The organism is Flavobacterium chungnamense, from assembly GCF_039539165.1.
Taxonomy (GTDB): Bacteria; Bacteroidota; Bacteroidia; order Flavobacteriales; family Flavobacteriaceae; genus Flavobacterium; species Flavobacterium chungnamense.
The window spans coordinates 173,015-230,685 of record NZ_BAABCS010000020.1 but is presented as its reverse complement, the minus strand read 5'-3'; the positions used below and the strand labels follow the sequence as shown (position 1 = coordinate 230,685).

Annotated in this window: 53 protein-coding genes (2 of these 53 running past the window's edge); 23 read left to right on the top strand and 30 right to left on the bottom strand. The window is 31.2% G+C overall.

Annotated elements, in window-relative coordinates:
- The 3 genes from ABD771_RS11525 to ABD771_RS11515 form a co-directional block, all read left to right on the top strand.
- Nucleotides 1-361 carry the 3' portion of a DUF47 domain-containing protein gene (locus ABD771_RS11525; RefSeq protein ID WP_345094690.1) on the top strand. The gene continues 284 nt to the left of window position 1, outside the view, so the window shows 361 of its 645 coding nt (coding positions 285-645); its start codon lies beyond the left edge, outside the window; its stop codon occupies nucleotides 359-361.
- A 24-nt stretch (nucleotides 362-385) separates the two neighbouring features.
- Nucleotides 386-1,711, top strand: a complete 1,326-nt coding sequence (locus ABD771_RS11520) for an inorganic phosphate transporter (RefSeq protein WP_345094688.1) — start codon at nucleotides 386-388, stop codon at nucleotides 1,709-1,711.
- 176 nt (nucleotides 1,712-1,887) lie between these two features.
- Nucleotides 1,888-3,111 carry a porin gene (locus ABD771_RS11515; RefSeq protein ID WP_345094685.1) on the top strand — a complete coding sequence of 408 codons (1,224 nt, stop codon included), beginning with the start codon at nucleotides 1,888-1,890 and terminating at the stop codon, nucleotides 3,109-3,111.
- 111 nt (nucleotides 3,112-3,222) lie between these two features.
- Here the strand turns inward: ABD771_RS11515 and ABD771_RS11510 are convergent, their stop codons facing one another.
- From ABD771_RS11510 to prfB, 3 genes are all read right to left on the bottom strand, one after another.
- Nucleotides 3,223-4,452: an outer membrane beta-barrel protein gene (locus ABD771_RS11510; protein WP_345094683.1), complete on the bottom strand. Its 1,230-nt coding sequence runs from the start codon at nucleotides 4,450-4,452 to the stop codon at nucleotides 3,223-3,225.
- A gap of 84 nt (nucleotides 4,453-4,536) precedes the next feature.
- Nucleotides 4,537-5,739 carry a hypothetical protein gene (locus tag ABD771_RS11505; protein WP_345094681.1) on the bottom strand — a complete coding sequence of 401 codons (1,203 nt, stop codon included), beginning with the start codon at nucleotides 5,737-5,739 and terminating at the stop codon, nucleotides 4,537-4,539.
- 38 nt (nucleotides 5,740-5,777) lie between these two features.
- Nucleotides 5,778-6,873 (bottom strand): peptide chain release factor 2 gene (prfB, locus tag ABD771_RS11500; RefSeq protein WP_345094679.1). Its coding sequence is split into 2 segments (ribosomal slippage): nucleotides 5,778-6,809 and nucleotides 6,811-6,873, totalling 1,095 coding nucleotides; the frame shifts between segments, so codons are not numbered across the junction.
- 47 nt (nucleotides 6,874-6,920) lie between these two features.
- Here prfB and ABD771_RS11495 point away from each other — a divergent pair.
- Nucleotides 6,921-7,946, top strand: coding sequence for a threonine aldolase family protein (locus tag ABD771_RS11495; protein ID WP_345094677.1), 1,026 nt, complete (start codon nucleotides 6,921-6,923; stop codon nucleotides 7,944-7,946).
- 132 nt (nucleotides 7,947-8,078) lie between these two features.
- Here ABD771_RS11495 and ABD771_RS11490 read toward each other — a convergent pair whose 3' ends face one another.
- Nucleotides 8,079-8,402 carry a YbaB/EbfC family nucleoid-associated protein gene (locus ABD771_RS11490; RefSeq protein ID WP_345094675.1) on the bottom strand — a complete coding sequence of 108 codons (324 nt, stop codon included), beginning with the start codon at nucleotides 8,400-8,402 and terminating at the stop codon, nucleotides 8,079-8,081.
- A gap of 185 nt (nucleotides 8,403-8,587) precedes the next feature.
- Between ABD771_RS11490 and ABD771_RS11485 the strand changes: the two genes are divergently transcribed.
- Both ABD771_RS11485 and capA read left to right on the top strand, forming a co-directional pair.
- Complete coding sequence (locus ABD771_RS11485) at nucleotides 8,588-10,648, top strand: S9 family peptidase (protein ID WP_345094673.1); 2,061 nt, start codon at nucleotides 8,588-8,590, stop codon at nucleotides 10,646-10,648.
- Between the two features lie 70 nt (nucleotides 10,649-10,718).
- Nucleotides 10,719-11,759: a cysteate synthase gene (gene capA / locus ABD771_RS11480; protein ID WP_345094671.1), complete on the top strand. Its 1,041-nt coding sequence runs from the start codon at nucleotides 10,719-10,721 to the stop codon at nucleotides 11,757-11,759.
- A gap of 62 nt (nucleotides 11,760-11,821) precedes the next feature.
- Here the strand turns inward: capA and ABD771_RS11475 are convergent, their stop codons facing one another.
- From ABD771_RS11475 to porX, 4 genes are all read right to left on the bottom strand, one after another.
- A complete protein-coding gene (locus tag ABD771_RS11475; RefSeq protein WP_345094669.1) occupies nucleotides 11,822-12,199 on the bottom strand; it encodes a DUF4258 domain-containing protein in 378 nt (125 codons plus the stop codon).
- Between the two features lie 57 nt (nucleotides 12,200-12,256).
- Nucleotides 12,257-13,450 carry an alanine dehydrogenase gene (locus tag ABD771_RS11470; protein WP_345094667.1) on the bottom strand — a complete coding sequence of 398 codons (1,194 nt, stop codon included), beginning with the start codon at nucleotides 13,448-13,450 and terminating at the stop codon, nucleotides 12,257-12,259.
- 69 nt (nucleotides 13,451-13,519) lie between these two features.
- Complete coding sequence (tsaE, locus tag ABD771_RS11465) at nucleotides 13,520-13,936, bottom strand: tRNA (adenosine(37)-N6)-threonylcarbamoyltransferase complex ATPase subunit type 1 TsaE (protein WP_345094665.1); 417 nt, start codon at nucleotides 13,934-13,936, stop codon at nucleotides 13,520-13,522.
- A gap of 70 nt (nucleotides 13,937-14,006) precedes the next feature.
- Nucleotides 14,007-15,560, bottom strand: a complete 1,554-nt coding sequence (porX, locus tag ABD771_RS11460) for a T9SS response regulator signal transducer PorX (RefSeq protein WP_345094662.1) — start codon at nucleotides 15,558-15,560, stop codon at nucleotides 14,007-14,009.
- Nucleotides 15,561-15,794: 234 nt separating this feature from the next.
- On the opposite strand from porX, the gene ABD771_RS11455 reads away from it, so the two are divergent.
- Nucleotides 15,795-17,828 (top strand): M13 family metallopeptidase, encoded by a 2,034-nt coding sequence (locus ABD771_RS11455; RefSeq protein WP_345094660.1) that lies wholly within the window; start codon nucleotides 15,795-15,797, stop codon nucleotides 17,826-17,828.
- Nucleotides 17,829-17,892: 64 nt separating this feature from the next.
- A complete protein-coding gene (locus ABD771_RS11450) occupies nucleotides 17,893-18,528 on the top strand; it encodes a matrixin family metalloprotease (RefSeq protein WP_345094658.1) in 636 nt (211 codons plus the stop codon).
- A 120-nt stretch (nucleotides 18,529-18,648) separates the two neighbouring features.
- On the opposite strand, the gene ABD771_RS11445 is transcribed toward ABD771_RS11450, so the two are convergent.
- The 13 genes from ABD771_RS11445 to ABD771_RS11385 all read right to left on the bottom strand — a co-directional run bounded on the left by ABD771_RS11445 (nucleotide 18,649) and on the right by ABD771_RS11385 (nucleotide 31,117).
- Nucleotides 18,649-18,792: a hypothetical protein gene (locus tag ABD771_RS11445; RefSeq protein WP_345094655.1), complete on the bottom strand. Its 144-nt coding sequence runs from the start codon at nucleotides 18,790-18,792 to the stop codon at nucleotides 18,649-18,651.
- A gap of 227 nt (nucleotides 18,793-19,019) precedes the next feature.
- The gene (locus ABD771_RS11440) at nucleotides 19,020-19,259 is read right to left on the bottom strand and encodes a 4a-hydroxytetrahydrobiopterin dehydratase (RefSeq protein ID WP_345094653.1); all 240 of its coding nucleotides are present in this window, start codon (nucleotides 19,257-19,259) and stop codon (nucleotides 19,020-19,022) included.
- A gap of 5 nt (nucleotides 19,260-19,264) precedes the next feature.
- Nucleotides 19,265-20,014 carry a maleate cis-trans isomerase family protein gene (locus ABD771_RS11435; RefSeq protein WP_345094651.1) on the bottom strand — a complete coding sequence of 250 codons (750 nt, stop codon included), beginning with the start codon at nucleotides 20,012-20,014 and terminating at the stop codon, nucleotides 19,265-19,267.
- Nucleotides 20,015-20,022: 8 nt separating this feature from the next.
- Complete coding sequence (locus ABD771_RS14340) at nucleotides 20,023-20,529, bottom strand: PH domain-containing protein (protein ID WP_486320574.1); 507 nt, start codon at nucleotides 20,527-20,529, stop codon at nucleotides 20,023-20,025.
- Nucleotides 20,530-20,535: 6 nt separating this feature from the next.
- Entirely contained in the window at nucleotides 20,536-21,444 is a 909-nt protein-coding gene (locus ABD771_RS11425) for a fumarylacetoacetate hydrolase family protein (protein ID WP_345094647.1), read from the bottom strand.
- A gap of 55 nt (nucleotides 21,445-21,499) precedes the next feature.
- On the bottom strand, nucleotides 21,500-22,609 hold the full coding sequence (locus ABD771_RS11420; RefSeq protein WP_345094645.1) for a cupin domain-containing protein: 1,110 nt from the start codon (nucleotides 22,607-22,609) through the stop codon (nucleotides 21,500-21,502).
- Between the two features lie 50 nt (nucleotides 22,610-22,659).
- Complete coding sequence (locus ABD771_RS11415; RefSeq protein WP_345094643.1) at nucleotides 22,660-23,640, bottom strand: carbon-nitrogen hydrolase family protein; 981 nt, start codon at nucleotides 23,638-23,640, stop codon at nucleotides 22,660-22,662.
- Nucleotides 23,640-24,356: a hypothetical protein gene (locus ABD771_RS11410; RefSeq protein WP_345094641.1), complete on the bottom strand. Its 717-nt coding sequence runs from the start codon at nucleotides 24,354-24,356 to the stop codon at nucleotides 23,640-23,642. Before ABD771_RS11410 ends, ABD771_RS11415 begins: the two co-directional genes overlap by 1 nt.
- A gap of 8 nt (nucleotides 24,357-24,364) precedes the next feature.
- Nucleotides 24,365-24,787 carry an acyl-CoA thioesterase gene (locus ABD771_RS11405; RefSeq protein ID WP_345094639.1) on the bottom strand — a complete coding sequence of 141 codons (423 nt, stop codon included), beginning with the start codon at nucleotides 24,785-24,787 and terminating at the stop codon, nucleotides 24,365-24,367.
- Between the two features lie 45 nt (nucleotides 24,788-24,832).
- On the bottom strand, nucleotides 24,833-26,413 hold the full coding sequence (locus tag ABD771_RS11400) for an FMN-binding glutamate synthase family protein (protein WP_345094637.1): 1,581 nt from the start codon (nucleotides 26,411-26,413) through the stop codon (nucleotides 24,833-24,835).
- Between the two features lie 87 nt (nucleotides 26,414-26,500).
- Complete coding sequence (locus ABD771_RS11395; RefSeq protein WP_345094635.1) at nucleotides 26,501-28,090, bottom strand: AMP-binding protein; 1,590 nt, start codon at nucleotides 28,088-28,090, stop codon at nucleotides 26,501-26,503.
- A 73-nt stretch (nucleotides 28,091-28,163) separates the two neighbouring features.
- Nucleotides 28,164-30,455 (bottom strand): oxidoreductase, encoded by a 2,292-nt coding sequence (locus tag ABD771_RS11390; protein WP_345094633.1) that lies wholly within the window; start codon nucleotides 30,453-30,455, stop codon nucleotides 28,164-28,166.
- A 62-nt stretch (nucleotides 30,456-30,517) separates the two neighbouring features.
- Nucleotides 30,518-31,117 (bottom strand): flavin reductase family protein, encoded by a 600-nt coding sequence (locus ABD771_RS11385; RefSeq protein ID WP_345094631.1) that lies wholly within the window; start codon nucleotides 31,115-31,117, stop codon nucleotides 30,518-30,520.
- Between the two features lie 257 nt (nucleotides 31,118-31,374).
- Here ABD771_RS11385 and ABD771_RS11380 point away from each other — a divergent pair, with 257 nt between their 5' ends.
- The 8 genes from ABD771_RS11380 (at nucleotide 31,375) to ABD771_RS11345 (ending at nucleotide 39,343) form a co-directional block, all read left to right on the top strand.
- Nucleotides 31,375-31,794 carry an IS1/IS1595 family N-terminal zinc-binding domain-containing protein gene (locus ABD771_RS11380; protein WP_298303922.1) on the top strand — a complete coding sequence of 140 codons (420 nt, stop codon included), beginning with the start codon at nucleotides 31,375-31,377 and terminating at the stop codon, nucleotides 31,792-31,794.
- Nucleotides 31,795-31,893: 99 nt separating this feature from the next.
- The gene (locus ABD771_RS11375; RefSeq protein ID WP_345094628.1) at nucleotides 31,894-33,165 is read left to right on the top strand and encodes a hypothetical protein; all 1,272 of its coding nucleotides are present in this window, start codon (nucleotides 31,894-31,896) and stop codon (nucleotides 33,163-33,165) included.
- Nucleotides 33,166-33,193: 28 nt separating this feature from the next.
- On the top strand, nucleotides 33,194-34,732 hold the full coding sequence (locus ABD771_RS11370) for an MFS transporter (RefSeq protein WP_345094625.1): 1,539 nt from the start codon (nucleotides 33,194-33,196) through the stop codon (nucleotides 34,730-34,732).
- 11 nt (nucleotides 34,733-34,743) lie between these two features.
- Complete coding sequence (locus ABD771_RS11365) at nucleotides 34,744-34,959, top strand: DUF6814 family protein (protein ID WP_298178020.1); 216 nt, start codon at nucleotides 34,744-34,746, stop codon at nucleotides 34,957-34,959.
- 158 nt (nucleotides 34,960-35,117) lie between these two features.
- Nucleotides 35,118-35,312, top strand: coding sequence for a hypothetical protein (locus ABD771_RS11360; protein ID WP_298303928.1), 195 nt, complete (start codon nucleotides 35,118-35,120; stop codon nucleotides 35,310-35,312).
- Nucleotides 35,305-37,998 carry an ATP-binding protein gene (locus ABD771_RS11355; protein WP_345094621.1) on the top strand — a complete coding sequence of 898 codons (2,694 nt, stop codon included), beginning with the start codon at nucleotides 35,305-35,307 and terminating at the stop codon, nucleotides 37,996-37,998. The genes ABD771_RS11360 and ABD771_RS11355 overlap by 8 nt, the downstream gene beginning before the upstream one ends.
- A 3-nt stretch (nucleotides 37,999-38,001) precedes the next feature.
- The gene (locus tag ABD771_RS11350) at nucleotides 38,002-38,370 is read left to right on the top strand and encodes a response regulator transcription factor (protein ID WP_345094618.1); all 369 of its coding nucleotides are present in this window, start codon (nucleotides 38,002-38,004) and stop codon (nucleotides 38,368-38,370) included.
- Nucleotides 38,371-38,467: 97 nt separating this feature from the next.
- Nucleotides 38,468-39,343 (top strand): winged helix-turn-helix domain-containing protein, encoded by an 876-nt coding sequence (locus ABD771_RS11345; protein WP_345094616.1) that lies wholly within the window; start codon nucleotides 38,468-38,470, stop codon nucleotides 39,341-39,343.
- A 5-nt stretch (nucleotides 39,344-39,348) separates the two neighbouring features.
- Here the strand turns inward: ABD771_RS11345 and ABD771_RS11340 are convergent, their stop codons facing one another.
- Nucleotides 39,349-40,287, bottom strand: coding sequence for a polysaccharide deacetylase family protein (locus ABD771_RS11340; protein WP_345094614.1), 939 nt, complete (start codon nucleotides 40,285-40,287; stop codon nucleotides 39,349-39,351).
- Between the two features lie 142 nt (nucleotides 40,288-40,429).
- Between ABD771_RS11340 and ABD771_RS11335 the strand changes: the two genes are divergently transcribed.
- Both ABD771_RS11335 and acs read left to right on the top strand, forming a co-directional pair.
- Nucleotides 40,430-42,388, top strand: coding sequence for a propionyl-CoA synthetase (locus ABD771_RS11335; protein WP_345094612.1), 1,959 nt, complete (start codon nucleotides 40,430-40,432; stop codon nucleotides 42,386-42,388).
- Between the two features lie 161 nt (nucleotides 42,389-42,549).
- Nucleotides 42,550-44,457, top strand: coding sequence for an acetate--CoA ligase (acs, locus tag ABD771_RS11330; RefSeq protein WP_345094610.1), 1,908 nt, complete (start codon nucleotides 42,550-42,552; stop codon nucleotides 44,455-44,457).
- Between the two features lie 148 nt (nucleotides 44,458-44,605).
- On the opposite strand, the gene ABD771_RS11325 is transcribed toward acs, so the two are convergent.
- The 8 genes from ABD771_RS11325 to ABD771_RS11290 form a co-directional block, all read right to left on the bottom strand.
- Nucleotides 44,606-45,589, bottom strand: a complete 984-nt coding sequence (locus tag ABD771_RS11325; RefSeq protein ID WP_345094608.1) for a hypothetical protein — start codon at nucleotides 45,587-45,589, stop codon at nucleotides 44,606-44,608.
- 226 nt (nucleotides 45,590-45,815) lie between these two features.
- Nucleotides 45,816-46,358 (bottom strand): hypothetical protein, encoded by a 543-nt coding sequence (locus tag ABD771_RS11320; RefSeq protein WP_345094606.1) that lies wholly within the window; start codon nucleotides 46,356-46,358, stop codon nucleotides 45,816-45,818.
- Nucleotides 46,359-46,441: 83 nt separating this feature from the next.
- On the bottom strand, nucleotides 46,442-47,785 hold the full coding sequence (locus ABD771_RS11315) for a zinc-dependent metalloprotease (RefSeq protein ID WP_345094604.1): 1,344 nt from the start codon (nucleotides 47,783-47,785) through the stop codon (nucleotides 46,442-46,444).
- A gap of 12 nt (nucleotides 47,786-47,797) precedes the next feature.
- Entirely contained in the window at nucleotides 47,798-48,295 is a 498-nt protein-coding gene (locus ABD771_RS11310) for a hypothetical protein (RefSeq protein WP_345094602.1), read from the bottom strand.
- A gap of 70 nt (nucleotides 48,296-48,365) precedes the next feature.
- Nucleotides 48,366-49,268 (bottom strand): hypothetical protein, encoded by a 903-nt coding sequence (locus ABD771_RS11305; RefSeq protein WP_345094600.1) that lies wholly within the window; start codon nucleotides 49,266-49,268, stop codon nucleotides 48,366-48,368.
- 97 nt (nucleotides 49,269-49,365) lie between these two features.
- On the bottom strand, nucleotides 49,366-49,734 hold the full coding sequence (locus ABD771_RS11300) for a hypothetical protein (protein ID WP_345094598.1): 369 nt from the start codon (nucleotides 49,732-49,734) through the stop codon (nucleotides 49,366-49,368).
- 72 nt (nucleotides 49,735-49,806) lie between these two features.
- Nucleotides 49,807-50,187, bottom strand: coding sequence for a RidA family protein (locus ABD771_RS11295; protein WP_345094596.1), 381 nt, complete (start codon nucleotides 50,185-50,187; stop codon nucleotides 49,807-49,809).
- A gap of 19 nt (nucleotides 50,188-50,206) precedes the next feature.
- The gene (locus ABD771_RS11290) at nucleotides 50,207-52,900 is read right to left on the bottom strand and encodes a putative LPS assembly protein LptD (RefSeq protein WP_345094594.1); all 2,694 of its coding nucleotides are present in this window, start codon (nucleotides 52,898-52,900) and stop codon (nucleotides 50,207-50,209) included.
- Nucleotides 52,901-53,034: 134 nt separating this feature from the next.
- Between ABD771_RS11290 and ABD771_RS11285 the strand changes: the two genes are divergently transcribed.
- From ABD771_RS11285 to ABD771_RS11265, 5 genes are all read left to right on the top strand, one after another.
- Nucleotides 53,035-54,204: an N-acetylmuramoyl-L-alanine amidase family protein gene (locus ABD771_RS11285; protein WP_345094592.1), complete on the top strand. Its 1,170-nt coding sequence runs from the start codon at nucleotides 53,035-53,037 to the stop codon at nucleotides 54,202-54,204.
- A 34-nt stretch (nucleotides 54,205-54,238) separates the two neighbouring features.
- Nucleotides 54,239-55,189, top strand: coding sequence for an MlaD family protein (locus ABD771_RS11280; RefSeq protein ID WP_345094590.1), 951 nt, complete (start codon nucleotides 54,239-54,241; stop codon nucleotides 55,187-55,189).
- Nucleotides 55,190-55,204: 15 nt separating this feature from the next.
- On the top strand, nucleotides 55,205-56,539 hold the full coding sequence (locus ABD771_RS11275; protein WP_345094587.1) for a 4Fe-4S dicluster domain-containing protein: 1,335 nt from the start codon (nucleotides 55,205-55,207) through the stop codon (nucleotides 56,537-56,539).
- 130 nt (nucleotides 56,540-56,669) lie between these two features.
- Entirely contained in the window at nucleotides 56,670-57,116 is a 447-nt protein-coding gene (locus ABD771_RS11270; protein WP_345094585.1) for an LNS2 domain-containing protein, read from the top strand.
- Between the two features lie 76 nt (nucleotides 57,117-57,192).
- Nucleotides 57,193-57,671 carry the 5' portion of a (Fe-S)-binding protein gene (locus tag ABD771_RS11265; RefSeq protein WP_345094583.1) on the top strand. Its footprint extends 313 nt past the window's final position, so only the first 479 of its 792 coding nucleotides appear in the window; it begins with the start codon at nucleotides 57,193-57,195; its stop codon lies off the right edge, out of view.

Sequence of the window (57,671 nt, the reverse complement as noted above, 5' to 3'; positions counted from 1 at the left end):
AGATTACATGCACGGTGCTGCAAGTAAGATGAGATTGTATCAAGTTGAAAAAATCACTAAATCAATCAGAAAATTAACTGAAATTAATTTGGAAGCTTGTCAATTAATTGGTGTTGGAATCAAGGAATTGAAAGACATGAAAGACCATAAAGCGATAAAAGATACTTGCAAAAAGATAAACAAACTTGAAAGCAAAGCTGATTCAGTATTTGATAAAGCGGTGGCTGATATTTTTGAAAATGAGACTGATGCTAAAAACATCATAAAATATAAAGAAGTTTTATCTGCTTTAGAATCAGCTTCAGATAAATGTAAGAGTGTTTCTAATGTAATGGAGCAAATTTCTGTTAAACATTCATAAATAGTTAGCTAAAAAATCACTTTTATGGATTTTACTCTATTAATAGTAATCATATTTCTAGCATTAGTATTTGATTACATCAATGGTTTTCACGATGCAGCAAACTCAATTGCTACTATCGTTGCAACTAAAGTATTGACTCCTTTTCAAGCGGTACTTTGGGCAGCCTTTTTCAACTTTCTGGCTTATTGGGTTTTCGGATTTGGTGTAGCTGATACCGTTGCAAAAACGGCACATACAAGTAGTATTGATTTGATTACAATTTTAGCTGGTGTTATTGCTGCTATTATTTGGAATTTATTGACTTGGTGGAAAGGAATCCCATCATCCTCTTCACATACTTTAATTGGTGGTTTTGCAGGAGCAGCAATAGCTCACGGATTATCAAGTGTAACCGATCCTGAACATGCTGGATTTAAAATTGTAAACTGGTTTAAAGCGGCTAAAGAAGGCGAGTTAATGCCTTCTGGAGTTGTAATTGTAATTATTTTTATAGTTTTTGCTCCTTTATTAGGGATGATAATATCCTATTTCATGTCAATTTGGTTAATGTATTCCTCTAAGAAAAACATTTATCCAAAAATTGTAACTGTTACTTTAATGATTTTAATGATTTGGTTTTTAACATCTGTAATGATATCATATGAAGATATTAAAAAACCAAGATTTGATAGTCATTTTTGGAGTGTAGTTACAGAACCGCATAATATCAAATGGTTGCTAGTAGCCTTCATATTTTTTAGTTTAGCAATTTTCAACTTGTTTTTTAGTAGACTTTCTACAGCTAAAGCTGAAGCAGTTTTAAAGAAAATGCAATTATTGTCATCAGCAGCCTTTAGTCTAGGACATGGTGGAAATGACTCTCAAAAAGTAATGGGTATTATTGCAGCAGCTGTTGCTGTTTACATACGAATGAATCCAAACATGAATATGTCAGATGGTTGGCTAGATTTGAATGTAGTTTTACCTGATGAAGATAAAGGTATAAAATCAAATATGCCAGGATGGATTCCATTAACATGTTATACCGTTATTGCGTTAGGAACATTAAGTGGTGGATGGAAAATTGTTAAAACAATGGGCTCTAAAATTACAAAAGTAACTGCTTTTGAAGGCGTTGTAGCTGAATCTGCAGGAGCATTAACCTTGTTTACAACTGAGCATTTTAAAATTCCTGTTTCTACAACACATACTATTACCGGATCAATTATTGGAGTAGGAGTTACCAAAAGAGTTTCTGCAGTTCGTTGGGGTGTTACAGTTAAGTTGCTTTGGGCATGGGTTTTGACTATTCCTGTTTCAGCTGTTTTGGCTGCAATTGTATATTATTTATTAAAAATATTTATTTAATAAAATTATCATATCATAAAATAACTGTCTTCGGGCAGTTTTTTTTAAATCATTTTTTTTAATGTTAATTTAAAGTTGTGTCTATTTTTTTTCATAATCTTAAATTAAGAATTTTAAAACTATTACAAAATAAATACATAACAACTACTTAACATAAACAACACAATTTTTTAGAAATGAAAAGAATAATCTTTATTGGAGTATTAATTTCAACGATTTTTACTCAAGCTCAGGTTACTATTGAGCAAAATAAACATGATAATGATATTAAATTATCTGCTTTGCCTTATTATAGTTTTGGTAAAGGTGTTGGAATAACTTCACCTGATAGTTTGTACCAATTAAACATTCGTTTTAGAATGCAAAATAGAGTTACTTATCTTGAAAATGATGGTGAAAATGGTGCATATGATGGACAAATTCGTCGTTTGCGTTTACGACTTGATGGATATGTTGGAAATCCAAAATTTCTTTATGCCATTCAATTATCTTTTGCTCCAGGCGATGTTGGAGAAATTAGAGAAGGTGAGAATATCAATATTATTCGTGATGCTGTTGTTTTTTATCGTCCAAATAAAAATTGGAATATAGGTTTTGGTCAAACAAAGTTACCAGGAAATAGACAGCGTGTGAATTCTTCAGGAGGTTTGCAGTTGACCGATAGAACCATTAATAATGCAAAATTTACTATCGATAGAGATTTTGGATTTCAAGTACACAACATGAATGAATTTAAAGATAAGTTTTCTTATAATCTAAAAGCAGCTTTATCAACAGGTGAAGGTAGAAATGTTACTGGAAAAGCTGACGATGGAATTGCAGTTACAGGAAAGGTGGAGTTCTTTCCACTTGGAGCTTTTACCAAAGACGGCACTTATTTTGAAGGAGATGTTATCAGAGAAAAGAAACCAAAATTAATGATCTCTGGTGCTTTTCAGCAAAATAATCATGCTCGAAGAACTCAAGGCCAATTGGGTAATGATTTGTTTGAACAACGCACCATGAAATCCGTTTTATTGGATGCCATGTTCAAATACAATGGTTGGGCAGCCATGACAAGTTTTATGTCTAGAACTACTAACGACAATGCAATTACATATAATCCAGATGATTTAACAGAGTCAAATTATGCTTTTGTTGGAAATGGATTTGATTATCAATTGAGTTATAATACTAGAAAGAACTACGAATTTATTGGAAGATATTCCATACAAAATGTTGGAAGCGATATTGAAACTCTTGCACCAAAAGTTAAAGAGTATTCATTTGGTGTAACAAAATATATTTGGGAACACACGTTTAAACTTCAAGCAGAATTGAATTATGATACTTTAGAAAGTTTTAGTGGAGCTACTAAAAACAACTGGTATCTACGTTTTCAAGTAGAAATAGGAATCTAATAAAAATACAAAAGCCGATCTGGAGCGATCGGCTATTGTGGTGAGGTGTAACTTCCTTTCGGAATCCTCGGTGCAAATATAGGTTTAAAAAATGAATTATTATGAAAGAAATTAAAATAACTTGTATTTTAAATTTACAGCCATGTTATTAAACTTTGTAGAAGTGTCTGAATTTGCTTTTGGCTCTAAATCTAAGTTACTGTATTTAACAAACTCAATACTAATTTTATTGTATTGAAAACCCATTCCAAAAATTATATTGAATCTATTTCCACCAAAAAAAGTTGATGGTTCTCTTTCGACTTCAAGTTGTGATTTATTATTTGCAAAAGTCAAATTTAAACCTAAATTCAAAAATAATTTAGATTGTGGTGTTAAGTGAAAATATCTTCTTCCTGCAATTGGCAAATTAATGTAGTTAAATTTAGCCGAAACTTCATAATAAGGGTTTGAATATTGTGAAAAATATAAAGTAGTTTTTCCTTCATACGAATTTATAGTTGGTTGCACATAAAATGACCAATTATCATTATTAAAAGGAAGAACAAATTCAATTTCACCTCCAAAAGAAAATGAATTTTCTTTTGATAAGTCATAATCGCCATTAATGTTTCCATATTTATTATATAGATTTATAAATCCATAATTCATTCCAACAACTGGTTTGAAATTAACTTTTACAGATTTGTTTTTGGAAACAATATTGTTGTTGGTAATTCCATTGCAAGCATTTGCTTTTATAAAAAAATCTGATAAGTTGTCTTTTCTATATTCTAAACTAGAAGTTTTTAAACTTACATTATTTAGACAATTAATAGTTCTATTAAGTTCATTTTTATACGATTCATTAGTGTAAACATTGGTTTGACCACTATCTGAATTCATGTACTTTTTGTAAACTAATTGTTTAATTTCTGAACTATCAACTTTATAAAAAAAACGATCTGAAATATCTTCACTCTCAAAATGATATAATGAATATTTTCCTACAACTAAAACTTTAAGAAAAACTTTAAAACTTTTAAAATTTGGTTCCTTTGAATTTGTTAATCTATTGTAATCTCCGCTTGATGAAACATCAATATCTACAACGTGTCGAATGAACTTTGATTCATTTTCTACAGAAAACTCCATACATTCTTCAATGGTTATATCTTTATTCTGAGAATCTAATGTTTGCTTGGTCTCAATTTTTGTTGGATTGTTTTTCCAATCATAATTTTTTATAAAACAATCAACTATAGTCCCATCATTAAGAATGTAATATCCTTTTTGATATTTGTTTTGAGCCACCATTAATGATGTAAAAAGTAACAATAAATAGATTTTTTTAAATTTCATAAGTGTTGTTTTGGTTTTAGTGAATGTTTTATTTCAATTTTTTTTCTATCATCATTAGAGATATGACTTGTAAATTTAAAATCGTTAATTTAAGGATACATATTTTATATGCTTTTTAAGAAAATTATATTTTAAGCCAAAAAGCACATAATTTGAAGCATCAATAGTATTATTAGTAACATAATTTAAATCAAAAATAAAATTTCTGTAATCAACACCAGCAGATAAAATTATATTTTTTTGCTTTATTACAAATCTTTCATCGATATCTCGTTGTACAAATAAATAAGCATTATATTTTTCTGTAATTGCAATTTTAGACGAAACATTTAAACTAAGATTTTTACTAATTTTAAAAAATCTTCTCAAACCAACATAACTCCTGAACTTATTTTTGATACTGTACTCAATATGATAATTTGGATTTATAAACATCGGTCTTACAATATCAATTTCATCTTTATATTCATCTAAATCTAATCCAAACTCGAGAAAAAGACTATAATTTCTATTTAATAATGAAGGAATAAATTCAATTTCTGCATTGATCCCATTAATGTTTTGGTCACTGAAATTAATTTGTTGGTCAATATTACCCTCTAAATAAAAACTATGTTTTTTGGTGTAATTATAAATTCCAAATTTGAAATTAACTTGTAAAGAATCCTTGTTTAAATATATTTTAGGTGATAAACTTTCATTATCCAAACTTATTTTTTTTAAATATTCAATTAAATCGGAGTGGGTATAATTTAAATTTTTTAATTTACTATTTGATGCATTAGAAGTAGATAAATTAAGAAGTTGTTGTTTGTAGATTTTTAAATATTTAAATTTATTTTCTTCAGTTTCAATTTTTTTATAAACAAGTTCTCGAATTGTATCATTCATATTCTTTACATAGAACGAATTCTTATTATTGTTTTCATTTTGAAGTACATAAAGTGAATACTTGTTGCTTTCTAATAAAACTCGTAAAAATTTTTTCTTAAAATCATATTTAAAAGATTCGTCGTCTATTGAAGAAACTTCTGATATAACAAATTCTTTTTTAAACTTAATATTTGCTACTGAAAATTCAATAACTTCATTACAATCTAATTCAATAATTTGATTACTACTAGTCTTTATAGTAATAAAATCTGGAGAATTTATCCATTTCTTTTTTAAAATATCACATTCAGTTTTTATTCCTGAAGAATTAATATAATATCCCTTTTCAAATTTATTTTGAGCCACCAGTAATGATGTAAAAAACAATAATAAATAGATTTTTTTTAGTTTCATAAATGTTTATTTGATTTTTAATAAATATTTGATTTTAGTTACTCTTCCTTTTGTCCCATCATCATTAAATAAGCTTTCAAAAATCCGTCAATTTCACCATTCATTACACCATCAACATCGCTTGTTTCTTTTCCTGTTCTAACGTCTTTGACCAATTTGTAGGGTTGCATTACATAATTTCTAATTTGCGAACCCCATTCAATTTTCATCTTTCCGGCTTCAATATCTGCTCTTTGAGCTAATTGTTTTTTTAATTCAATTTCATACAATTGCGACTTCAACATCTGCATTGCACGATTTCTGTTATCATGTTGCGAACGCGTTTCTGAACATTGAATTTGAATTCCTGTTGGCTTGTGAACTAATTGTACTTTGGTTTCTACTTTATTTACATTTTGCCCACCTGCGCCACTTGAACGCGCTGTTGTAATTTCAATATCTGCTGGATTGATTTCAATTTCTATAGTATCATCAACCAAAGGATAAACATAAACCGATGCAAATGAAGTATGTCGTTTAGCATTACTATCAAAAGGAGAAATTCGAACCAGTCGATGCACTCCATTTTCACCTTTTAAATATCCAAAAGCAAAATCACCTTCAATTTCTAAAGTTACCGTTTTGATTCCGGCAACATCACCTTCTTGAAAGTTTAATTCTTTTACTTTATATTTCTGTTTTTCAGCCCACATTAAATACATTCGCATCAACATGGAAGCCCAATCACAGCTTTCTGTTCCGCCAGCACCAGCAGTAATTTGCAATACAGCACTCAAATTATCACCTTCATCAGAAAGCATATTCCTGAATTCGATATCTTCCAATAAATTATTGGTTAAATTATATTGAATATCCAATTCTTCCTCTGTTGCATCTCCTTCTCTATAAAAATCATAGGTCATTTGAAGTTCTTCTGCAAGTTCATTAGCTTTTTCAAAATCTTCCACCCATTTTTTCTTAGAACGCAGGTTTCTTACAATCAGTTCTGCTTCTTTGGCATTGTTCCAAAAGTCTGGCGCAAAGGTCTTTTCCTCTTCGTTGGTTATCTCGATAAGTTTGGCATCGATGTCAAAGATACCTCCTCAACGCACCAAGACGTTCTACAATACCTTTAATTTGTTCGGTATTTGTCATAAATAATGTAATTTTGTAATCGCAAATGTAATGCATCAGAAATTGATATGGAAATAAATTTAGTTAGTGACACTGTAACCAAACCAAGCAACGAAATGTTGCAGTTTATGTTTAACGCCAAAGTAGGTGATGATGTTTACAAGCAAGATCCAACAGTAAATGAATTAGAATCTGCTGTTGCTCAGTTATTTGGTATGGAAGCAGCATTGTTTTTTCCGAGTGGAACTATGGCTAATCAAACGGCTATCAAACTTCATACGCAGCCTGGCGAACAAGTAATTTGCGATAAATATTCTCATATTTATCATTATGAAGGTGGAGGTGCTTCTTTTAATAGTGGTGTTTCTTGTTGTTTGGTTGATGGAAAACGTGGAATGATTACCGCCGATTTAGTAAAAAACGCCATAAATGATCCTGAATTTTATCACGCACCTTTAACTACTTTAGTAAGTATTGAAAACACAACAAACAAAGGTGGTGGGGCTTGTTATGATTTGGCTGAATTGAGAAAAATAAAACAAGTTTGCACAGAGAATAATTTAAAATATCATTTGGATGGTGCTCGATTGTGGAATGCTATGGTGGCTAAAAAACAGCATCCAAAACAATTTGGTGAATTATTTGATACGATTTCCGTTTGTTTATCTAAAGGACTTGGTGCTCCAATTGGCTCCTTATTATTAGGAACCAAAGCCGATATGAAACGTGCACTTCGAATTAGAAAAATATTTGGTGGCGGAATGCGTCAATCAGGATATTTAGCTGCAGCCGGAATGTATGCTTTGCAACACAACATGCTTCGATTGGAAGATGATCATAGACGTGCTAAAGAATTAGGTGAATTATTAAGTAAACTTTCTTGGGTCGAAAAAGTGGAGCCAATTGAAACTAATATCTTAATTTTTTCAGTAAGACCATCATTGGAAGATAAATGGGTTATTGAAAAATTAAAACAAAAAAACATCCACATAAGTTCTATGGGACAAGGAAAACTTCGTATTGTAACGCATTTAGATTACAAAGAAGTGATGCATAGTTATGTAATGGAAGCTTTAAGTAAAATGCAGTTTTAAAAATTAATTTAAAAAAAAATAGTTACATGCTATTGATATAATACTTACAACAAGTATCACAAATGCTGTAATTAACTTAAAACTGTTGTAGTCTTCAATAAATTTCCAAAAGTTGTTTTTATTATTCATAATTTATTTAAACATATTGATTCCTGGAATATTTGGCATTCCATCTTTGGCAACAGCACCTAACTCGGCTTCGTTAACGTTAGTCGCCTTTTCTATAGCTTTATTTAAAGTAAGAATCAAGTAATCTTCAAGTTGCTCTTTGTTATGTAGCAAAATTTCATCAATTTCAATTGATTTTATTTTTCGATTGGCAGTCAAAGTTACCTTTAATAGACCATCATTACTTTGTTCATCAACTAAAACTGTATCTAATCTTTTTTTAGTTTCTTCAATTTTTTGTTGGGTTTCTTTTAGTTTGCCCATCATTCCCATAATATCTCCAAACATAATTTTAAGTATTTAGTTTCGCAAAATTAGGAAAATCAATTTCAAAAATCAATTTCATTATATAATTATACAACATACAATGATGGATTTAAAAAATGTCAATAAGAATGTTAATATCAATGTTAGTAGTTAGCATTTATTAAAGACTAGTTTGCAATACATTTGCTTTGAATTTTAAAACAATTATGAGTACAAAAATACAACCACCAATTGCTAAAATTATTCCGCATGAGCTTGAAAAACATGGTCATGTAAGAATAGATAATTATTATTGGTTAAACGATAGAGAAAACCCTGAAGTTATTGATTATTTGAATAAAGAAAACGACTATTATAATCAATCAACAGCACATACTAAAGATTTTCAAAAGGATTTATTTGAAGAAATGAAAGCCCGAATAAAGGAAGATGATTCCTCAGTTCCTTATTTTTATAATGGCTATTATTATATTACTAAATTTGAAAAAGGTAAAGATTATCCAATTCATTCACGTAAAAAAGGTTCGTTAGAAGCCAATGAAGAAATAATGTTTGATTGTAACGAAATGGCAAAAGGACATTCTTATTTTAACTTAAACGGAATTAGTATAAGTGAAGATAACAAATGGGTTTCCTTTGGAGTTGATACAGTTTCAAGACGTCAATATACCATTCAAATTAAGAATTTAGAAACTAACGAAGTTCTTCCTCTAAAAATTGATAACACTACTGGTGGAGCAACTTGGGCAAGTGATAACAATACTTTGTTTTACTCAAGAAAAGATGAAGTAACCCTCAGACCAGATAGAATTTTCAAACATAAATTAGGTACAAATCCATCTGAAGATGTTGTAGTTTATTTCGAAAAAGACGATACTTTTAATGTTTCAATTTATAAATCGAAATCAAGAAAATACTTGATTATCTCATCAGAAAGTACTTTAACTTCCGAATTTCAGATTCTTTTATCAGTTACACCAGATGAGAAATTTAAAATCTTTCAAAAACGTACTCGTGAGCTAGAATATTCTATTTCGCATTATGAAGATAGTTTTTACATTGTAACTAATAAAGATGATGCTACCAATTTTAAAGTTATGAAAACTCCTGAAGATAAAACTTCAAAGGAAAATTGGGTAGATTTAATTCCGCATAGAGAAGAGGTTTTATTAGAAGGCATTGATATTTTTAAAGATTATTTGGTGGTTTCAGAACGTTTTGATGGTTTGAACAAAATCCGAATTATGCCTTGGAGTGGAGAAGGAGAATATTATTTGCCTTTTGAACTCGAAACTTACACGGCTTATACCACAACTAATATTGATTTTGATACTGAAATTCTTCGTTACGGTTATCAATCTATGGCAATTCCGTCATCGGTGATTGATTTTAATATGCATACCAAAGAGAAAACAATTTTGAAAGAGCAAGAAGTTCTCGGAGGAAAATTTGATAAAAACAATTACATCGAAGAACGTATTTGGGCAACGGCTCAAGATGGAACTAAAATTCCAATGTCTATGGTTTATAGAAAAGGAGTGGAGCTGAATGGTAAAAATCCGTTTCTTTTGTATGCTTATGGTTCTTATGGAATGACAATGGAACCTTATTTTTCAACTACTCGTCTAAGTTTATTGGATAGAGGATTTATCTATGCAATCGCACATATTCGTGGTGGAGAAGATATGGGAAGAATGTGGTATGAAAACGGAAAATTATTAAAAAAGAAAAACACTTTTACTGATTTTATTGATTGTTCTAAACATGTAATTGCTGAAAAATATACTTCTGAAGAACATTTATATGCCGAAGGTGGATCTGCTGGAGGATTATTAATGGGTGCAATTATTAATATGACTCCTGAATTATACAACGGAGTTATTGCTCAAGTACCATTTGTTGATGTTGTAACTACCATGTTGGACGAAACAATTCCATTGACAACAGGAGAATATGACGAATGGGGTAATCCAAATGTTAAAAAATATTATGATTATATGTTATCCTATTCACCTTACGATAATGTAAAAGAGCAAGATTATCCAAATTTATATATTTCTACTGGATTGCACGATTCTCAGGTACAGTATTGGGAACCAGCTAAATGGGTGGCAAAATTAAGAGTATTAAAAACCAATTCTAAGCAATTATTTATGGATACAAATATGGATGCTGGACATGGAGGAGCATCTGGAAGATTTGAATCTCTTAAAGAAGTTGCTAAAGAATTCAGTTTTTTGTTAGATTTAGAAAAAATTAAAAATTAATTTATTAAATTTGCAAGGTTTTGTGGCAAGCTAATTTTAAAAATTTTGCCTCGACACTAATTTTTTATTTATGAAAGAAGAAATAAAAGCCTACAACAATGTTTTGGAATTAATAGGAAATACACCTCTTATTAAGCTGAACAAAGTAACCGAAAATTTAGAAGGTAACTTCTATGCTAAGGTTGAAGCCTTCAATCCAGGACATTCTTCAAAAGACAGAATTGCATTATACATTATTGAGGAAGCTGAAAGACAAGGAATATTAACTCCAGGTGATACCATTATCGAAACTACTTCTGGTAATACAGGTTTTAGTTTGGCAATGGTTAGTATCATTAAGGGTTATAGTTGTATTTTGGCGGTGAGTTCTAAATCATCTAAGGACAAAATAGACATGCTTCGTAGTTTAGGAGCAAAAGTTTATGTTTGTCCAGCTCATGTTTCTGCTGATGATGAGCGTTCATACTATAATGTAGCAAAACGTTTGCATGAAGAAACTAAAGGTTCTGTTTATATCAATCAATATTTTAATCAATTAAATATTGATGCACATTACTTGACTACGGGTCCAGAAATTTGGGAACAAACTTCAGGTAAAATTACACATTTAGTTGCATGTAGCGGAACAGGAGGAACAATTTCAGGAATTGCAAAATTTCTTAAAGAGAAAAATCCAAACGTTAGAATTTTAGGTGTTGATGCATTTGGTTCAGTATTAAAAAAATATCATGAAACTAAAGAATTTGATAACGACGAAATTTATCCATATAGAATCGAAGGTTTAGGAAAAAATTTAATTCCAACTGCAACAGATTTCGAATCTATAGATAAATTCATGAAAGTTACTGATGAGGAAAGTGCGCATACTACAAGAGAAATAGCTAAAACAGAGGGTTTATTTGTTGGATATACTTCTGGAGCAGCTTTACAAGCGGTAAAACAATTTGCTGAAGAAGGTGAATTTACTTCTGAAAGTAATGTAGTTGTAATTTTTCCAGATCATGGCTCAAGATATATGAGTAAAGTATTTAGTGATGATTGGATGAATGAGCAAGGTTTTTTTGACAGCATCAATGCTGAAGAAGTTCAAAAAATAGAATTCATTAAGTAATATTTTTTTACTTTTTATATATAAAAAAACTCCAACATTATGTTGGAGTTTTTTATTTAGAATTATTTCTTTCTAATAATATCTTCTAAAACGGCTTTTGAAGGATAGTTAATCACTCTCAAAGTTATAGTATCATTTTTTAAGGTTTTGCCTTCAATGATATACAATTTTCCTTTTTGATATATTACATTACTTTTATCAAAGTCTACATCGCCATAAGTAAGTGTATTTTTTATATCAATTGTATCAATCCAATCTTCTGAAAGTTTTCTCGATGCTTCAATACTATAATTGAAAGGTTTGTTTCTTAAATCATTTAATACACGTGCATTTGGAAAATAATTACAACGTGTGTCTTTCCCTGACAAAACAAGAGCTACAACAAAAGCTCCCATAACCAAACCCACAAGATAATAAGCTAATCTTTGATAAAATTTCATTATTGATTTTTTTTGCAAATGTAAACTAAACAAAATTATTTAGGAAGGAATACTAATTTAAAAAACTATTAAATTTATATCACTGTCAGGAAGGTTGAACCAATCTCCAATTGCTTTGTTTGTTAAAATACCATGGTATAAATAAATACCGTTTTTTAGACCTTTATTACATCTTATAGCGCTTTCAATTCCACCATCTTCAGCTATTTGTAGGAGATAAGGAGTAATAATGTTACTAATAGAAAGCGATGCTGTTTTAGAATATCTTGAAGGAATATTGGGCACACAATAGTGAATAACATTACTCTTAATAAAGGTTGGTTTTTCGTGAGTTGTAATTTCTGATGTTTCAAAACAACCACCAGTATCTATACTTACATCAACAATTACTGCGCCTTTTTTCATATGCTCAACCATTGTTTCAGTAACTACTACAGGACAACGATCTTTTCCACGCATTGCTCCAATGGCAACATCACAACGTCGCAAAGCTTTTAATAATGATTTTGGCTGAATCGTAGATGTAAATACTCGATGATTCAAATTATTTTGAAGTCGTCTTAGTTTAGTAATTGAATTATCAAATACTTTTACACTTGCTCCAAGTCCAATAGCTGTTTTTGCTGCAAATTCACCAACTGTTCCGGCGCCAAGTATAACAACATCAGTAGGAGGAACTCCAGTTATATTTCCAAATAATAATCCTTTTCCAAATTGATTATTTATCATTAATTCAGCAGCAATAAGAACAGAAGCAGTTCCTGCAATCTCACTCAAAGATTTCACAGCAGGATAGGAACCGTCTTCATCTTTTATGTATTCAAATGCTAATGCTGTAATTTTCTTTTTGGTAAGTGCTTCAAAATATTCTTTCTTTCTGGTTTTTAATTGAATAGCAGAAATAATTAAAGAATTTGGATTCATCAATTCAATTTCTGCCATTGTAGGTGGCTCTACTTTTAAAAGCATTGGACAAGAAAGCACCTTTTTAGTATCATTTGTAATTTCAGCACCAGCATCGCTATATTCTTTATCAGTATAACTTGAGCTTTCACCTGCACCAGCTTCCATCATTACTCGATGTCCGTGTGAAGTTAATGAATTTACTGCATCAGGAGTTAAGCAAATGCGTCGCTCTTGATAACTTGTCTCTTTTGGAATACCAATAAACAATTCGCTTTTGTGACGAGCAATTTCTAATTTTTCTTCTTGAGGAAGAAGCTGTTGTTTTGTAAAAGGTGTAAGTGACATAGTAACAAATGAATTATGGCACAAGTTACAAAAAATTAACTAGTAATTACAATAGCAATTTCAATTTTGCTATGTATTCTGTGTTAAAGTTAAATGTCTTCTTCCGTCTGGAAGCATCACGATTTTGATTTTAGAATGTTCCAGAGGAATTAAATTTGGAATATTTTCTGCCCATTCGATAAAGCACCAATTACCTGAATAAAGATATTCATCAATACCCATGTCCAAAGCTTCAGTTTCATTCTTCAATCGATAAACATCAAAATGATAAATATATTGATTATTAGATATTTGATATTCATTAACTAAAGAAAAAGTTGGACTACTTGTTGCATCATTAACACCCAATTTTTTGGCTAATGATTTTATCAAAGTTGTCTTTCCAACACCCATTAATCCCTTAAAAAGAATAACTTTTTTGGGATTTTCTGATATAATTTTTTGTGCTACTGCATCAATTTCGTCTAATGTAAAAATTATTTCCATTGTTGATTTTGTTTGTAGTTTTCAATATTCAGTGCTTTTGAATACATAACACTGAATACTGTCAACTATTTTATCTAGGATTGAAAACTAAAAACGGAACAATTACTTCTTCTAATGAAATTCCTCCATGTTGATAGGTATTTCTATAATAACTTACATAATGATTATAATTGTTTACGTAAGCTAAAAAGTTATCATTCTTTGCAAAAATATAAGAACTACTCATATTTATTGAAGGTAAACCAATTTTTTTTGGGTCCTTGATGGCGTAAACATCCTTATCTTCATAAGTTAAACTTCTTCCAGTTTTGTATCTTAAGTTTAAACTAGTATTCTTATCGCCAATTACTTTAGATGGATTTTTCACATTTATAGTTCCGTGATCCGTTGTGATTATTAATTTAAATCCGAGTTTTTGTCCTTGTTGAATAATATCTATCAAAGGAGAGTTTTTAAACCAACTCAATGTCAAAGAACGGTAGGCTTTATCATCTGATGCCAGTTCTTTTACAACATCCATTTCTGTTTTAGCATGAGATAACATATCAACAAAATTGTATACAACAGTAACTAAATTATTATCTTTTAGAGCTCTAAAATTATCAGCTAATTTTTTTCCACCAGCTAAGTTGGTGATTTTAAAATAATCTTGTTTTATGTTTAATCCTAAGCGTTTTAGATGTGCTGATAAAAATTCAGCTTCATATAAGTTTTTGCCACCTTCTTCAACATCATTCTTCCAATATTGAGGAAATTGTTTTTCCATTTCTAAAGGAGTTAATCCAGAAAATATTGCATTTCTCGCATATTGTGTAGCCGTTGGAAGTATTGCAAAATAAGGCGTTTCTTTTTCTAATTTGTAATAATTATTGATGGTGCTTTCCATGGCTTTCCATTGATCATAGCGTAAATTGTCAATTACAATAAAAAGCACTGGTTTGTCTTTTTTTACTAATTCAGGAACTACTAATTCTCTAAATAAAGTATGCGATTGAATAGGTTTATCCGCTTTTGGCTCAAACCAATCTTCATAATTTCGTTCTATAAACTTACCAAATTGTGAATTTGCTTCTACTTTTTGAGACTCAAGAATTTCAATAAGATTGGTATCTTCAATGTTTTCTAATTCTAATTCCCAAAAAATTAATTTTTTGTATAACTCAATCCAATCCTCATAAGAATTTACCATAGAAAGTTCTAAAGCAATTTTTCTAAATTCCTTTTGATAATCTAAAGTTGTTTTTTCTGAAATCAATCTAGAATGATCTAAATTCTTTTTCAAACTCAATAAAATCTGATTTGGATTTACTGGTTTGATAAGGTAATCGGCAATTTTAGAACCAATTGCTTCTTCCATGATATATTCTTCTTCACTTTTAGTAATCATTATTACAGGCGTTGAAGATTTTTTCTCTTTAATTTCTGATAGTGTTTCTAATCCGCTCATTCCAGGCATATTTTCGTCTAAGAAAACTACATCAAAATTGTTTTCAGCAAAAATATCAACTGCATCACGACCATTATTACAAGTAGTTACTTCATAATTTTTCTTCTCTAAAAAAAGGATGTGTGGTTTTAACAAATCAATCTCATCATCCACCCAAAGTATTTTGATTTTATCCATAATGGTATTTAATTTGGTGCAATTTACTATTTATAGAACGAACGATGTATTAAAATTATTGTAAAAAAAATAGTAATAAATATCAATAGGTATATTAAAAGATAAAAATGATTAAATTTGAATTTTAAAAATGTTTTATATGAAATTGCCACTAACAAAGAGTTTGTTGCAAACAAACTCCAATAAGTAAAGGCGATAACATATATCACCGCTAACAAATCAAAATTTACATATATGAAATTATTACAAAGATTAACACTAATAACTTTGGCGACAGTAACAATAGTAAGTTGTAACAAGAAAGAAGCTACTTTTATTGATCCATTATTAACTAATAGAGATACAACAATCAATCCATCAGAAGATTTTTTTAATTATGCCAATGGAGGTTGGTTTAAAAACCATCCTATTCCTTCTTCTGAAAGAAGTAATGGTATTTTTAGAATGATTCAGGACACAATAAATAATCAAATAAAATCTATTTGTGAAACTTCGGCTAAAGCTGGTGCCGAAAAAGGTAGTAATAAACAAAAGATTGGCGATTTTTATGCTTCTGGAATGGATTCTACAACAATAAATAAATTAGGAGTTAATCCTCTTAAAGAAGAGTTTTCTAAAATTGATGCCATTAAAGATGTTCCAAGTTTGCTTAAAGAAATTGGTCATTTACACACCATTGGTTCTGGTGCTGGTTTCGGTTTTTATGTAGGTCAAGATGATAAGAATAGTGCTAAGAATGCTATTTTTCTTCATCAAGGAGGTTTAGGATTAGGACAGAGAGATTACTATTTCAATACTGATGAAGAAATTGTTACTATTCGCAAAGAATACGTTAAACACGTTCAAAAGATGATGGAATTGATAGGAGTTAAGCAAGATTTAGCTATTAAAAATGCTGCTTCAGTCATGAAATTAGAAACCAATTTGGCCAAAGCTTCAAGAAAATTGGAAGCTTTACGTGATCCAATTAAGAACTATAACAAAATGAGTATTGCTCAATTGAATGGAATTACTCCAAATATTGATTGGAATGTTACTTTGAAAGATTTCGGAATTGCTAAAGCTGACACAGTAATAGTTGGACAACCAGAATTTTATAAAGCATTTAATGGAATGCTAAAATCATATGCAATTGATGATTGGAAAACGTATTTAAAATGGGATTTAGTAAATACATATGCTGCCTATTTGAATAAAGAAGTTGAAGACCAAAATTTCAAATTTTATTCTACTGTGATGAGTGGTGTTAAGGTTCAAAAGCCAAGATGGAAACGCATTGTAGAACAAACTGATGGATCTTTGGGAGAATTGATAGGTCAAGTTTATGTTGATGAATATTTGCCTAAAGGAACAAAAGAAAAACTACTTGAAATAGGGAATAACATTCGTGATGTTTATGCAGTTCGTATCAAAAATCTTGATTGGATGAGTGAACCTACTAAGAAAAAGGCTTTGTATAAGCTAAGTAAAATTGTCATGAAAGTTGGCTATCCAGACAAATGGAAAGATTTGAGTTCAATAACTATCGATAAAAATAATTATCTGAAAAATGTGATGGCTGTCAACAAATGGTCTTATGATGATATGACTAATAAATATGGTAAGCCAGTTGATAGAACTGAATGGGGAATGTATCCACAAACTTACAACGCTTATTACAATCCTAGTAATAATGAGATTTGTGTTCCAGCGTGTAATATCATTGTTCCTGGTTTTGAAGGAAGAATGCCAGATGATGCTATTTTATATGGAATTATAGGCGGTTCTACCTTTGGTCACGAAATTACACATGGTTTTGATGATCAAGGAAGTCAGTATGATGATAAAGGAAATTTAAATAATTGGTGGACTGCTGAAGATTTGAAGAAATTCAAGCAAAAAACAGCATTAATTGTTTCTCAGTATAGCAAGTTTAAAGTAGGCGATAAAAATGTTAATGGAGACGCTACACAAGGAGAGAACATAGCTGATTTAGGTGGAGTTGTTATGGGATATGAAGCTTTCAAAAAGACAAAACAGTTTAAAATCAATGAAAAAATTAGTGGATTGACTCCAGATCAACGTTATTTTCTAGCATATGGATACGCTTGGATGGTTAATGGAACCAAAGAATATCTATCACAGCAAGTAATGACCGATGTTCATTCTCCAGCAAAATATAGAATAAATGGTCCGTTGGCAAATGTTACTGAGTTTCATAAAGCATTCAATATAAAACCCGGAAGTGCAATGTATCAACCAGATTCGTTGAGAGTTGTCATTTGGTAATATTTAAAAATCTAGAGTTAAAGAAAAGGCACAATTATTGTGTCTTTTTTTATTAAAAATCTAAATGAAATTAGTTGTATCGTTAGTATTAATTTTTCTTTTTTCATGCTCTAAGTCAGATAAAAGTGTTACTAATAAAGTTGTCGGTGTTCAAATTTATGATGGATTTCCAAAAGAAAAAGCTATAGTTTTAGCTCAAGAAGTAACAAAATTTTATAAAATTAAAACATTTGTATTACCAGAGATTGAATTGCCAAAAAAAGCTTTTGTAAATATAAAATCACCAAGATATAGAGCAGATAGCATAATTACAATTCAAAACAGAACCATAAATGATAGTTTAGATTTTGTTTTGGGATTAACTCATAAAGATATTTCTATCACCAAGCATGATATAAAAGGAAATATTAAAGAACCTAAGTGGAAATATAATGACTTTGGAGTAATGGGATTAGCTTATTGTCCTGGAAAAAGTTGCTTAATTTCCTCATTTCGTTTGAAAAATAAAGACAAAGAACTTGAATATACAAGATTAAAAAAAGTTGTAATTCATGAGTTTGGACACAATTTAGGATTGACACATTGTTCTAACAAAGAATGTGTAATGACCAGTGCCGTTGAAAAAATTTCTACAATTGATAATGAAAAAATGGAGTTGTGCAGTAAATGTAAAAAGCAATTACATTTCTATAAATTATAATTTACCTAAAAGCCAAAAAATAATTAAAAAAATTATAATTGTGCTAATACAACCGCCACCTAATTTTTTAGCAGAATATCCTGCAATTAATGTTTTAAAAAATCCGTTCATAGGTTTATTTTAAATACTTGATTCTATTATTTGAAATACTTCTGTATCATAAATCGTATCTTCAATGATTTGAGTATCATTATTTATCATCAGGATATTATTCAAATAAGTTTCTAAAACTTCAAGATTTGGTGTTATCAGTAGAGGTCCCATATTTTATATCTTTAATTATTACAAAATTGATAAAAATAGACTTAGGATTGTTATATTTTAATTTTTAAATTTTACATAATTACTTGTAACAGTTTTCAAGTTATGCGATGTTAACTAAATAATAGACAACTATAATAACGATACAAGGTTCCAAAAAAAAACATGTTTAGTTTTCTTCGCCGCAAAAAATGATACGATAAATGCCATTCAAATTTTTCATAGAATTTTTATTTAATTGGTATGGCATCTATTTTCTCAGCTAATTGATAATCTAAATCAGTTATTTTGTTTTTTTCGTGACTGTATAAAGTTATTTCTAGTTGAAACGCTTTATGGATTTTACAATCAGGATGATGGTTCATTTCATCAGCGCAATTGGCTATTTTTAAAAGAAATTCTGCCAACTCAGTTTGCGATTTAAACTTAAAATTGTTTACTAGTTTTCCATCAATTACGTTCCATTCCATGATATTTAGTATTTACCGTTTAGAAGTTCTCCACCGATAGCTGATTTGGTTTCGATGCCGAGTTTCTTCATCATTTCAAAGGTAGTACAAACTGCGGCAGATGTAACAGGAATTCCACATTCTGCTTGAATTAAATCAATTGCTTCTAAAGATGGCATTTGAACGCAAGCAGAAACTACCAAAACATCGACATCAGTCAAATCCAATTGTTTGTAAATTTCCAATAAATTCAATGGGTTTTGTGCTGCAACTTCCAAATTATCAGGAATTTCCAGAGCAATACTTTCCTTCACTTTTATACCTTGATGTTCAATATAATCTACAACCATATCTGTTAAAGGTCGCATATAAGGTGTGATTATCGAAATTTGTTTCGCACCTAAAACTTTCAAACCATTAATTAAAGCTCCAGCAGAAGTTACAATAGGAGTAGGAAAGTCATTAGCAACAGTTTCTTGATGTAAATTTACTTCCGAAACGCAGTGATAACCTCGTCCCATGCTCATAATTGCTACCAAACATGCATAACCCATAACATCTACATGAGCATCAGAAAGTTCTTGAGCACATTTCAAACTCATGGAATCCATGGCTTCGAGTTCTTCTTTAGTTACTTTTTTCATTCGCATTCTACTCGAATGGAAAGTAAAACGTTCAGGCAAAATGGTTTCACGTGAACGGAATATTGCCGGTATTTCGGTTTCCATAGTTACGTTTGATGATGGAACTATTTGACCTATTCTGTATTTTTTCATTTGTTTTATTAGATTATGTTATTAGTTAAATTAAGAAATGGAGTAGTTACAACTCTTTTTTCAATTGGAAATAATCCAAAATCTTTTAATATAAAATCTGTATACTTTATTTTCTTTTTATCTTTTGATACAATAACGGTGAAATTATAAAAATTTGAAGGTATTGCATATTTTCCAAATTTTTCCGGATACTTACTTCCTTTGAAATATATTATTTTATAAATTTCGTCAAAATAAATTTCAGTTTTGATGTTCTTTTTAGTTTGAATTATTTTCATTTCTGAATAATCAATTTCTAATATTGTATCTTTATCATTAAAATAATAATCAAGATGTAAAATTATTTGTAATAGAAATGGAATTGAAAGAAATAATAATGTAAATATTAAAATTCCGGTGTTATAAAAAAGATAAATAGTGAAAATTGTATAAAATAAAAAAGTTAAATAAATCCATTTTGAATTTTTTATTGGTTCATAAAATGATTTTTTATTTATTTTATATGTAACTTTCACAGTAAATTATATCTCCTTAACTGTATTCACAATCGTTCCAATTCCTTCCACAGTTGCCTCAACAACATCACCATCATACAACCATTCTTGAGGATTTCTTCCAGCTCCAACGCCTGCTGGAGTTCCTGTTGCAATGATATCTCCAGGTTCTAAAGTGAAAACTATACTTAAATCTTCAATTAAATCATTGATATTGAATAACAAGAATTTGGTATTTGAATTTTGCTTTTCAACGTCGTTTACTTTTAAAGATAAATTCAAATTGTGTGGATTTTCGATTTCGTCTTTGGTTACCAAAATAGGTCCCATTGGTGCGAAAGTATCTTGCCCTTTTGAAACTATCCATTGTCCTTCACGACGGCAATCACGAGCAGAAATATCGTTGATTACTGTATAACCAAAAACATAATCCATTGCATCGGCTTTTGGAACGTATTTTCCTTTTTTACCAATAACAACTGCCAATTCCACTTCCCAATCTAATTGTTCAGTTAGTTTGGTGTTTTTTATGATTTCTGTATTGGTGGCAGTAACAGTCGTTGGTGGTTTTGAAAATATGATTGGTTTCTGTGGTAATTTTCCGGTTGTGTCTAATGTTCTGGCACTTTCAGCAACGTGTTCGGTATAATTTAAACCAATTCCAATGATGTTTTTTCGAGGTTTAGGAATAGGAGCAAGGAACGTTACTTCGTCCATTTCATAAGCTATTTCATCGAAAAAAGATTGCTCAGTTTCTGCAATCATATCGTTAAGCTCTTCGACTAATTCAAATCCCATATCAATTAAATCCAGCATGTTATCTGGTAAAGGAAAATTGGATATTTCACCAAAATCTTCCATATCAATCACTTGATTGTTGTGTATAAATCCTAATCTTGGTTCGGTGTCTTGTGTTTTGTAGGTAAGTAGTTTCATATGTAAGCAGCTAAGACGCAAAGGCGCCAAGTTAAAAGTCTATTTTCTATTCTCTTTATTCTATTTTCTGATGACCATTATTTTCTTCCAATTCTCTTCCTTGATATAATCCTAAACTTTCAATCACGGGCAAATCATTGAAATTGAATAAGCAAGCGTCTTCCGTTTCGGATAAATTGTGGTGTTCATGCCAAGCCCAACTTGGAACACAGAAAATATCCCGTTCTTTCCAATCAAATCTTTTTCCATTAATAATTGAAAATCCTTTTCCTTTGGCACATTGATATACAAAAGAACCTGTGTGTTTATGCGCTTTTCCTTTGAAACCTGCAGGTAATAATTGCATTGCTGCACCCATAGTTTGCATCACATGTCCACCAGTTAATGGATTAGAATATTGCATAAATATACCATCAAAAGGATTGACCTCATTGACTTTTTGAGTTTCTAAAAGTGCTGGATAAACATTTTTCCAAGAATATTTAAACAAAGGAGAATACGGTTTATTCCAATTTTTATCGGCAGGAATTAATCCGGCGCAACCATAAGTTATTGGTGAATAATTTAATGGTTTTACCAATTCTTGCTTGCCATCATAAACGGCATAATCATTAGCTTCCAAAGCATTTACCAACGGAATATCCAAACCATCTTGCCAAATGCAAGTTTTGCCGCCTTCTTCAACTCCATGTTCGTGCCAAGTGGAATTGGGTGTGATAACAAAATCATTGACTTCCAGCATAATTTTATTTCCATCAACAACAGTGTATCCTTTTTCGCCTTCCATAATAAAGCGTAGGGCAGAAGCACGATGACGATGTGCCGAAGTACTTTCACCCGGACGAGTTACTTGAATTCCGGTATACAACCAACCAACAGCTGCTGAAACATCTTTGCGTTTGTCGTTTACCAAATAAACTACGCGTCTTCCTGCTTGCTCTGGTGTAACTAACTCAGAGGATTTTAAAACTAATTCGCGTAAATCATCATATTTCCAAAGCATTGGAACTGATGAACTTCTTGGTTCCCAAGGTTCGATATCATTGGCAACAGTCCATAATGCACCTGCACCAAGCGTTTCTAGTTCTTTATAATAAGCTACTAATTCAGGAGAATCTTGTACTCTTGCACGACCAATTTGGTCATCTGAAAATTTATCTTCCATAATTATTATTTAAAAAAATGTTGACTGAGGCTCTCGAAGTCATCATTTTACTATTTTTTATTAAATTCTTCGTGATTATCAATAAACGTAATTTTTCGAGTAGGAGCAATATTTACTCTCAAATCGAAAATATCAAATCTATTGTAATGTCCGAGAATGTCGTGCATTTGTTTCGGTTGGATGCATTTTTCCAAATCAATATCGGCGTAAACCATTCCTTCGTCGTCTATCAAAGCTTCACCAATTATAGCGCCATTCGGACCAATAAATCCTGAAAAAGCAGAATTTTTTCTAGTTAAAAGTTCATCAACATTGGGAACATCTTCTCGTAAAGCGTCTTTTATTTCTTGAGAAATTGTAGAACACGAAACTATGGTAAATAACTTTCCTTCAAAAGAGTGAGCTGCTGCACGAATTTTTATTGCTTCAGCCATATTGTAATCTGGTGGTGCTACTGGAAGTGAAATATAATTGGCAATATGAATTAATTCGCCTTGAGAAAGTAACGTAAAACGTGCTAAAGTATTAGTATTTTCGCCACAAGCTAAAGTTCCAATTGGACCAATTTCAGTGTTGTATACTTTTAATGATGAACCATCGCCACTTGTCCAAGTTAATTTTTCTGCCCATGTTGGAACTAACTTTCTGTGTTTTCCAATTAGAGTTCCGTTGTTGTCTATGATTAAATTGGTGTTGTAAATTTCACCATAAGAATCGCCACGCTCATTGATTCCTATTACAATATGTATGTTGTTATCTTTTGCCGCTTGGAATAATGGTTTCATTGATTCATCAGAGACTGCAACAGAATTTTTATACAATTGCTCGTACCATTTACTGCCCTGAACTGGTGTCATAATCCAATTCCAATAAGGATAACCAGCGATGAAAACCTCTGGAAAAGCAATTAATTGCGCTCCGTTTTGACTGGCTTCTTTAATGAAAGAAATAGCTTTATCAATCGTTTTTTCTACATTGAGAAAAACTGGTGATGTTTGAACTGTTGCGGCTTTGAATTTTTTGAAGTCCATTATTGTTTGATTTTGTTTGTAATAGTATCGATACCTTTTTCAAATAAAATTGTTTCATCCCAATTATTATTATGAAAAAATACCTTCCAATAAATTACAGATTTTTTTGAATTAGACTTGTATTTTACTTTCCAGAATTTATTAATAAAATCACTTTTAAAATTTGATTTGTTTTGATTTGTATCTACTATAGAATCAATGACTACATCATAATTACTGACATTAATTTTGGATGCAAAATCAATATTGATAGAATCATTTTTTAAATAATTTTGAATATTTATAAATTTTGAACTACTCATAAATCTACAATTAGTTGAAACAACAGCAACTCGAAATATTTTGGAATAATTACAAAACTTTGTAAAATTCACTAATAAGTTATTTTGTAAAACTTCAATATTTTCAGAATTTATTTTTTCACATTCAAAATTGATTTTTTCTTTAGTAGAATAATTTTGAATTTCATTTATTCCTAATTCGTAATCTTTATAATTATTTATTGCAATGATCTTTGTATAAATTTTATTAAAAATTTTATACTTCTCAACAAACTCACCACGAGCCTCAATGCTTTTGGTTTTTAATTGGTAAATTTCTACATCTAACTGATTTTTTAATATTTCATTATTATCCTTTATTATTGACAAATAATCATCTTTATCGTTGCAACTAGCAAAGAAGATTAGAAGTATTATTATAATTAGATGTTTCATAATTTTTATTAGATAATAAAACTGGATATTTTTACTTTCATTTCTTCATTAAAAGCTTCTGCTTTGATGCTTTGTCTGTCTTCTTGGATTTTTACGTTTACCAAAGTTACTTCGCCTTCTAAAACGGTTTGTTCGTTTTGATTAACAAATTGAAATCCGCATACTATTGATGATGATTTTAATTCTTTAACCCAAAGTTTTTTGGTTAGCGTTTCTCCAATTCGTGCAGCATTTTTGAATTGTATTTTCAAATCTACTGTTGGAATTCCGTTAGTTTCGTGCATTTTGGAGAAAGGTCTTTTTAAGGCTTCTTCAAACCAATCTTCTACTAAATCATTAAGCATTTCTAAAAAACGAGGATAAAAAACAATTCCTGCGTAATCAATATGTTTGAAACGGATTTTTTCTTTTTTTATGAAAGGTTGGCTCATATTTATTAACGATTGAAGATTAACGATTTTTGATTTTTGAACAAATTAAAATTTCTCACTACATGCTTTCCTCCAAAAGTACAAAAATTCTTTGGGAACTGTGCTTTCAAATAACAAACAACCAGTTTCTAATTCGGGAAATATTTCGGCGAAAGTTTCTACTTTGTTTCGGTCGATTCGAGTGGTGATTACATCACGCGTTACTTCGTCGGGATGTGATAATCCTGCTGATGCCATTAAATCCATTGCAGATTTTACGGTTTCGTGTTGAAAACGCGCTACACGAAAGCTCTTTTCTTCAGGAACTAATCCTTTCATTAAATCTGGATTTTGAGTGGCAACTCCGGTTGGACAAGTGTTGTTGTGACATTCGAGAGCCTGAATACAACCCAAAGCAAACATCATTCCGCGAGCAGAATTACATAAATCTGCACCTAATGAAAGTGTACGAACAATATCAAAACCTGTAATAACTTTTCCAGAAGCAATAATTTTTATTTGATCTTTGATTCCGAAACCATTTAAAGAATCGTAAACAAAGGCAATTGCGTCGCGCAAAGGCATTCCAACGTGATCTGAATATTCTTGTGGTGCTGCACCAGTTCCGCCTTCGCCACCGTCAACCGTTATGAAATCTAAATAAGTTTTGGTTTCGACCATTGCTTTACAAATAGATAAAAACTCCGATTTATTTCCGATACAAATTTTGATTCCAATTGGTTTTCCTTCGGAACCTTTTCGCAATAATTTTACAAAATCCATTAATTCCAATGGTGTTGTAAAAGCAGAGTGGGTTGGTGGTGACAAAATATCTTGACCTTTCGAAACCAAACGAATAGTTGCAATTTCATCGGTTACTTTTTCTTTAGGTAAAATTCCTCCATGACCTGGTTTTGCACCTTGTGAAAACTTAATTTCAATCATTTTGACATTATCTAAAGTCGCTCTTTTGGTATATTCGTTATAATTAAATTTTCCGTCAGCAGTACGACAACTGAAATAACCTGTTCCGATATTCCAAACGACATCGCCACCCTGTAAATGATATGGAGACAATCCGCCTTCACCAGTATTATGATAAAATCCACCTTGTTTTGCACCGTTATTCAGAGCCAAAATAGCATTTTTACTTAATGAACCAAAACTCATTGCGCTGATATTGAACATACTTGCATCATAAGGTTTTGTGCATTGCGAAGAACCAATATGAACTTTAGGATTCTCATTTCCTTTAGAAAAAGGAATCGCTCGAATACTGTGATTAATCCATTCGTAACCATCTTGATAAACGTCTAATTGCGTTCCAAAAGGCATCGAATCTGATTCTTTTTTACTTCGTTGATACACAATGCTTCGTTGTAGACGATTGAACGGTTTTCCGTCTAAATCGGTTTCTACAAAATACTGACGCATTTCTGGACCAAGCCCTTCTAATAAATAACGCATTCTTCCTAGTAAAGGAAAATTTTTACGAATAGTTTTTTTGGATTGATACATATCGTATAATCCCATTAAAATCAATGGAATAAATATCAATAGCAAAAAACTAAATTTCCAATTGACGTAAATTAGAATTCCAGTTAAGGAAAGAATGGTGATGCTTATTATTAGGAATGCTTTTCTCATTTTTTGTTGTTTAACCGGAAAGTTGCAAAGAATTACGCAAAGTTAGCAAGTTAAAAAATCTTAATACTTAATACTTTCATCTTAATACTATTTCAACTTAAATCGTTGGATTTTTCCTGTTTCTGTTTTAGGTAATTCTTCAACAAAATATATTTGCCTTGGATATTTATAAGGTGCAGCTACTTCTTTGAACCATAGTTGAATATCTTTAATCAATTGATTTGAAGCTTCATTATAATCTTTTAAAACAATATGTGCACAAACTAACATTCCTCGTTCTTCATCTGGCATTCCGACTACTGCACATTCTAGAATATCTTCGTGTGTTAAAAGTACCGATTCTACTTCAATGGCAGCAATATTATAACCTGAAGATATTATCATATCATCGCCTCGAGCCACAAACCAAAAATAACCATCTTCATCTTGACGGAAAATATCGCCAGTGATGTTCCAACCGTTTTCAACATATTCTTTTTGTTTGTCTTCTCTATTCAAATATTTACAACCTGTAATTCCTCTAACCGCTAATCTTCCAGCTTCATTTCTTTGCAATTCATTCCATTTTTCATCAATAATTTTGGCTTCATAACCTGTGATTGCTAATCCAGTTGCTCCAGGTTTCATGTTTTCTTCATTAGATGAAATAAAAATATGTAGCATTTCTGTTGCGCCAATTCCGTCAATAATTTTCAATCCGGTTGCATCATACCAATCTTGCCAAACTTTTAATGGTAAAGTTTCACCAGCCGAAACACATTTACGTAAGCTAGAAATATCAAACTCTTTTACTTTAGTTGTAATGATTCGCCAAGCTGTTGGAGCTGTAAAGCAAATAGTTATTTTATAATCTTGAACGGCTTTTAATAACAAATCTGGACTTGGTTTTTCAATTAAAAAAGTAGAGGCACCAAAATACATAGGAAACAAAACCAATCCGCCTAAACCAAAGGTAAAACCAAGTGGTGGACTTCCTGTAAAAATATCATTTTGAGTAGGTTGCAGCGAATACTGTGGAAAACATTCGCAAATATTCAAAATATCTTTGTGAAAATGTGCGGTCATTTTGGGCAAACCTGTTGTTCCAGAAGTGAATCCAATTAAAGCAACAGAATCAGATTTGGAGTGGTAGTTATCAAATGTCTTGGGTTTTGAAACCATCAATTCCTCTAATTGAGAATTTCCATAAAAACAAGTTCTCTTTAAAAAATCAGATTTCACTAAATGGATTTCTTCTTCTAATTCTTTATCACAAAATGCATGAGAAATTTCGGCACAATCAATTATAGTTGTCAATTCTTTGGAACGAAGTAGAGGCATTGTGGCAACTACAATTCCACCAGCTTTTAAAACTGCAAACCAACAAGCTACCATCATTGGATTATTAGCCGAACGAATTAAAACTCTATTCCCAGATTTCAAACCTAAATCATCAACTAAAACATGTGCAATTTGATTGGCTTTTTCATACAAATCCTGATATGTCCATGTTTCTTGAAAAGTTCTAATGCAAATATTATTACCTCGACCTTCAGTAATATGATTATCTAATAATTTCTCTACACAATTGAGGATTTCTGGTCGATTGAATTGCGGTAAATCAGTAAATGCATAATTAGGTTGCAAGTCTAAACTTGGTAAATTTAAATGTGCAAAATTATCTTCGTAATGCTTCATAATTTTATATTTCTCGCAAAAAATGCGAAGTCACAAAGTTTTGTCTTAATACTCAATACTACAAATCTTAATACTATTTCTTATTACTCTTCGGTTTCAACGCTTTTTTCATAGCTTCCGCTTGTTTTCTTTCTGAAACTTTTAGTGGATACAAATGTGATATTCCCATTTTGTATTGATTTGGAATGTCATTTGATTGAAATTGTTCGTATGCTTGAGCATTTCTCACAAAATTAGCATCCAATAACAAAGGTCTTCCTAAAGCTACTAAATCGGCTCTTCCGTTTAGAATTATAGTATTTATTTGATCAATATCTTGAATATAACCTGCCGTAATCGTTGGAATATGAACTGTATTTCGAACGGCATCTGAAAACGGTGTTTGCCACATTCTGCCTGTAATTGTCTTCTGATTGGCAACTGTATTTCCTGTAGAAACATTGATTATATCTGCGCCAGCATTTTTAAAAGTAGTTGCTATTGCCATTACATCATCTTCTGAAATTCCGTTTTCTACCCAATCGGTTGCTGAAATTCTTACTGACATTGGTTTTTCTTTTGGGAAAATAGCTCGCATTTCATTGAAAACTCGTAATGGAAATTTTAATCTATTTTCAATACTTCCACCAAATTCATCTGTTCTACTATTTGTTAATGGTGATAGGAAAGAAGCTAGTAAAAATCCATGATGCGCTTGTAATTCGATTAAATCAAATCTAGCTTCGTTGGCATTTTTTGCTGCTTGAACAAATTGTGAAGTAACCAAATCCATATCTAACAAACTCATTTCTTTTGGTGTTGCTGAATTTTTATTGAATGGAATTGCAGAAGCGGAAAGTAATTCCCAACTTTCTCCAGAAAAACTATCTTCCCAAGGAATTTTTGAGCCACCTTTTCGACCCGAATGACCTAATTGAATTCCGATTTTAGTCTGTGTGTTTTCATGAATAAAATCATTTATTCGTTTCCATTCAACTATTTGGTTTTCATTATATATACCTGAACAACCTAAAGTAATACGTCCGGTTTCTGAAACAGCAGTCATTTCCGTCAAAATTAATCCCAATCCGCCAATGGCTCTTGAGGTATAATGCTGAAAATGCCAATCGTTTACGAAACCACCTTTAGCCGAATATTGACCCATAGACGACATTACGATTCGGTTTTGCAATTCTAAATCTCTTACTTTGTATTTTGAAAAAGCAGCCGATTGATTTTTGATATTGACATTGCAATTGTCATTGAATTCTTCTAAAACTTTATCAGTAAATGATTTATCACGAATTTGTAGATTTTCGAAAGTCACTTTTTTAGAACGTGTCATGCAACCAAACGCAAATTGGTAAAAAGGATGTTGGTTGTTCCTATCCATGTTTTCAAACCAATCTAACGACACTAAAGCCGCGTATTGAATCATCTCTACAGGATTTCTTCGAGTTTTATCGTATTGCTCAAAAGCGGCTTGAACATTGTTTGAATTTGCAATTACAGCATCCGAAAGCCCTATAGCGCAATCCATAGCCAATTTTGTTCCCGAACCAATAGAGTAGTGGGCTGTAGCTTTGGCATCACCTAACAAAACTACATTTTCATGATACCATTTTTCATTGGTTACATGTGGAAATTGTCGCCAATGCGATTTATTTGAAATTAATGGATGTCCGTCTAATTCTTCTTTGAAAATTTGAGCAATTTTTGTGATTGTATCTTCTTCATTAGTAACTTCAAATTGGAATTTTTGCCAAGTTTCATCTGAACATTCGAAAATCCAAGTACTCATTCCTGGTTCATATTGGTAGGAATGTGCAACGATAACACCATGTGGAGTAGTTCTAAAAAAATAAGTAAAAGCATCTAATGGCTTTGTGGAACCTAACCAAACGAAACGGTTTTTCTTTAAAACAACTTTGGTTCCAAATTCCTTTTCGTATTTAGAACGTATTCCACTCGAAATTCCATCGGAAGCTATAATTATATCGGCATCTTTATAGTGATTTAAATCATCAATATTTTGTTCAAAATGAAGATTAACACCTTCTTCAAGACAACGTTGGTGCAATAGTTTTAATAATGTTTTACGAGAACAACCGCAAAAACCATTTCCTGCGATGTTTACGAACTGTCCATCACGAGCAACAATGATATCGTCCCAATAAGCAAAGTTGGAACGAATTAATTCATACGATTGCATGTCTCGCTTTAAAAACTCACCCAAAGTTTCATCTGAAAAAACTACTCCAAATCCGAAACTATCATCGGGTTTGTTCCGTTCGTAAACATCTATTTGGCAATGAGGCATTGCTTTTTTGGTTAGGATTGAAAAGTAAAGTCCACCAGGACCGCCACCTATTACTGCTATTTTCATATTTAAATGGAACGCGGATGAAACGGATGCTATAAAACACTGATTTCCGCGGATTTTTATATTTAACTTCTTTTGACAGAGAATATTTCTCCTATTTTACTATAATTGGAACCTGCTAATCTTGAAACTGGTTTGTAATTTTCCATATTGATTTTATAATTATCTAAGAGCACATCATCATCAAAATGCATCATTACAATTTCTCCAACAATCATAGTTGCTCCATTGTTTTCTGGATGTGGCATTGTGAAATTATGAATCATTTTGCATTCAAAAGAAATCTTGGATTCTTTAACACGTTTTGGTTTTATCAATTTACAATCAATAGGTGTGAGATTGGCATGCAGAAATTCATCTACATCAGAAGGTAATTCAGCCGATGTCATGTTCATTGCTTCAACTACATCTTCAGTAACCATATTTAAAACAAACTCACCATTTTGCAAAACATTTGATAAGGTATCTTTATTTTGACCCTTATTTTTGGCAGTTGTAAACATAATATGTTTTTCACCAACAATATTAAAATAGGAGAAAGGAGCAAGGTTGTTTATTCCTTTTTGGTCAATTGTTGAAATCCAACCAATAGGCCTTGGAATTATAGAACCTGTGATAAGCTTGTATAAGGATGATGAATCTAAATCTTTGGGATCAAATTGCATTTTGTTGTATTGTTTTTACAAATTAAATGAAATTAATAGGAATATTCTAAAATCGATTGGTAAAAATTATCAACTTTATATATTTTATATTGAAAAGGTAGTTTAAAACATTGAAAAAGTAAATTTTAGCTAAAAATTAGTATAAATGAAATAATTTCCTTGTAAAATTATATACTCTATAATTTTATTGTAAAAAAAATGGCAAAAATGTTTTTGTATATTTGCTAAATTAGTATATTTATGCAAAATTTATATATATGGAGATTTTAGCGTGTCCAAAATGTCAAAGTGACAACATTGTAAAAAGTGGTGTAATCAAAGACAGACAAAGATTTTTATGTAAAAAATGCAATTATTATTTTACAGTAAATAAACTCGGAAAAAAGATAGATAGTTACTATGTTACTAAGGCTTTACAACTTTATTTGGAAGGTTTAAGTTTTAGAGAAATAGAGCGTATTATTGGTGTCTCTCATGTAACTGTTAGTAATTGGGTTAAAGAATATAAAGTAACAAAACCTAATCATACAGATTACCATCCTACATATAAGATATATAACCACTTAGAATTGGTAGAATTTTTAAAAAACAAAGACCAATTGAAAGGCGCTGGAATGATAATAACCGAGTTAGGAGACAAATTTATGCTAATAAAGTGGGAACGTTTCAAGGATTAACTATAGTATTTACATAAATATATATCATAATTTTTTTCATTAACAAAATTTTAGAATTTGGTCAAGCAAAAATGAATTACTAACCAAATTTTAAACCTTATGAAAAAAATTATTTTGTTATCCTTTGCAACTTTCTCTTTTATAGGAAATGCACAAACTACAACTGCACCTGCAGCTCCTGCAGAAAAAGAATGGGATGTAAGTATGTATGGATTTATTAGAACCGATTATATTTGGGACACTAGAAAATCAGCACAAGTTAGAGAATACAACTTAAATTTATATCCGCTTGATGAAGTTCTTGATGCAAATGGAGATGATTTGAACGGAGTTGGAGCTTCAAATTTTTTATCTGTAGTTTCTAGATTAGGAGTTAAAGTAAAAGGACCTAATGTATGGGGATCAAAAATGTCAGGAACACTTGAAGGTGATTTCTTTGGTAATACAGAATCTTCAATTGGTCTTTTAAGATTACGCCATGCTTATGCTAATATGGAATGGTCTAAAACAACACTTACTTTAGGACAAACATGGTATCCAACATTTATTCCAGAAGTTTTTCCTGGTGTTGCAAACTTTAGCACAGGAATCATGTTTAATCCTTTTGGATGGGCATCACAAATTAGATTAAAACAAAATCTTTCAAAAGAAATTTCATTTGCTTTGACAGCATATAAAGAAAGAGAGTTTACTACACAAACCGCTACAGGAGGAACACAAAATTCTGCTTCATTCAATTCCGCTTTACCAACATTACATGGTCAATTTCAATTTAAAAATAAAAATTGGATTGCTGGTTTAGGTGCCGAATATAAATCATTACAACCTTTAACAGAGTCTGCTGGAAAATCTTCAACTGAAAAAGTAAATAGTACTTCAGTTGTTGGATATTTCAAATATTCAAATGATAAATTTTCTATCAAAGCTTATGGTATTTCTGGAAAAGACATGTACAACTTAGTCATGTTAGGAGGTTTTAATGGCTATACAGTTGCTGGACAACAAGAAAAATATGAGGCAACGAAAACTTCATCATTTTGGTTGGATTTGGCTAGTAACAACAAAAAAACAGCACCTGGATTATTCTTTGGATATACAAAAAATGATGGAGCTGATAAAAATGGACTTGCTGCTGGCGAAACTGTTAAATACTATATGAGAGGTATTTCAGGAACTAGAGTTGTAGATAATGTTTGGAGAGCTTCTGCAAGAGTAGATTTTAAACAAAATAAATTCAGAATAACTCCAGAAATTGAATACACAAAAGCTACTTGGGGAGATTTAAAGTCAGATGCAAGTGGTGCAGCAGATTTAAACCAAAAAGAAGTAGGAAACTTTAGAGCAATGATTTCTTGTGCTTATACATTCTAAAAAATAATCAACTAAAAACTATATAAATATGAGCGATAAAAAAACAACAGGTATTTGGAAAGTAATTTCCGCTTCCTCAATGGGAACAATGATTGAATGGTATGACTTTTACATCTTCGGAAGTTTAGCCGTAGTGTTATCAACCAAATTCTTTCCAACTGATAATCCAACAGCAGCGTTCTTGTCAACGTTAGCGACATTTGCTGCTGGTTTCGTAGTACGTCCATTTGGAGCACTTTTCTTTGGTAGATTAGGTGATTTAATTGGAAGAAAATATACGTTCATGGTAACGTTAATGTTAATGGGTGGAGCAACATTTGTAATTGGATGTATTCCAAGTTATGAAACTATTGGTTTTGCAGCTCCGATTTTAGTATTAATTCTTCGTTTACTTCAAGGTTTAGCTCTTGGAGGTGAATATGGTGGAGCCGCAACTTATGTAGCTGAACACGCACCTGCTGGAGAAAAAGGATATTGGACTTCATGGATTCAAACTACTGCAACTGTAGGATTGTTTATTTCTTTAATGGTTATCTTAGTAACTAAAGCATCATTATCAAAAGAAGCTTTTGATGAATGGGGTTGGAGAGTACCGTTTTGGGTATCAATCTTAATGGTTTTTGTTTCTTATTTGATTCGTAAAAACATGCACGAATCTCCAGCTTTCGCAAAAACTAAAGCAGAAGGAAAGACTTCTACAAATCCATTAAAAGAAAGTTTCGGAAATAAATTCAATTTAAAATTCGTTCTTCTTGCATTATTTGGAGCTACAATGGGACAAGGTGTTGTTTGGTACACTGGACAATTCTATGCAATGAATTTCTTGAAAACTGTACAAAGTATAGATTCTTCACAAGTAGATATGCTTTTAGGTGTTGCATTAATAATGGGAACTCCTTTCTTTGTTGTATTTGGTTGGTTAAGTGATAAATGGGGTAGAAAATCAATTATGATGACAGGAATGTTGTTAGCGATTTTATTATATCGTCCAATTTACAGAGCAATGTATACTTCAACAGATTTAACTAAGAAGACCGAAATTGTTGCTCAAACTAAAGTTGTGCCTTCTATAAAAGAAGTTGACGCTACTAAAATGGATTCAATCTATACTACTACAAAAGCTTACACTGACGGAACTACAGTTGAAGAAATTAAAACTATCCATTTTGAAGCTGGAAAAGTAATGGTTGACGACAAAGGAAAAGATAAAATTGAAACTAAAGTTACTAAAATGATTAACAGTAGTGATCGTTGGTTTTTAATCTTTATGGTTTTCATTCAAGTAATTTTTGTTACTATGGTTTATGGTCCAATTGCTGCATTCCTTGTAGAAATGTTCCCGGTTAAAATTAGATATACATCGATGTCATTACCTTATCACGTTGGAAATGGTATCTTTGGAGGATTACTTCCTGCAATTTCAACGTACTTTGTTACGAATGCAAAAGAAGCTGGTGATGTAGAATTTTACCTTGAAGGATTATGGTATCCAATTGGAATTGCCGCAGTTTGTTTCGTTATTGGAATGATCTATATTGACAGAAAAATTAATACTCTTCACGACTAAAACATAAAACTATGAACGCATTAAAAAAATATTTAGGAATTGTTTGGATTGCACTAGCTGCTGCAGTTGCTTACTTTTCAATTGGAATTTTTGGTTACAAATTGACCACAGGAAAACAAGATGATTTAGTTTTTGGAATTATTGTTTTCTTTATATTATTACCTATGATTGTAACTGGTTTGACCATTTTTGGTTGGTATGCAATAACCGATGAATACGAAGATTAAATTATTTTATTGGTTAGTCTCAGAAGCTCTTATTCAGGTAAGGGCTTTTGAGCATTTATAACAGAAGGTCTAAAAGTTTAATAGTTTGAAAAACTTTGTGTAAATTCGTAAAATAATCAACAATAAAGCTTAGTCCCTTTTCTACATTGTGACTTAATATGAAAAAAAGACATCAACAAAAATTAGTTATCGTTTCTATAGTTTTGTTAATAGGATTCAATCTTCCTATTGCATTACTTTTTGATTCTGCGCAAAATTTTCTTGGGTTTCCTGTAGTCTACATTTACTTTTTCTCTATTTGGTTGTTTTCAATATTAGTTTCACTTTTAATTGTAAAACGATACAATGAATAGTATAGCACTTTTGGTAATTCTTTCGGGATATTTGGCTGTTCTTTTTTACATTGCGCATTGGGCAGAGAAAAAAGGCAATAGTAAATGGACTAATAATCCTTACGTCTACACTTTATCATTAGCTGTTTATTGTACCGCTTGGACCTATTACGGAAGCATTGGAGTTGCTGCTGAAAGCGGTTTGAGTTTCCTTCCAATTTATCTCGGACCAATAATTATTGCGCCTTCATGGATATTAATTCTTCGAAAAATTATCCGAATATCTAGAGTCAATAAAATTTCAAGTATAGCCGATTTTATTTCTCTTCGATATGGAAATAGTCGTTTTCTTGGAGCTATTGTAACGATTATTTGCCTAACTGGAATCATTCCTTACATTTCATTACAACTCAAAGCAATTTCGGAAACTTTTCACGTGGTAACCAATACTCCAACAAGCAAATACATTTTTGATGACACAACTACTCTTGTTGCAGTTGCCTTAGCACTTTTTGCATCATATTATGGAACACGTTATGTCGATGCATCTGAAAAAAGAAAAGGAATTGTTACTGCTGTTGCTATGGAAAGCGTTTTAAAATTAGTGTTCTTTGTAATTATCGGTGTTTACGTCACTTTTTTTGTTTTTGATGGTTTTGATGATATATACCAAAAAGCCAGTTTGTTAGAAAATTTTAAAGAAAAAAACACTATTGGTGGTTTGCCTCAGGCTATTAATTGGTTTTTACTTTGTGTGCTTTCCATGTTTGCAATTTTTCTTTTACCTAGACAATTTCAAGTTTCGGTAATTGAAAATAATCGTGAAAATCATATCAATACCGCAGTTTGGTTGTTTCCTTTATACCTTTTGATTTTTAATATTTTTGTTTATCCAATTGCTTGGGGTGGAAATATTTTGTTTGACGGAAAGAATGTAAATTCAGATACTTATTCATTGTTGATCCCTCAATTATTCGATGAAAAAACATTAACTGTAATGGTATTTCTTGGAGGATTTTCAGCAGCAATTTCAATGATTGTTGTTTCTTCTATCGGACTTTCAACCATGATTACCAATAATATTTTAATTCCTTACAACCTCTTAGGAAAATTAAAAAGCGTAGACGCTGTTAGTAGTAAAAGTATCTTGAATAGCAGAAAAATAGGTATTTTTTCCTTAATCATCTTGTCTTATTTCATCTATAGATTTTTCGGATTAGATTATAATTTAGTTTCCATCGGATTGGTTGCTTTTGTAATTATTTCGCAATTAGCACCAGCTTTTTTCGGAGCTTTGTTTTGGAGAAGAGGTTCAAGATTAGGAGCTGTTTATAGTATTTTGGTCGGATTTGCTATTTGTATTTATACTTTGCTAATTCCTTACGCCATTGGAATTACGAATAGTTCTAGCAATTTTATTTCAGAAGGTTTTATGGGATTCAATTTGCTAAAGCCTTTCCAACTTTTCGGATTAGATTATTTACAACCAGTGCCACATGCGTTATTTTGGAGTTTGTTGTTTAATGCTGTTACATATTTTGCAGTTTCTGTGAGTTTCAAAGGAAATTATCGTGAGCGGAATTATGCCGAAATGTTTGTTGATATAAACAAATACATTACCAATCACGAGGATGCATTTATCTGGAAAGGAACAGCATACAGAAACGATATTGAAAAAGTATTGATTCGTTTTCTTGGTGAAGAGCGAACCAAACGAGCCATGAATATTTTCAATGTTAAATATAATGTCGATAAAAAAGTGGAACTTGCTGATGCTAGATTAATCAAATTTGCCGAAAACCTTCTTACTGGTCATATCGGAACGGCTTCTGCTAGAATATTGATTTCTAGTGTTGTAAAAGAAGAGAAAATCACCTTACCTGAAGTTTTAAAAATATTAGAAGAATCCAAAGAAAATATTATCATTAATAAAAAGCTGACTGAAACTTCTAACGAATTAAAAGAAATCACAGCCAAATTGCAGAATGCCAATGAATCTTTAATGATTAAAGACAAGCAAAAAGATGAGTTTTTAGACACCGTAACTCATGAACTTCGTACACCAATAACCGCGATTCGAGCTGCCAGTGAAATTTTGCATGATGATGACGAAATTCCAGAAGATTTGAAAAAACAATTTCTTCAAAATATCATTTCAGAATCAGATAGATTGAATCGTTTAATTGATAAAATTTTAGATTTGGAAAAATTTGAAACAGGAAAACAGACCATCAATCCAAGTAAAAATAATTTGGTGGAAACTGTCGAAAAATCTATCGAACCATTACAGCAACTTATTAGAAATAAAAACATTACGATTCATATTGAAAGTAAAGATAAAATCAATGCCTACTACGATGAAGATAGAATAATACAAGTTGTAACTAATTTATTATCAAATGCCATAAAATTTTGTCCTGATAGTGAAGGATTAATTACGATTCAAATTATTGAAAAAGATAATTTTATTCATACTTTCGTACATGATAACGGAAAAGGGATTAACCCAAATGATTTTGAAGCCATATTTGAAAAATTCTATCAATCGACTAATCAAAACATTAAAAAACCTGTTGGTAGTGGATTAGGATTAGCAATTTGCAAACAAATAATTGACCATCACAAAGGTAAAATTTGGGCACAACCAAGTACAAAAGGTGCTTGCATCGTGTTTACTTTACCCAAAAGTAAGAATATAGAAATTTAAAAAATGAAAAAGATTTTAATAGTCGATGATGAGCCTAACATAGTAATGTCACTTGAATATACTTTCAAAAAAAATAATTTTGAAGTATTTATAGCACGTGATGGACAAGAAGCTTTGGATATAGTAAAAACCAATTATCCAGATATGATAATTCTCGACGTGATGATGCCAATGGTTGATGGTTACGCTACTATTGAGCAAATAAAAAAAGACGACAACTTAAAACACACAAAAGTGATTTTCCTTTCAGCCAAAAATAAAGAAAGCGATATCGAAAAAGGAATGGCTCTCGGCGCAGATGCCTATCTAACAAAACCATTTTCAATAAAAAAAGTGGTGGATCAAGTGATGGAGTTGCTTTCAAAAGAATAGCGTTTTTTATTCTACTCTAAATAAATTGTTTGTAAAAAAAATGTAAATCTTTACTAAATACATTTTTAATAAACTAAAAACTAAATACTTTTGGTTTATGAAACAAAACCATATTTACACATTATTTTTAATTGTTTTAGCCATATTTACTACTCCTTTTTGTTATTCCTATTTAACAGAATCTAAAATAGATGATCCTAAAAATGAAATACTACTAAGAAAAATAGGTCATGAGGTATTGATTAGTTCCAATGATATAACCACCAAAGTAGTACCTATAAAAATAATTTCAAAAAATGAATTTCAAATTAGCTTTGAAAATAAGTTTGCTTTTACTCCAGATTCACTTATAAACATTGTTAAAAATAATATTTCAAAAAGTACTTTTCCAAAAGAATATTCTGTCTCAGTTCATAAATGTTCCAACGAAGCTATAGTTTATGGTTTTCATATTGATACTGATTCAAGTAAAAATATTATTTCATGTATTGGAAGAAAAATGCCTTTAGATTGTTATGTTATAACTCTAAAATTTGCTTCAAAAACCAATATTTTATTTACTAAATATTCCTTTTTTATTATTTTGTTTTTAGCAGTTTCACTTTTCTTTTGGATAAGATTTAGAAGTGCAAAAAGTAAAAAAGAATCTATTATTGCTGACGACGAAACCAATATAACAATCGGAAAATATAATTTCCACTTCCAAAAAAATCAACTTGAATTTGAAAACGAACAAATTTTATTGACTCCCAAAGAATCTAAATTATTGCATATTCTTTCATCATCGCCCAATGAAATTATTGATAGAAATACTTTGCAAAAGGAAATTTGGGAAAACGAAGGAGTAATTGTTACCAGAAGTTTAGATATGTTTATCTCAAAACTTAGAAAAAAATTAGATAAAGATTCCTCAATTACTATTGTAAACATTCATAGTGTTGGTTACAAATTAGAAATAAAGATTAATAGATAATTCAATTAAAACACCAAACTAATAGTAGCTCCAGACGGAATAGTAAAAATTTTGCTATTAATTTTGATATAAATAGTCAAAGCACTTGTATTAGTAACGTTATCTTTATTTACAGAAAATTTTAAATTTCTAAAAGCATTAACATAATCTACAAAATCAATTTGTTTGGTGTAATAGATTTCTTGATTATTGGCTAATATTTTAAAGAATTTTTCAGTTTCTTCCCATTTTTTTTGATCTGTTCCCATCTCCCAACTATGCCCCCAAATATCTATTACTGCTAATTCTTTAGTTTGCAAAAAATTATTGATAGTTTTGTAAAACAATTCTAATTCTTTCTTGTCTTTTTCAGGTTGATTGGGTTCCCAATAAGCCTTTCCAAACTGATGAATAGTTGGATGCCATCTTAAAAAATCCACAGGAATTTCAAAATTATAGGTATCTGCAACTGTTCTTGCATATTCAATTCCCAATCCTTCAATAGCTTCAATTACAGCATCGTTGGTATTACCAAATGGATAAGCCATTCCTCTAACAGGATAACCTACTAAACGTTCTAATTCTTTTCTATCCTCTAAAATTTCATAAATAACATCTACTTTAGAAATATCAGGTAAGTTAGGATGATTGGCAGAATGAACCGATACTTCATGACCTTTATATAAATCTTTTATTTCATCTTTATTTAAATAATCAAAATAGTTATTTGATCCTAATTTATTAGAATTCAAATGAAATGTTCCAATGAGTTGGTATTTATTCATTAGTTCTACCAATTTTCTATCTTGTTTTGCTCCATCATCATAACTCAAAATTAATGCTTTGGATTTTCCTCCTGGAAAAAGCATTTCAATTTTTACAGCACTTTTAGCTATTTCAATATTGTTTTGTGCAGCTGTAGAAAAGATAGCTATCAAAAATAAAATTGCAGTTGTTATTTTCATATTTTGTATTTTATAATTGTTTTTTAATTTGTTAAACTCCAATACATTTAATTAGACGCCTAATTTACTGTTTTCTTGCGCTAATCATTATATTCAAACGAAAACGTTTTCGTATATACCTATTTAGCAATATATTTTTAGAATGTATAGTAATAATAACTACATTTACTTTAATAGTTTAATCAACACAAACCATATAATGCCAATGAATTACCAAGAATTTTACAACCAAAGTACGCAATCTCCTGAAGCATTTTGGAAAGAACAAGCAGACCAAATAGAATGGTACACAAAACCATCAACTATTTTATCAAAAGACGAAAATGACTATCCACTTTGGTATAAAGATGGAGAATTAAACATATGCTATCTAGCATTAGATAAACATATTCAAGATGGCTTTGGTGATCAAGCTGCAATTATCTACGATTCACCAGTAACTCAAGTTGTTAAAAAATATAGTTATAACGAAGTTAAATCAGAAGTAGCTAAACTAGCTGGCGGAATGATTTCTTTAGGATTAAAAAAAGGCGACACGGCTGTAATTTATATGCCGATGATTCCTCAAGCAGCTTTTGCCATGTTGGCTTGCGCTAGAATAGGAGTAACGCATTCTGTAGTTTTTGGAGGTTTTGCACCACACGAATTAGCCATAAGAATCGACGATTGTAAACCAAGGTTAATTATTACAGCATCATCTGGAATAGAAATTGATCGATTAATCGCTTATAAGCCTTTAGTTGATGAAGCTATTGAATTAGCGGAACATAAACCAAAAAAAGTAATCGTTTTCAATAGAAAATTAGGAGCCAGAATTCCTTTCAAAAAATATGATGTCGATTATGATGCATTAGTTTATGGCTCTGAAGAAGCTCCTTGTGTTCCTGTAAATGCAACACATCCATTGTACGTTTTATATACTTCAGGAACTACAGGAAAACCAAAAGGAATTGTAAGAGATACAGGTGGTTATGCTACTGCACTTAAATTTTCAATGCAATACATTTATGGAGTCAAACAAGACGAAGTGTTTTGGGCAGCATCCGATGTGGGTTGGGTAGTTGGACATAGTTATATTGTTTACGGACCATTAATTAATAGAAATACAACCATTATTTTTGAAGGAAAACCAATTCGAACTCCGGATGCAAGTACATTTTGGCGAGTAATTGCTGAACATAAAGTAAGTATTATGTTTACTGCTCCAACAGCCATTCGTGCCATCAAAAAAGAAGACCCAAATGGTGAATTTATTAAACAATATGATTTGTCTTGTTTACGAACCCAATTCTTAGCAGGTGAACGTTGCGATGTAGCCACTTTAGAATGGTATCGCAAACACATTCCAGTTCCTGCAATTGACCATTGGTGGCAAACAGAATCAGGTTGGCCTATGATTGCAAACATGATGGGTGTGGAGTATTTACCCATAAAACCGGGTTCTGCAGGAAAAGCAGTTACAGGTTACGACATCAGAGTTTTTGGAGAAAACGGACAAGAATTAGGCCCAAATGAAGAAGGTTATGTGGTAATTAAATTACCATTACCACCAGGTACCATGTTGGATTTATGGAAAGATAACGAGCGTTTCAAAGCAGGCTATTTAAATAAATTTCCAGGTTATTATTTCTCAGGCGATGGCGGATTTAAAGATGATGAAAACTATATTTATATTACAGGTAGAGTAGATGACGTTATAAATGTAGCAGGTCACAGACTTTCAACAGCCGAAATGGAAGAAATTGTTTCATCACATCATTCAGTAGCAGAATGCGCCGTTATTGGAATTAACGACGAACTTAAAGGACAAGTTCCATTAGCTTTAGTAGTTAATAAATCAGGTGAAGATATCGAGCATTTCCAATTGCAACATGAAGTAGTTCAATTAGTAAGAGAACAAATTGGAGCTGTAGCGTCATTGCGTGATGTGGTTATCGTTCAAAGATTGCCAAAAACACGTTCGGGTAAAATTTTAAGAAAACTATTGAGAAGTATAGCTGACGGTGAAAACTTCCAAATCCCATCAACCATTGATGATGAAGCAATTATTGATGAAGTTAGAGAAGAATTTACTAAAGCTAAAATAGGTTCGTTTAGATAAAATATCAAGAAAATAGAAAAAAGAGAATAGAGTAAAGATTTTTAATAAAGTCTATTCTCTATTTTCTAAAGTAACTATACTAATTTAGCAAGAAAATTCTTTACTACATTTATTTTATCGTTACATTTACATTAACAAACGAATAAAAAAATAGAATAACAATGAGTTACTATACAATAGACAATTTAGAGCATTACTTTAAAATGTATAAGAAATCGGTTCGTGAACCAAGAAAATTTTGGGACAGAGTAGCCGATGAAAACTTTACCTGGTACCAAAAATGGGAAAAAGTAATGGAATTTGATTTTCAAGAAGCCAAATTCAAGTGGTTTTTAGATGCCAAAGTAAATATTACTAAAAACTGTATTGACAGGCATTTGGCAAAAAGAGGCGATAAAACCGCTATCATTTTTGAACCGAATGATCCAAAAGAAGAAGCACAACATATTTCTTACAATGAATTATATGCAAGAGTTTCCAAAATGGCGAATGTTCTTCGTGAGCAAGGCATTAAAAAAGGCGACCGCGTTTGTATTTATCTTCCAATGATCCCTGAATTGGCGGTTTCAATTTTGGCTTGTGCTCGAATTGGTGCTATCCATTCAGTAGTTTTTGCTGGATTTTCTTCTTCGGCTGTTTCGGCACGTATCAATGATTCTGAATGTAAAATGGTAATTACTTCTGACGGAAGTTACCGCGGAAATAAAGCCATCGACCTAAAAGGAATTGTAGATGAAGCTTTAGAAAAATCGCCTTGTGTTGAAAAAGTTTTGGTAGTAAAAAGAACTAATACTGAAGTAAATATGAAAGAAGGTCGTGACCAATGGTTACAACCATTAATGGATACAGCTATTCCAAATAATGTTGCCGAAATTATGGATGCCGAAGATCCGTTGTTTATTCTTTATACTTCGGGTTCAACTGGTAAACCTAAAGGAATGGTGCATACTACTGCAGGTTACATGGTTTACACAGCCTATACTTTTAAAAATATATTCAAATACGAAGAAAACGATGTTTATTGGTGTACCGCCGATATCGGTTGGATTACAGGACATTCTTATATTCTTTACGGACCACTTTTGAATGGTGCCACGACCGTAATTTTTGAAGGCGTTCCATCATATCCAGATTTCAGTCGTTTTTGGGAAGTAATTGAAAAACATCAAGTAAATCAATTCTATACTGCACCAACAGCTATTCGTGCTTTGGCAAAAGAAAGTTTAGATTATGTTCAAAAATTTCCATTGAGCTCACTTAAAGTTATAGGTTCTGTTGGTGAACCGATTAACGAAGAAGCTTGGCACTGGTACAACGATCACGTAGGAGGAAAGCGTTGTCCGTTAGTTGATACATGGTGGCAAACAGAAACCGGAGGAATTATGATTTCGCCAGTTCCATTTGTAACGCCAACAAAACCAACGTATGCTTCGTTACCATTACCAGGAATTCAACCGGTTTTAATGGACGAATTACGTAACGAAATTGAAGGCAACCAAGTTACTGGAAGTTTGTGTATCAAATTCCCATGGCCATCGATGGCTAGAACGATTTGGGGTGACCATCAACGTTATAAAGAAACGTATTTTACAGCTTTTCCGGGAAAATATTTTACAGGTGATGGAGCTTTACGTGATGAAGTAGGTTACTACAGAATTACAGGTAGAGTGGATGATGTAATAATTGTTTCTGGACATAACTTAGGAACAGCTCCAATCGAAGATGCTATCAACGAACACCCAGCTGTTGCTGAAAGTGCTATCGTTGGTTTCCCACATGATATTAAAGGAAATGCACTTTACGGATTTGTAATCTTGAAAGAAACTGGAGAAACTCGTGATAGAACTAACCTTGCTAAAGAGATTAACCAATTGATTTCTGACCAAATTGGACCAATTGCGAAGTTGGATAAAATTCAGTTTGTGAGTGGTTTACCAAAAACACGTTCAGGTAAAATCATGCGTAGAATTTTAAGAAAAATTGCAGAAGGTGACTTCTCAAACTTTGGAGATATTTCAACGTTATTAAATCCTGAGATTGTTGACGAAATCAAAGACGGAAAATTATAGTTTATTTTAGTTTATTTTAGTTAAAAACTGCTTTCGAAACGGAGCAGTTTTTTTATGAGTTCTAAACACAAAATTCTACAAGATTTTAACATAATTATACAACTATACTTTAAAACCAATTAACTAAATTTACTTTTATATGAGAAATTCAGAAATAACAATAATTGGTGGAGGTTTGGCAGGATCTTGTAAGAATTTCTTCAAGTTGGTTTAGTTTTATTTGTAGTTGTTGTGAAGAAATATTTTCTCTAACAGCAGTTCGTAAAACTCTAGAACTTTTTGCTAATACGTAATCATTTTCGTTTAATCGACGAATAGTATCTTGAATAGTCTTGATTACTTCTCCATAATTGATTTCAAAAATTCTTAATTTCCCATGATTTGTATTTAGAGCTTCAACTAATTCTCGTGCTAACATGAGATTTGATTCACCATTTAAGCCTAACAAGCTAAAAATTACTGGAGCATCGAGATATATTTCTACATCAACGAGGTTCCCAGAATAGCTTTGTATATCTTGATAAGTTATAAGTGATGCAATTGCATATCCTTGAGCTAACTTTAAAATTACTTGAAATCTTTCTGGGTCAGAGTTTTGCGAATCTGTTATAAATTTTGCAATTATATATTTAGCTTTTCGACTTTCTTTTACGTTGGGAAGAACACTTTTACCATCGTTGTTAGCAAATAATAAGTCTAAATCATTATCTCTAAAAAAATTAATTAATCCTAATTCTATTTCTTCAGAAGAAAGTTCAATCGTAAAAACGCCCTTACTATATTTTTTAATTTCTATAACCAATAATCTAAAACCACGATTCAAATCTTCACGCTCACTATATTTTACAGCTTCGTTAACTGGATTCCTATGTACTAGATATTCATTAGTGGTATTCTTTGTTAATAAACCATTTTTAACCATTCTTTTTAGCAAACTTTCACATGCTCCCAATGATATATTTATTCCGTAATTTTCTAATAAGTCATATTGTGTTTGTTCTCTCGAAGTCAAATTATGAGATTTGTCCATAATTGTTTGACAAACCAAAGGAACATAACTGTCAAAAATGTCTTTTTTGTGATTGTTCCAATTGTGAGAAAGTAAAGCTAATCCAAATAGTGTTTTATTCATAAGATAAGATTTTGGCTGTAAATATATGTTTTGTGTCCTTAACGCTTGCATCTAACTTTCGTAAATGTATTAATCTACAATACATATATACATCCTAAATAGAAACGCTATGTATGATAAATCTTCCCAAATATAACCAATTCCTACAAATAAAAACTACGTAAAAACACCTGTTTTTTCAAAAATGTATTACTTTTTTATAAACTTAATAACTTTTGTAGTATTGCTAGTTATTTGGTAATTCGTGCAAAATTTTAACCAATTTATCTTTTTCGAAGAAAAACAAATTGCCTAGATATTCTTTGCTTTTTTCCTCCTTTGGTTTTCCAGAAATTTCGTTTTCAAAATACTGCATATAGGTATTTCTGTAATTGGAATTATAGAAATCATTATTAATTGAAAACAAAATACTTGAATAGGGTTGGTCTAGTGTTTCTTGCAAATTAGCATATCCATTCATGACAAGAAAAAGTTTGTATCCATTTTCATTGGCATAATTTTCATAAATGCGCATAGGTTTGCACAACTTTGACGAACAACCATTTTTAAAAATATAAACCAATGATTTAGGATGATTGGCTAATTCTTGCTTTAATTGATTACCTGTAATTTTATAAATATTTTCAGATTTCAACTCTTTAAAATCGACTAATTCAACCAGTAATTTTTTTTGACTTTCATTCAACTTGTCATAATCATTGGTAAGACCTTGAATTTTACAAGATAAAAGCAAACTTGAAAGAACAACAAATAGAATTATTTTTTTCATAATTAATCTGATAATGTTTCCCAAATATAAACAATTCCTACAAATAAAAACTACGTAAAAACACCTGTTTTTCAAAAAAAGTATTACTTTTTTATAATCTTAACGACTTGTGTGGTATTGTTATTAAAATAGAGTTTTAGTAAATAAATTCCTGTTGGTGCGCTTTGTAATGAAATGATTTTATGGGTTGTGGTGGCTATTTTTTGTCCTAGAAGCGTATAAATTTCTATAGAATCAATTCGGTTTTCTTGGTCATCAACAACAATGGTATCAGAGGTTGGGTTAGGGTAGAGCTTGATGGTTGCCATCGTTTGGTCAGCAAGAGCTAGACTACTACAAATACCATGCGTTCCCAATTGGTTGCGTTGTGGGCTGTTTGCCATAGCCGTTTGCATTCTTGTAACTTGGTCGGTTGTAAACATGTACATACTTGGGTTGGAGGTGTAATCCATGAAATTCATAAACATTTCGCCATCAGGAGCATTACTCGGAGCACTACAAGAACCAACACCTTGAGGATACGTTGGGTTACCAGCACTTGGGTCGGCTTGTGAAGGCGTATCGATGCAATAATCTGTAAAGCAATTGCCATCACCCCAAATGTGACGTAAACCCAAATAATGTCCAATTTCGTGGGTTAGCAAACGCCCAGAAACATCGGTATTAACATAAATTCCGGAAGGATAAATTAAATAAGAACCAACCGACATGGCATAACACCAAACGCCATCATTCAAACTTGTGGTAGCACTTACAGGAATTCCAGCAAGTCCACTAAATGGTGGTGGCGTTGCAAATCCTCTAGCGTTTAAAGACGCACTTTTGTCGGTTACCCAAATGTTTAAATATTTGGTGGCATCCCAAATAGTTTGCGGTTTTACAACATCATCAATAAAATCTCTCAAAGTTTGATTGGTGGCAAACACATTCGGATTTTGCCAACCTCGTTCTATATAATTAATGCGTTCAATTCCAGGTTCGGCAAGTGCAACTCCAGCAGCATTGACTTGCGCCAAACAAAATTGTATTTCGCTGTTCGCAATTTTAATTCTACCCAAATTATCCAAATTTCCAGAAGGAATCGCCTGATTTATAGCCCAATTTACAAAAGCATTGGTAGGATAATTGTTTATATTCAAGCCAGTTCCGGTGTAATCTTGGTTCAAAACTAAAATTTGAGAATTCATTTGTTGCGCTTCAATATTTGGAAAAGTACCAACATTTTCGCCACCATGAATAATATGAAAAATCACTGGAATTTGATATGCAGTTGTAGTTGACCTAGAAGTTTCACGATTAGCAATAAGCGTTTGAAAAGCGTCTTCCCAAGCATCGGAAGGAATCTCTGAAGTACAAAAACCATGATTCTCTTGCGAATAAACGAAAGTAATTTGAAAAAACAGGAATAGGAAGAAGCCAAATTTCATAATTTAAATCTACTAAGTTTTAAAATAACTACTACTGATTTTATCATTTAAATATCTTGAAAAGAATAGTGTACAACCCAAAAATAGTAATAAAGTTCCACAGAGTAGGTAATTGGCAACTAAATTATCCAAGAGATGGTTTGGTGTTACAAATTTTCTTAAATAAAGTTTGTCTAGAATGTCAAGTTTTAGTACTAAAAAACCAAGAAGAAAAACTATAAAACTATTGATAATAGACCATTTTTTTTTCAATGATAACAAGATAGAAAATAGGAAGGCAATTGTTAATCCAATAAAACTTGAAATATTTGTAGATATAGTAAAATAGGCTATATCATTTGGAGTAATTCCATAATTATCAAAATCATTAACTACATTTTTAAAACCATTTTGATAAATTAATTTCAAGATTTTAATGTTATATAAACGAGAGTATGTTGTAGCCGAAATCATAAAAATACAAGCTGCAATGAAATGGATGATAATTTGTAAGTAGTTAATTTTCTTCATTATTTAACTCCAAATAATTAATGTTTAGAAAGCCTATTTTAAAATTGATAAATAATTAATAACAAATCAATTACTCCATATCACTAACCGAATTTACTATAAAAACTATTTGAAACTTTACAGCATCTTTTTTAGAATTGGGAAACTTCTCATTGTTGATTCTTTTCTCAAATTCTTTCATTAGTTCCTCATCAATTTCATCTTTTACAGCATATCGCATTTCATTGGTGTCTTTTTTTAATTCAAATTGAACAAAAATTCTTCCAGATTTAGTAGAAGTTTTGAATAGCTCTTCAAAAATTAATTTGGTTCTATCTAGAATAAATTTAAGATCTTCTATACTTGTATTTTCTTTGAGCTCCTCATCTGTGTTCAATAACTGAATTTTTTCAATCCTAGTTTCTTTTTTTCCTTTTTCAGCTATAGTTTTTTCGGTTTTCAATCTTGGAGCTTCGTCTAACCACATCAATTTTAAATCTTTTTTTAGTATGTTTAAAATATAATTATGCTCTTTAGTTTCAACAATCAGCAACGGCTCATCGATGTCAAACGATATGACTGACCAATAATAGCGAAGTTCCTGCTCATTAGCTTTTCGTATTGTAAAATCTTGATTCACTTCATTTTTAAACTCTTCCCAAATAATTTTGGTATCTTCAACGTCCTGACTCATTTTTCCTTCGATAATTAAATTATCAACATGAAATTCAACTCGTCCTTTTTCAATGGCTTGAATTTTTTTATTGTCTTTGTAGCGTTTCCACAACTCTGGACCAATGATTAAAGTATTTTGCAATAATTTATTGTTATCAGAATTTGATAAATTTTGTGCGATTAATTTTTTGGCTTTTTCAACTACCTTAGGGTCACAATAATTGTAAACAATTCCTTTTGGTATGGTAATAGTTTCTTTATCTTGAGCAAAAGAAAAGTTGATACAAAGAAGTAAAAGCAATAGGCCAGTTTGTTTCATAGCTTTAGGTTTAGATGAAAAATAATTTAATTCATTGAAACCAAATATAGATAAATAGTTTCAAAAAATCACAAGGTAGTTTTACTTGATTTTAAAATCACAATTTTCTATACTTAATAAAATACAAAAGCATCAATGCTAAATAGGGAAGAGTTGATAGAGCAATTTTGTAATTCAAAGCCATAATTCCAATAAAGAAAAAGAAAAGCACTAAAATACCTAAAAGAAGAACGGCTAAAGTATTTAGTTTTCTATTAAAGTTGGAAATAAGAGCTCCTAAAAGCAATACCATTTGAGTTAAAAATCCAATAAGAATTATAGGATGCGTGAAGTTGCTAAACCAACTTTCAGTTTTGGAGAAAATTTCTATTTCGCCTTCAAAAATAAACATAGCATTGTTAGGAGGCCATTCTAAATAACAAAATTGAAAGGCAATGAGTAAAGCTAAATTTAAAAGGCGTTTCATTACTAAAAAGTAGTTTGTAGTAATCAAAGCTACAAAATAATTTTCAAAATTTACCTTAGTATTTGGAGTTTTCTATTTGACAGCAGTCATCGAAATTTCAACATTTACACCTTTAGGCAAACCAGCTACTTGAACGGTTTCTCTTGCAGGTGCTGTTTTCTCGTCGAAGTAGCTTCCGTAAACGCTGTTTATTCTGGCGAAATCGTTCATGTCCATGATGAAAATCGTTGTTTTTACTACGTTTTCAAAAGTCATTTCAGCAGCTTCTAGAACGGCTTTCATGTTTTCCATTACTTGTTTGGTTTCGGTTTCGATATCGTCTAAAACCAATTCCATTGTTGCAGGATTCAAAGCAATTTGTCCAGAAGTGTAAAGTGTATTGCCCACCAAAACAGCTTGATTGTAGGGACCAATAGGAGCAGGAGCTTTATCTGTAATAATTATCTTCTTCATAAAAATCTAATATCTAAAATTATCTCAACGTTTGATCTCTTTGTTTTTGTTTATCCCACTTAATGTCACTCAAGACACCAGCTTTGATTCCAATAAAGAATCCCCAATAGGAGTTTTGTCCAAAAGGCGACCAATTGAAACTCATGTTCCAACTCATTAAATCACGATTTAAACGTATTTGTGTAAAAGTTACACCTTTATTGGTGAAATCATATCCAGAGGAAACTCCGATACGCCATTTGGGTGTCAAATCAGTATTAGCAGAAACCATCAAGGAATGACTGGAGATTTTCTTTTCACCAGTTATATTGGAGTAGGTGACCGAATAGGCTAAATTAACATCCCAGGGTATTTCGGCATTGTAGAAACCTTTAAAGGTATCTTCTTCCTCTTCATTTGGATCAAGTTCTTGAGGTGAATTTATTTCGGCATTGTCTCCAAACAAATCATCTTCACGTCCACCATTTCTAGCACCTTGAATATTTTTCTTTTTATCGTCTTTAGAACTAGTTAACGAATAATTTATAGTCATGTTGGCGCTGGTCATTCTAAAAAGTCCGCCACCATTTTCAATATTAAACGTATTGATTCTTTGATTTTCTGAACCAAGCGCATAAGGATCTAAAGTTGCAGCAAAGTTCACATTCATTTTTTGTTTGAACAATAAAGTTCCACCACTAATACGCATTGGTGACCAACGTAAAGAATCGGCTGCCATATCATAACTTCCTGAAAAGGTTAAGTTATTCAATAAAATAATCTTCTTTGGTGCAGTTGCAGTAGAATCTTTATCTCTTACTTTAGCTTCAAATTTATTGTTGATACTAAATCCAATATTATTGGCAAATGTTTTACTTGGAGCACCAAAAGCTCCGTTTTCAAATCTTGTATAACTTGCCATTGTTCCGCTTGCATCTGTAGCATAAGTATCGTAATACTTTTCAAAACTTGGTAAATAACTATGAGAAATAGAAGGTGTAATAGTATGACGAATAGATTGAATTTTAGCAGTTTCTTTAAATTTGAAAGTACCATAAATTACCGTTCCAACAGAGTTTGAAAACGAGTAAGTTCTAAAAGCATCAAAACCATTCACATCTGTTGTAACTACTTTTCCAACAGGAAGAACAGGTGGGTTTGAAGTGACTTGAAACTCTTTTTTAATGGTTTTCAAATACCAAGTTTCTTGATAATTAACTGAGGTTGATACACTAAAATGTTTGAATACTTTAAAGTTAGTACTCAACGGAATGGTGTGTTGCATTCCTGTTCTAGCTTGGTCAAACATTTCCTTTTTGAAGAACAAAGTGTCGGTTGTTTGAAATTGGTTTTCTGCTCTAAGATTGTATTGTAAGTTTATGTTTTTGATAAACCCTTTTTTAACTCCATCTTTTGGAGCAAAAGGAAATATTCTGTCAACACTTGCTTGTAGCGTTGGCAAAGTCATACTAATCAGTTTTGTTTGGGTATTCTGTGAATGATTTGCGGTAACCGATAAGTTCACTTGCGGAACAGAATTGAATGTTCTCTGATAGGAAATAGACGAATTCAAAGTGTTGTTTAATGAGGAACCAATATTTGCAATATTTATGGATTGCTGGAAATACTGACTACTTCCTAAATTTACTGAAGCCGAAAATCGAGAATTCGGATTCGACTTAGGGTCTTTCATATGCGACCATTGAATATTGTAAACTCTACTTTTAGAATAATCGGGAAAACCTCTTTCGCTATTAATTTGGTTTTCAAAACGTACGTTTACATTTCCGTTAAAATTGTATTTACTGGCATAACTCGATTCAAACCGCAAGGCATAACTTCCGTTGGTGAAATAATCACCGAGAACGGTTAAATCATATTTATCGCTTAAAGCAAAATAATATCCACCGTTTTGTAAAGCATAACCACGTGTATTGTTCTGTCCAAAACTTGGCGGAATAATTCCAGAACGACTTTTTTCTGTTATAGGAAAGAAGGCAAAAGGTAACGCAATTGGAGTTGGCACATTGGCTATGTACATGTTTGTCAATCCGACTACTACTTTTTTACCTGGAACTAATTTAGCTCTTCTTGCAAAGAAATAGTATTCAGGATCATCAAGATCTTTGGCTGTTGTTATTCTAGCTCCTTTCATAAAATAAACAGAATCGTTTTCTTTTTTAACAATATCTGTTTTTATATTTAAGTCTTGTTGCGATGTTCTAGAATTCCAAATCAAGGCTTTCTTAGTTTTATAGTTGAAACGAATGGAATCGGGTTCAACAATATTGGAACCTTGTTTAAACAAAGGAAGTTGGGTGTAATTTCCTGAAGAATCTTTCAATCTTCCAGCATAAACTTCGTTTTTTTCATAGTCAAAAACAATAATACCCGATTTTAATTCGTAGTCTAAGTAGTTTAATTCGGCACCATCATAGAGTGTGATTATTTTTTTCTTTTGGTCAAACTTGGCATATTTTTTTGCACGATATTTTACTTTACCTTCAAGCACCGATTTCATTTTTTTTACGGTATCAAGCTTTAAAGTATCAATTTTTTTAACCGTAGGATTGGGCAATTCAGGTTCTGTTTCTATTGCTTTTTCAGGCTTATTTGCTTGATTTTTAGCAGGAAAAGATTTCTTACTTTTAGGCAATTCTTGCGCAAATAAATTGGAACTTCCAATTGTTAGGAAATATGCTGATAAAACGATATAAAATAAGTTTGTACGCAAAGGTTTAAATGCTATTTTTGTAAAAATATGGCTTGATTTTTGAGGAGCCAAACTTACATATTATTTTTTGTCAAAAATAGATAAATAATAAATTTATAACCTTGCAGTTTTAATTAAAATTAACTTTTGTAACAATGATTAACACAAATAGAATCAAATATACCTTTTCTTTAACATTATTGATGTGTACTTTAATTGGTTTTTCGCAATCCAGTAAATTTAAAGTAGCTTTAGATGCCGGACATGGAGACCATGATTATGGTGCAGTATATAATGGTCATATCGAAAAGAACATCAACTTAGCCATAACTCTAAAAGTGGGAAAGATATTAGAAAAGAACTCTAGTATAGATGTCATTTACACAAGAAAAACGGATGTTTTTATTGGTTTGGTAGAACGTGCAAATATCGCAAACAGAGCAGATGCAAATATTTTTGTTTCCATTCATTGTAATGCCAACAAGAATACTGTTGCCGATGGAACTGAGACTTATGTAATGGGTATGTCTAAAAATGCTTCTAATCTTGAAGCTGCAAAAAGGGAAAATGAGGTAATTACTTATGAAAAGGATTATAAACAAAAATACCAAGGTTTTGATCCTAACAAACCAGAAACGATGCTTGGAATGACTATTATGCAAGAAGAATTTATTGAAAATAGTATTGCTTTAGCTGGTAAAATTCAAGATAGATTTGTTCAAGATTTAGGCAAGAAAAGTAGAGGCGGAGGCGTAAAGCAAGCTCCTTATATGGTTTTGCATAAAGCTTATATGCCAAGAGTTCTTATTGAAACGGGTTTTTTATCAAATACTATTGAAGGAAATGTTTTAGATTCTGAAGAAGGGCAACAAGATATTGCAGAAGCTATTGCTAAAGCTATTATAAGCTACAAAAAAGATTTCTTTGATGGTGGTGAAGTAGATGCAACTCCAGAAATAAAACCATCTCAAAGAGTTGAAGATAAACCAATAAAAACTACTCCAGAACCAAAGAAAGTGGATTCTGTTATTAAAAAAACGGAGCCAAAAGTGGAATCAAAACCAACTGCAAAAGGAGTTGTTTTTAAAGTTCAAATATCGGCGAGTTCTAAGAAATTAGAAAACACACCGAGTAATTTCAATGGATTAAAAAACATATCTAGTTCTTACAATAATAATATCTATAAATATATGTATGGTGAAACATCAAATTATGATGAAGCCAAAAAATTATTACAAGATGCAAAAACAAAAGGTTACTCCTCAGCATTTATTATTGCTTTTAAAGACGGCAAAAGCGTAGATGTGAAAGATGTTATCAAATAATATACTATTTTTGTAACCTAAAAAAACAACGATTTTGAAATTATCAAGAGAAATTAAAACTGCTATTTTAGTTATTGCCTCTATTTTATTATTTATTTGGGGTTATAGCTTTTTAAAAGGAAGAGACTTATTTACCAACTACAAAAATCTATATGTAGAATATGATAATGTAGAGGGATTAACAGTTTCCTCTCCTGTTACTATTAACGGATTGGTTGTTGGTAAGGTAAATAGTGTAGTTATCAATAATGAAACAGGAAAAATCAAAGTTGAAATGCAAATCAATTCTGATTTTCCTATAAAGAAAACTAGTGTAGCCGAAATTTATGCTCCAAGTCCAATTGGTGGAAAACAGATTGCAATTTTGCCAACTAAAGAAGGTCAGGATGCTGTTGATGGCGATTTTCTAATTTCATCAAGCAAACTTGGTTTAACAGATGAATTAGCTAAGCAAATAGAACCTCTAAAAGATAAAATCACTAAACTTCTTGATAATGCTAATGTAATGTTAGAAAATGTAAATCAAGTTTTGGATGCGAAATCTAAAGAGAATCTTAGAAATAGTTTGGCCAATTTAAACGAGACTTTAGCACAATTTAAAGATGCTTCTAAAGAAGTAAATGAAATGTTAGCTCAAAACAAGTCTAAAATTAGTGTTACTTTGACGAATGTTGAAAAAGCTTCAGCTAATTTCTCTAAAGTTTCAGATTCTTTGGCTAAAGCAAATATTGGTCAAACGGTTAAGAATTTAGAAAAAACGCTTGCTAATGTTGATAAAATGATGGGTGATATGCAAGCTGGCAAAGGAACAATGGGTAAATTGATGAAAGACGATGCGATGTATAATAATTTTACCAAGACTTCTAAAGAATTGGAGTTGTTATTACAAGACTTGAGATTAAACCCAACGCGCTATGTTAACGTTTCACTTTTCGGAAAGAAAAACAAACCTTACGTTGCGCCAACAAACGATACAATTAAATAGAATAAAACGACTATTATGGGAATTTTAGCCAATATATTTTTTGCAATATTATTAATTATAGGATTTGGATATTTTACAATTAATGTAAAGAAACTTATTCGAAATATAAAACTTGGACAAGATGTAAACCGTTCCGATAATTCTTCTGAAAGATGGAAGAATATGGCAATGATTGCACTTGGTCAATCTAAAATGGTTAAAAGACCTGTTGCAGGTTTTCTTCATATTATTGTATATGTAGGTTTTGTAATCATCAATATTGAATTATTAGAAATCATCATCGACGGACTTTTTAGTACGCATCGAGTTTTCAAATTCATGGGTGGTTTATATGATGTACTTATTGGTTCGTTCGAAATTCTTGCTTTTTTAGTCCTTGTTGCGGTAGTTATTTTTTGGATAAGAAGAAATGTTACTAAGCTTAAACGTTTTGCAAGTTCCGATTTGAATGGAAAACCAAGGAATGACGCAAATTATATTTTATATTTCGAAGTAGTTCTGATGTCATTATTCCTTTTAATGAACGCTGCCGATTTGCATCTTCAAAATCTTCCAGAAGTTTTTGGTCATTATGAAAAAGCAGGTTCGTTTCCAATTTCACAATTTCTAACTCCAATTTTTGATGGTATGAGTACACAATTGATATTCATGTTGGAAAGAACTTTTTGGTGGTTACACATTATCGGGATTTTAATTTTCTTAAACTATTTATACTTTTCTAAGCATTTGCATATTCTTTTAGCGTTCCCAAACACCTATTTTGCTGATTTAAATGCTAAAGGGAAATTTGATAATCTAGAAAGTGTTACTAAAGAAGTAAAGTTAATGATGGATCCAAATGCCGATCCATTCGCAGCACAACCTGTTGATGAAAACGCTGTTCCAAGTAAATTTGGTGCTAGTGATGTAATGGATTTGAATTGGGTACAATTATTAAATGCATACACTTGTACCGAATGTGGACGTTGTACTTCAGCTTGTCCTGCTAATCAAACAGGGAAAAAATTGTCTCCACGTAAAATCATGATGGATACAAGAGATAGACTTGAAGAAGTTGGAAGAAATATTGATAAAAATAAAGGAGTATTTGTGCCTGATAATGTATCATTATTAAACAATTACATTACAACAGAAGAGTTATGGGCATGTACATCTTGTAACGCTTGTGTTGAAGAGTGTCCGGTAAATATTAGTCCATTATCAATCATTATGGATATGAGACGTTTCTTAGTTATGGAACAAAGTGCTGCACCACAATCATTAAATGCAATGATGACCAATATCGAAAATAATGGTGCTCCATGGCAGTACAATCAAATGGATCGTTTGAATTGGAAAGATGAACAATAATTGATGAATAAAATTCATCTGATTTTGATTGTGATATATCGCAATTATATATAAAAATAAATGATAATTTTCCATGTTGTGAGGATTGGAAACTTGTCTAAATGAATGTGAAATAATAAAATTTTAAAAAATGAAAGCGGAAGACATTTACAAAACCTTACAACCAGTTACTGAAAACGGACAGCATTTAAGTCCAATTTTAAAAGAAGGAATTAAAAATTATTTAATCGACATTGACGGAACTATTTGTGATGATATTCCAAATGAAGAACCAGAAAGAATGTTAACTGCCGAGGTTTATCCGGACGCATTAATTACTTTAAATAGATGGTATGATGAAGGTCACATTATCTTTTTCTTCACTTCGAGAACTGAAGCACACAGAGAATATACTGAACGTTGGTTAAAACAACACGGATTCAAATATCATGGAATGGTAATGGGTAAACCTCGAGGAGGAAATTATCATTGGATTGATAATCATTTAGTAAAAGCAACTCGTTACAGAGGAAAATTTACAGATTTGATAGAAAAAGAAGTAACCATCGAGGTTTTTGACGATGGACAACATGAATAATATTAAATATAAGATTTTAGATATTAGATTTTCAAAATATATCTAATATCAAAAATCTAAAATCTAAAATTAAAAGATGTCAGAAGTATTGAACGTGCCAACAATGGCAGAAATGTTAGCTCAAGGCAAGCAACCAGAAGTATTATTTTGGGTAGGTTGCGCAGGAAGTTTTGACGATAGAGCAAAAAGAATTACCAAAGCGTTTGTACGAATTTTAAATCGTGCAAATGTTGAATTTGCCGTTCTTGGAACAGAGGAAAGTTGCACAGGTGATCCTGCAAAACGTGCCGGAAACGAATTTCTTTTTCAAATGCAAGCCATGATGAACATTGAAGTTCTAAATGCTTATGAAGCAAAGAAAATAGTAACAGCTTGCCCACATTGTTTCAATACTTTAAAAAATGAATATCCTGAATTAGGAGGAAAATATGAAGTTATTCATCATACAGAATTCCTAAAATCACTATTAGATTCAGGAAGATTGACTATTGAAGGAGGACAATTTAAAGGTAAAAAAATTACTTTTCATGATCCATGTTATTTAGGACGTGCTAA

Bases quoted from the DNA above. Each gene is read 5' to 3' on its own strand.
- ABD771_RS11355 (WP_345094621.1), top strand. From the start codon at position 35,305: ATGAATAGTATAGCACTTTTGGTAATTCTTTCGGGATATTTGGCTGTT.
- ABD771_RS11285 (WP_345094592.1), top strand. From the start codon at position 53,035: ATGATTAACACAAATAGAATCAAATATACCTTTTCTTTAACATTATTG.
- tsaE (WP_345094665.1), bottom strand. From the start codon at position 13,936: ATGGAAATAATTTTTACATTAGACGAAATTGATGCAGTAGCACAAAAA.
- ABD771_RS11445 (WP_345094655.1), bottom strand. From the start codon at position 18,792: ATGGGACCTCTACTGATAACACCAAATCTTGAAGTTTTAGAAACTTAT.
- ABD771_RS11400 (WP_345094637.1), bottom strand. From the start codon at position 26,413: ATGAGAAAAGCATTCCTAATAATAAGCATCACCATTCTTTCCTTAACT.
- ABD771_RS11295 (WP_345094596.1), bottom strand. From the start codon at position 50,187: ATGAAGAAGATAATTATTACAGATAAAGCTCCTGCTCCTATTGGTCCC.
- ABD771_RS11340 (WP_345094614.1), bottom strand. From the start codon at position 40,287: ATGAAAATAACAACTGCAATTTTATTTTTGATAGCTATCTTTTCTACA.
- ABD771_RS11470 (WP_345094667.1), bottom strand. From the start codon at position 13,450: ATGTCACTTACACCTTTTACAAAACAACAGCTTCTTCCTCAAGAAGAA.
- ABD771_RS11270 (WP_345094585.1), top strand. From the start codon at position 56,670: ATGAAAGCGGAAGACATTTACAAAACCTTACAACCAGTTACTGAAAAC.
- ABD771_RS11490 (WP_345094675.1), bottom strand. From the start codon at position 8,402: ATGTTTGGAGATATTATGGGAATGATGGGCAAACTAAAAGAAACCCAA.
- ABD771_RS11425 (WP_345094647.1), bottom strand. From the start codon at position 21,444: ATGAAACTACTTACCTACAAAACACAAGACACCGAACCAAGATTAGGA.
- ABD771_RS11350 (WP_345094618.1), top strand. From the start codon at position 38,002: ATGAAAAAGATTTTAATAGTCGATGATGAGCCTAACATAGTAATGTCA.
- ABD771_RS11395 (WP_345094635.1), bottom strand. From the start codon at position 28,090: ATGAAGCATTACGAAGATAATTTTGCACATTTAAATTTACCAAGTTTA.
- ABD771_RS11510 (WP_345094683.1), bottom strand. From the start codon at position 4,452: ATGAAATTTAAAAAAATCTATTTATTGTTACTTTTTACATCATTAATG.
- acs (WP_345094610.1), top strand. From the start codon at position 42,550: ATGAGTTACTATACAATAGACAATTTAGAGCATTACTTTAAAATGTAT.
- ABD771_RS11485 (WP_345094673.1), top strand. From the start codon at position 8,588: ATGAGTACAAAAATACAACCACCAATTGCTAAAATTATTCCGCATGAG.
- ABD771_RS11455 (WP_345094660.1), top strand. From the start codon at position 15,795: ATGAAATTATTACAAAGATTAACACTAATAACTTTGGCGACAGTAACA.
- ABD771_RS11505 (WP_345094681.1), bottom strand. From the start codon at position 5,739: ATGAAACTAAAAAAAATCTATTTATTATTGTTTTTTACATCATTACTG.
- ABD771_RS11335 (WP_345094612.1), top strand. From the start codon at position 40,430: ATGTATAGTAATAATAACTACATTTACTTTAATAGTTTAATCAACACA.
- ABD771_RS11410 (WP_345094641.1), bottom strand. From the start codon at position 24,356: ATGAAACATCTAATTATAATAATACTTCTAATCTTCTTTGCTAGTTGC.
- ABD771_RS11440 (WP_345094653.1), bottom strand. From the start codon at position 19,259: ATGGAATGGAACGTAATTGATGGAAAACTAGTAAACAATTTTAAGTTT.
- ABD771_RS11390 (WP_345094633.1), bottom strand. From the start codon at position 30,455: ATGAAAATAGCAGTAATAGGTGGCGGTCCTGGTGGACTTTACTTTTCA.
- ABD771_RS11305 (WP_345094600.1), bottom strand. From the start codon at position 49,268: ATGAAACAAACTGGCCTATTGCTTTTACTTCTTTGTATCAACTTTTCT.
- ABD771_RS11370 (WP_345094625.1), top strand. From the start codon at position 33,194: ATGAGCGATAAAAAAACAACAGGTATTTGGAAAGTAATTTCCGCTTCC.
- ABD771_RS11520 (WP_345094688.1), top strand. From the start codon at position 386: ATGGATTTTACTCTATTAATAGTAATCATATTTCTAGCATTAGTATTT.
- ABD771_RS11360 (WP_298303928.1), top strand. From the start codon at position 35,118: ATGAAAAAAAGACATCAACAAAAATTAGTTATCGTTTCTATAGTTTTG.
- ABD771_RS11405 (WP_345094639.1), bottom strand. From the start codon at position 24,787: ATGAGCCAACCTTTCATAAAAAAAGAAAAAATCCGTTTCAAACATATT.
- ABD771_RS11450 (WP_345094658.1), top strand. From the start codon at position 17,893: ATGAAATTAGTTGTATCGTTAGTATTAATTTTTCTTTTTTCATGCTCT.
- ABD771_RS11380 (WP_298303922.1), top strand. From the start codon at position 31,375: ATGGAGATTTTAGCGTGTCCAAAATGTCAAAGTGACAACATTGTAAAA.
- ABD771_RS11385 (WP_345094631.1), bottom strand. From the start codon at position 31,117: ATGCAATTTGATCCCAAAGATTTAGATTCATCATCCTTATACAAGCTT.
- ABD771_RS11310 (WP_345094602.1), bottom strand. From the start codon at position 48,295: ATGAAGAAAATTAACTACTTACAAATTATCATCCATTTCATTGCAGCT.
- ABD771_RS11325 (WP_345094608.1), bottom strand. From the start codon at position 45,589: ATGAATAAAACACTATTTGGATTAGCTTTACTTTCTCACAATTGGAAC.
- ABD771_RS11515 (WP_345094685.1), top strand. From the start codon at position 1,888: ATGAAAAGAATAATCTTTATTGGAGTATTAATTTCAACGATTTTTACT.
- ABD771_RS11320 (WP_345094606.1), bottom strand. From the start codon at position 46,358: ATGAAAAAAATAATTCTATTTGTTGTTCTTTCAAGTTTGCTTTTATCT.
- ABD771_RS11315 (WP_345094604.1), bottom strand. From the start codon at position 47,785: ATGAAATTTGGCTTCTTCCTATTCCTGTTTTTTCAAATTACTTTCGTT.
- ABD771_RS11275 (WP_345094587.1), top strand. From the start codon at position 55,205: ATGGGAATTTTAGCCAATATATTTTTTGCAATATTATTAATTATAGGA.
- ABD771_RS11365 (WP_298178020.1), top strand. From the start codon at position 34,744: ATGAACGCATTAAAAAAATATTTAGGAATTGTTTGGATTGCACTAGCT.
- ABD771_RS11375 (WP_345094628.1), top strand. From the start codon at position 31,894: ATGAAAAAAATTATTTTGTTATCCTTTGCAACTTTCTCTTTTATAGGA.
- porX (WP_345094662.1), bottom strand. From the start codon at position 15,560: ATGGATAAAATCAAAATACTTTGGGTGGATGATGAGATTGATTTGTTA.
- ABD771_RS11300 (WP_345094598.1), bottom strand. From the start codon at position 49,734: ATGAAACGCCTTTTAAATTTAGCTTTACTCATTGCCTTTCAATTTTGT.
- ABD771_RS11435 (WP_345094651.1), bottom strand. From the start codon at position 20,014: ATGAAAAAATACAGAATAGGTCAAATAGTTCCATCATCAAACGTAACT.
- ABD771_RS11345 (WP_345094616.1), top strand. From the start codon at position 38,468: ATGAAACAAAACCATATTTACACATTATTTTTAATTGTTTTAGCCATA.
- ABD771_RS11420 (WP_345094645.1), bottom strand. From the start codon at position 22,609: ATGGAAGATAAATTTTCAGATGACCAAATTGGTCGTGCAAGAGTACAA.
- ABD771_RS11475 (WP_345094669.1), bottom strand. From the start codon at position 12,199: ATGAAATTTTATCAAAGATTAGCTTATTATCTTGTGGGTTTGGTTATG.
- capA (WP_345094671.1), top strand. From the start codon at position 10,719: ATGAAAGAAGAAATAAAAGCCTACAACAATGTTTTGGAATTAATAGGA.
- ABD771_RS11415 (WP_345094643.1), bottom strand. From the start codon at position 23,640: ATGGACTTCAAAAAATTCAAAGCCGCAACAGTTCAAACATCACCAGTT.
- ABD771_RS11495 (WP_345094677.1), top strand. From the start codon at position 6,921: ATGGAAATAAATTTAGTTAGTGACACTGTAACCAAACCAAGCAACGAA.